Source organism: Streptosporangium pseudovulgare, assembly GCF_014648055.1.
GTDB classification, from domain to species: domain Bacteria; phylum Actinomycetota; class Actinomycetes; order Streptosporangiales; family Streptosporangiaceae; genus Streptosporangium; species Streptosporangium pseudovulgare.
Map to the genome: position 1 here is coordinate 1 of NZ_BMQJ01000011.1, position 57,671 is coordinate 57,671.

General features: G+C 73.4%; 44 protein-coding genes and 1 pseudogene (1 of these 45 running past the window's edge). 19 read left to right on the forward strand and 26 right to left on the reverse strand.

Going from position 1 to position 57,671, the window contains the following annotated elements; genetic code table 11:
• Window positions 1-90 precede the first annotated feature (90 nt).
• Window positions 91-255, forward strand: coding sequence for a hypothetical protein (locus tag IEZ10_RS21470; RefSeq protein WP_189248305.1), 165 nt, complete (start codon window positions 91-93; stop codon window positions 253-255).
• Window positions 252-557: a winged helix-turn-helix domain-containing protein gene (locus IEZ10_RS21475; protein ID WP_189248306.1), complete on the forward strand. Its 306-nt coding sequence runs from the start codon at window positions 252-254 to the stop codon at window positions 555-557. Before IEZ10_RS21470 ends, IEZ10_RS21475 begins: the two co-directional genes overlap by 4 nt.
• A gap of 86 nt (window positions 558-643) precedes the next feature.
• Here the strand turns inward: IEZ10_RS21475 and IEZ10_RS21480 are convergent, their stop codons facing one another.
• The 4 genes from IEZ10_RS21480 to IEZ10_RS21495 all read right to left on the reverse strand — a co-directional run bounded on the left by IEZ10_RS21480 (window position 644) and on the right by IEZ10_RS21495 (window position 5,574).
• The gene (locus IEZ10_RS21480) at window positions 644-2,161 is read right to left on the reverse strand and encodes an FAD-binding oxidoreductase (protein WP_268246344.1); all 1,518 of its coding nucleotides are present in this window, start codon (window positions 2,159-2,161) and stop codon (window positions 644-646) included.
• Between the two features lie 20 nt (window positions 2,162-2,181).
• The gene (locus IEZ10_RS21485; RefSeq protein WP_189248307.1) at window positions 2,182-3,759 is read right to left on the reverse strand and encodes a class I SAM-dependent methyltransferase; all 1,578 of its coding nucleotides are present in this window, start codon (window positions 3,757-3,759) and stop codon (window positions 2,182-2,184) included.
• A gap of 265 nt (window positions 3,760-4,024) precedes the next feature.
• Window positions 4,025-5,170 (reverse strand): RNA polymerase sigma factor, encoded by a 1,146-nt coding sequence (locus IEZ10_RS21490; RefSeq protein ID WP_189248308.1) that lies wholly within the window; start codon window positions 5,168-5,170, stop codon window positions 4,025-4,027.
• Window positions 5,167-5,574, reverse strand: a complete 408-nt coding sequence (locus tag IEZ10_RS21495; RefSeq protein ID WP_189248506.1) for a YciI family protein — start codon at window positions 5,572-5,574, stop codon at window positions 5,167-5,169. The genes IEZ10_RS21490 and IEZ10_RS21495 overlap by 4 nt, the downstream gene beginning before the upstream one ends.
• Before the next feature lie 480 nt (window positions 5,575-6,054).
• Between IEZ10_RS21495 and IEZ10_RS21500 the strand changes: the two genes are divergently transcribed.
• Window positions 6,055-7,506: an extracellular solute-binding protein gene (locus IEZ10_RS21500; protein WP_179818035.1), complete on the forward strand. Its 1,452-nt coding sequence runs from the start codon at window positions 6,055-6,057 to the stop codon at window positions 7,504-7,506.
• Between the two features lie 255 nt (window positions 7,507-7,761).
• On the opposite strand, the gene IEZ10_RS21505 is transcribed toward IEZ10_RS21500, so the two are convergent.
• Complete coding sequence (locus tag IEZ10_RS21505) at window positions 7,762-9,078, reverse strand: nucleotide disphospho-sugar-binding domain-containing protein (RefSeq protein ID WP_189248309.1); 1,317 nt, start codon at window positions 9,076-9,078, stop codon at window positions 7,762-7,764.
• A 127-nt stretch (window positions 9,079-9,205) separates the two neighbouring features.
• Window positions 9,206-10,510: a lipopolysaccharide biosynthesis protein RfbH gene (gene rfbH / locus IEZ10_RS21510; RefSeq protein ID WP_189248310.1), complete on the reverse strand. Its 1,305-nt coding sequence runs from the start codon at window positions 10,508-10,510 to the stop codon at window positions 9,206-9,208.
• A 380-nt stretch (window positions 10,511-10,890) separates the two neighbouring features.
• Here rfbH and IEZ10_RS21515 point away from each other — a divergent pair, with 380 nt between their 5' ends.
• Together IEZ10_RS21515 and IEZ10_RS21520 are read left to right on the forward strand one after the other, a co-directional pair.
• The gene (locus IEZ10_RS21515) at window positions 10,891-12,237 is read left to right on the forward strand and encodes a nucleotide sugar dehydrogenase (protein ID WP_189248311.1); all 1,347 of its coding nucleotides are present in this window, start codon (window positions 10,891-10,893) and stop codon (window positions 12,235-12,237) included.
• Entirely contained in the window at window positions 12,234-13,241 is a 1,008-nt protein-coding gene (locus IEZ10_RS21520; RefSeq protein WP_189248312.1) for an NAD-dependent epimerase/dehydratase family protein, read from the forward strand. The genes IEZ10_RS21515 and IEZ10_RS21520 overlap by 4 nt, the downstream gene beginning before the upstream one ends.
• 280 nt (window positions 13,242-13,521) lie before the next feature.
• On the opposite strand, the gene IEZ10_RS21525 is transcribed toward IEZ10_RS21520, so the two are convergent.
• From IEZ10_RS21525 to IEZ10_RS21555, 7 genes are all read right to left on the reverse strand, one after another.
• The gene (locus IEZ10_RS21525; protein ID WP_189248313.1) at window positions 13,522-14,769 is read right to left on the reverse strand and encodes a cytochrome P450 family protein; all 1,248 of its coding nucleotides are present in this window, start codon (window positions 14,767-14,769) and stop codon (window positions 13,522-13,524) included.
• Between the two features lie 459 nt (window positions 14,770-15,228).
• Window positions 15,229-16,884 carry an MFS transporter gene (locus IEZ10_RS21530; protein WP_189248314.1) on the reverse strand — a complete coding sequence of 552 codons (1,656 nt, stop codon included), beginning with the start codon at window positions 16,882-16,884 and terminating at the stop codon, window positions 15,229-15,231.
• A gap of 219 nt (window positions 16,885-17,103) precedes the next feature.
• Complete coding sequence (locus IEZ10_RS21535) at window positions 17,104-18,372, reverse strand: acyltransferase family protein (protein WP_189248315.1); 1,269 nt, start codon at window positions 18,370-18,372, stop codon at window positions 17,104-17,106.
• A 281-nt stretch (window positions 18,373-18,653) separates the two neighbouring features.
• Window positions 18,654-19,874 (reverse strand): class I SAM-dependent methyltransferase, encoded by a 1,221-nt coding sequence (locus IEZ10_RS21540; RefSeq protein WP_179818043.1) that lies wholly within the window; start codon window positions 19,872-19,874, stop codon window positions 18,654-18,656.
• A gap of 161 nt (window positions 19,875-20,035) precedes the next feature.
• Window positions 20,036-21,166 carry a DegT/DnrJ/EryC1/StrS family aminotransferase gene (locus IEZ10_RS21545; protein ID WP_189248316.1) on the reverse strand — a complete coding sequence of 377 codons (1,131 nt, stop codon included), beginning with the start codon at window positions 21,164-21,166 and terminating at the stop codon, window positions 20,036-20,038.
• Window positions 21,163-21,945: a class I SAM-dependent DNA methyltransferase gene (locus IEZ10_RS21550; RefSeq protein ID WP_229811488.1), complete on the reverse strand. Its 783-nt coding sequence runs from the start codon at window positions 21,943-21,945 to the stop codon at window positions 21,163-21,165. The genes IEZ10_RS21545 and IEZ10_RS21550 overlap by 4 nt, the downstream gene beginning before the upstream one ends.
• Before the next feature lie 112 nt (window positions 21,946-22,057).
• Window positions 22,058-22,516: an SRPBCC family protein gene (locus tag IEZ10_RS21555; protein WP_189248317.1), complete on the reverse strand. Its 459-nt coding sequence runs from the start codon at window positions 22,514-22,516 to the stop codon at window positions 22,058-22,060.
• A 403-nt stretch (window positions 22,517-22,919) separates the two neighbouring features.
• On the opposite strand from IEZ10_RS21555, the gene IEZ10_RS21560 reads away from it, so the two are divergent.
• On the forward strand, window positions 22,920-24,164 hold the full coding sequence (locus IEZ10_RS21560) for an acyl-CoA dehydrogenase family protein (RefSeq protein WP_189248318.1): 1,245 nt from the start codon (window positions 22,920-22,922) through the stop codon (window positions 24,162-24,164).
• Between the two features lie 117 nt (window positions 24,165-24,281).
• Window positions 24,282-25,883 (forward strand): 4-hydroxyphenylacetate 3-hydroxylase family protein, encoded by a 1,602-nt coding sequence (locus tag IEZ10_RS21565; protein WP_229811489.1) that lies wholly within the window; start codon window positions 24,282-24,284, stop codon window positions 25,881-25,883.
• Between the two features lie 47 nt (window positions 25,884-25,930).
• On the opposite strand, the gene IEZ10_RS21570 is transcribed toward IEZ10_RS21565, so the two are convergent.
• Window positions 25,931-27,298, reverse strand: coding sequence for an MFS transporter (locus IEZ10_RS21570; protein ID WP_189248319.1), 1,368 nt, complete (start codon window positions 27,296-27,298; stop codon window positions 25,931-25,933).
• A gap of 97 nt (window positions 27,299-27,395) precedes the next feature.
• Between IEZ10_RS21570 and IEZ10_RS21575 the strand changes: the two genes are divergently transcribed.
• Window positions 27,396-28,274, forward strand: a complete 879-nt coding sequence (locus IEZ10_RS21575) for a LysR family transcriptional regulator (RefSeq protein WP_189248320.1) — start codon at window positions 27,396-27,398, stop codon at window positions 28,272-28,274.
• Window positions 28,275-28,352: 78 nt separating this feature from the next.
• On the opposite strand, the gene IEZ10_RS21580 is transcribed toward IEZ10_RS21575, so the two are convergent.
• The 3 genes from IEZ10_RS21580 to sigJ form a co-directional block, all read right to left on the reverse strand.
• Complete coding sequence (locus IEZ10_RS21580; RefSeq protein ID WP_189248321.1) at window positions 28,353-29,249, reverse strand: phytanoyl-CoA dioxygenase family protein; 897 nt, start codon at window positions 29,247-29,249, stop codon at window positions 28,353-28,355.
• A gap of 147 nt (window positions 29,250-29,396) precedes the next feature.
• Complete coding sequence (gene cmdF, locus IEZ10_RS21585; RefSeq protein WP_189248322.1) at window positions 29,397-31,058, reverse strand: tyrosine 2,3-aminomutase; 1,662 nt, start codon at window positions 31,056-31,058, stop codon at window positions 29,397-29,399.
• 752 nt (window positions 31,059-31,810) lie between these two features.
• Window positions 31,811-32,779 (reverse strand): RNA polymerase sigma factor SigJ, encoded by a 969-nt coding sequence (gene sigJ, locus IEZ10_RS21590; RefSeq protein ID WP_189248323.1) that lies wholly within the window; start codon window positions 32,777-32,779, stop codon window positions 31,811-31,813.
• A gap of 328 nt (window positions 32,780-33,107) precedes the next feature.
• Between sigJ and IEZ10_RS21595 the strand changes: the two genes are divergently transcribed.
• Entirely contained in the window at window positions 33,108-33,461 is a 354-nt protein-coding gene (locus tag IEZ10_RS21595; protein ID WP_189248324.1) for a DoxX family protein, read from the forward strand.
• 112 nt (window positions 33,462-33,573) lie between these two features.
• Window positions 33,574-34,767: an NAD(P)/FAD-dependent oxidoreductase gene (locus IEZ10_RS21600; protein WP_189248325.1), complete on the forward strand. Its 1,194-nt coding sequence runs from the start codon at window positions 33,574-33,576 to the stop codon at window positions 34,765-34,767.
• Between the two features lie 129 nt (window positions 34,768-34,896).
• Here IEZ10_RS21600 and IEZ10_RS21605 read toward each other — a convergent pair whose 3' ends face one another.
• Window positions 34,897-35,721 (reverse strand): alpha/beta fold hydrolase, encoded by an 825-nt coding sequence (locus tag IEZ10_RS21605; protein ID WP_189248326.1) that lies wholly within the window; start codon window positions 35,719-35,721, stop codon window positions 34,897-34,899.
• 136 nt (window positions 35,722-35,857) lie between these two features.
• Complete coding sequence (locus IEZ10_RS21610; protein WP_189248327.1) at window positions 35,858-37,231, reverse strand: FAD-binding oxidoreductase; 1,374 nt, start codon at window positions 37,229-37,231, stop codon at window positions 35,858-35,860.
• Window positions 37,232-37,418: 187 nt separating this feature from the next.
• Between IEZ10_RS21610 and IEZ10_RS21615 the strand changes: the two genes are divergently transcribed.
• Window positions 37,419-40,205, forward strand: coding sequence for an ATP-binding protein (locus IEZ10_RS21615; protein ID WP_189248328.1), 2,787 nt, complete (start codon window positions 37,419-37,421; stop codon window positions 40,203-40,205).
• 187 nt (window positions 40,206-40,392) lie between these two features.
• On the opposite strand, the gene IEZ10_RS21620 is transcribed toward IEZ10_RS21615, so the two are convergent.
• The 6 genes from IEZ10_RS21620 to IEZ10_RS21645 form a co-directional block, all read right to left on the reverse strand.
• A complete protein-coding gene (locus tag IEZ10_RS21620; RefSeq protein WP_229811490.1) occupies window positions 40,393-41,385 on the reverse strand; it encodes an alpha/beta fold hydrolase in 993 nt (330 codons plus the stop codon).
• Between the two features lie 181 nt (window positions 41,386-41,566).
• The gene (locus tag IEZ10_RS21625; RefSeq protein ID WP_189248329.1) at window positions 41,567-42,832 is read right to left on the reverse strand and encodes an acyltransferase family protein; all 1,266 of its coding nucleotides are present in this window, start codon (window positions 42,830-42,832) and stop codon (window positions 41,567-41,569) included.
• A 104-nt stretch (window positions 42,833-42,936) separates the two neighbouring features.
• On the reverse strand, window positions 42,937-43,818 hold the full coding sequence (locus IEZ10_RS21630; protein WP_189248330.1) for a thioesterase II family protein: 882 nt from the start codon (window positions 43,816-43,818) through the stop codon (window positions 42,937-42,939).
• 123 nt (window positions 43,819-43,941) lie between these two features.
• Window positions 43,942-45,081: an acyl-CoA dehydrogenase family protein gene (locus IEZ10_RS21635; RefSeq protein ID WP_189248331.1), complete on the reverse strand. Its 1,140-nt coding sequence runs from the start codon at window positions 45,079-45,081 to the stop codon at window positions 43,942-43,944.
• Window positions 45,071-47,080 carry a B12-binding domain-containing radical SAM protein gene (locus IEZ10_RS21640; protein WP_189248332.1) on the reverse strand — a complete coding sequence of 670 codons (2,010 nt, stop codon included), beginning with the start codon at window positions 47,078-47,080 and terminating at the stop codon, window positions 45,071-45,073. The genes IEZ10_RS21635 and IEZ10_RS21640 overlap by 11 nt, the downstream gene beginning before the upstream one ends.
• On the reverse strand, window positions 47,077-48,870 hold the full coding sequence (locus IEZ10_RS21645; protein ID WP_189248333.1) for a non-ribosomal peptide synthetase: 1,794 nt from the start codon (window positions 48,868-48,870) through the stop codon (window positions 47,077-47,079). Before IEZ10_RS21645 ends, IEZ10_RS21640 begins: the two co-directional genes overlap by 4 nt.
• A gap of 311 nt (window positions 48,871-49,181) precedes the next feature.
• Here IEZ10_RS21645 and IEZ10_RS21650 point away from each other — a divergent pair, with 311 nt between their 5' ends.
• Complete coding sequence (locus IEZ10_RS21650) at window positions 49,182-50,018, forward strand: arylamine N-acetyltransferase family protein (RefSeq protein WP_189248334.1); 837 nt, start codon at window positions 49,182-49,184, stop codon at window positions 50,016-50,018.
• Window positions 50,015-50,590: an HIT family protein gene (locus IEZ10_RS21655; RefSeq protein WP_229811491.1), complete on the forward strand. Its 576-nt coding sequence runs from the start codon at window positions 50,015-50,017 to the stop codon at window positions 50,588-50,590. The genes IEZ10_RS21650 and IEZ10_RS21655 overlap by 4 nt, the downstream gene beginning before the upstream one ends.
• Here the strand turns inward: IEZ10_RS21655 and IEZ10_RS21660 are convergent.
• A complete protein-coding gene (locus tag IEZ10_RS21660; RefSeq protein WP_189248335.1) occupies window positions 50,587-52,179 on the reverse strand; it encodes a benzoate-CoA ligase family protein in 1,593 nt (530 codons plus the stop codon). The two genes, IEZ10_RS21655 and IEZ10_RS21660, sit on opposite strands and share 4 nt — an antisense overlap.
• 373 nt (window positions 52,180-52,552) lie before the next feature.
• On the opposite strand from IEZ10_RS21660, the gene IEZ10_RS21665 reads away from it, so the two are divergent.
• From IEZ10_RS21665 to IEZ10_RS21685, 6 genes and pseudogenes are all read left to right on the forward strand, one after another.
• Window positions 52,553-53,353, forward strand: a complete 801-nt coding sequence (locus tag IEZ10_RS21665; RefSeq protein WP_229811492.1) for a tryptophan 2,3-dioxygenase — start codon at window positions 52,553-52,555, stop codon at window positions 53,351-53,353.
• Between the two features lie 585 nt (window positions 53,354-53,938).
• Window positions 53,939-54,841: pseudogene (paaA, locus tag IEZ10_RS39075) on the forward strand (1,2-phenylacetyl-CoA epoxidase subunit PaaA); the annotation flags it as partial.
• 189 nt (window positions 54,842-55,030) lie between these two features.
• Window positions 55,031-55,348 carry a 1,2-phenylacetyl-CoA epoxidase subunit PaaB gene (gene paaB / locus IEZ10_RS39080; protein WP_229811534.1) on the forward strand — a complete coding sequence of 106 codons (318 nt, stop codon included), beginning with the start codon at window positions 55,031-55,033 and terminating at the stop codon, window positions 55,346-55,348.
• The gene (paaC, locus tag IEZ10_RS21675; protein ID WP_229811493.1) at window positions 55,345-56,211 is read left to right on the forward strand and encodes a 1,2-phenylacetyl-CoA epoxidase subunit PaaC; all 867 of its coding nucleotides are present in this window, start codon (window positions 55,345-55,347) and stop codon (window positions 56,209-56,211) included. Before paaB ends, paaC begins: the two co-directional genes overlap by 4 nt.
• Window positions 56,208-56,828, forward strand: coding sequence for a 1,2-phenylacetyl-CoA epoxidase subunit PaaD (paaD, locus tag IEZ10_RS21680; RefSeq protein WP_229811494.1), 621 nt, complete (start codon window positions 56,208-56,210; stop codon window positions 56,826-56,828). The genes paaC and paaD overlap by 4 nt, the downstream gene beginning before the upstream one ends.
• Window positions 56,829-57,031: 203 nt before the next feature.
• Window positions 57,032-57,671, forward strand: partial view of a 2Fe-2S iron-sulfur cluster-binding protein gene (locus IEZ10_RS21685; protein ID WP_229811495.1) — the 5' portion only. 416 nt of this gene lie beyond the right edge of the window; only the first 640 of its 1,056 coding nucleotides appear in the window; its start codon is at window positions 57,032-57,034; its stop codon lies beyond the right edge, outside the window.

A 57,671-nucleotide genomic window follows, 5' to 3' on the forward strand; every position in this document is an offset into this window, starting at 1 on the left:
CGGCTTGGTACCGCTGCTCGACCACGCTCAACTCCGCCAGCACTCGGCGAAGTGTCACACAGGTCCTGAGCACGATCTGTCACGCAGATCATGAGACCCGACACGACCGTGATCGGAGCGGTCTACAACATGTTCCTGCGCCCGCAGGAACGAGGACCGCTGTGGACGGTGGCCGACGTGCTGGTCGCGTTGGTCGCGACCGCTCCTCTCCTGTACGGTGCGGTGCGTCTGTCACGCTCCGCGGAGGAACGGTGAGCCATCCACGGCACGCGCTCGACGAGATCATCCACGCCCCGGTGCGGCTGTCCATCATGGCCATGCTCGCGGCGGCGGAAACGGTCGAGTTCGGCTTCCTGCGCGACACGATCGAGGTCAGCGACTCGCTGCTGTCCAAGCACATCTCCACGCTGGAGAAGGCGGGCTACGTGCGGGCGACGAAGGGCTTCGTCGGCAAACGCCCCCGGACCTGGCTGGCGCTGACCGACGAGGGCCGCAGCGCCTTCCAGGACTACACGTCCGTACTCCGGCGGATCACGGAGGGAACCCACGGCGACTGAGCCGGCGTCCGGGAACACCGCCCCGGCCGGGTCTCGGGTGACCCGGGCCGGGGCGGCCCGTGCTTTCTCCTCCGGCGCGGCGGTGCTCAGCCCAGCTTCGTGGCGCCGGGCATGATGTCGTCGCGGAAGCGGCCCGCCGGGTCCACCCGGTGGCGGACGAGGTCGGCGGCGGCGATCCGGCCGTCGGTGAGGTGCCGCTGTGGCTGCGCGTGCGACTCCACGAACGTCGGCGTCGTCCACCCGGTGTCCCAGGGGGCGAGCGACTCCCGGACGGTCGCGATGTGCCGGGTGATGGCCTCGGCGGTGCCGGTGAGGTCCGGAACCCCGCCCCCCGAGTAGGCGTAGGGGGCGTCGAGGTGGTCGAGCGCGCCGCCCTGGGGGTGCGGCCTGGCGTACGCGCCGCCGAGCTGGCGCAGGCCGGCGGAGATCAGCGGCGAGCCGGAGCCCTCGCCGACCACCCGCAGCAGCGCGTCGATCCCCTCGTCGCCCAGGTCGCCCAGCAGCATGTGGTCGCCGATGACGGCGACCGGGTCGGAGGGGTCCATGTGCGTGTCGAGCAGGTCCACCGGCTCGGTGAGCTGCCAGGTGTCGAGCACCGGCTCGGCGACGGCGCGCAGCGGGCCGAGCAGCTCCTCGGCGTACCGCCGCGCGGCGGCCACGTCGTCACCGGTCTCGGCGAGCACCGCGCCGTCCACGCACAGGATGGGACCCGCCGACAGCATGGGCGGCACGTCGGGGATCTTCGGCAGGTTCAGCACCCGTACGGAGGTCGTCGCCTCGGGGGGCGCGTCCAGGGTCCAGCGCCGCCAGGTCCGCAGCAGTTCGCGGGCGTGGGCCGCGGGCCAGCAGGTCGTTCCCGTGACCACCTGGACGGCGGGGAACAGCTTCACCTCGATCGCGGTGACGACGCCGAAGCCGCCGCCTCCGCCGCGCAGGGCCCAGAACAGGTCCGGGTCGGACCCCAGGCTCACCCGGCGCAGCTCGCCGTCGGCGGTGACCAGCTCGACGGCGCGGACGCTGTTGGCGGCCAGGCCGACCTTGCGGCCGTAGAAGCTCAGGCCGCCGCCCAGCAGGTAGCCGACGACGCCGACGGTCGGGGACGAGCCGTGCGCGACGGCCAGGCCGTACGGCGCCGCGGCCTTGGCGACGACGCCCCAGCGCGTTCCGGCGGGGATGCGGGCGACCCGGCGGATCGGGTCCACCTCCACCCCGCCGTCCATCTCGGTGCGGATCAGCAGGGCGTCGCGCATGGGCCGGGCGGCGGGGGCGGAGTGGCCGGTGGTGTGCACCCGCAGCGACAGCCCCTCGGCGTCGGCGAGGCGGATGGCCGCGCGGACGTCCTCGACGGTCCGCGCGACGACCGCCGCCGCCGGGCGGGGCGGGGCGGCCAGGTTGAACACGGCGGTCGCGGCGTCGTAGCCGGGCTCGCCGGGGCGGGCGACGGCGGTGACGGCGTCTCCGGCGGCGTGGCCGTCGGCCTCGGAGACGGCGACGGCGTCCCCGGTGGCCTCGGCGGCGGCGTGGCCGTCGGTCTCAGCGGCGGTGGCGGTGAGGTCGGCGGCGGTGGTGACGTCGGCGGGGCCGGTGGTGACGTCGGCGCTCACGTGCGGCTCTCCTTCCCGGCTCAGGCGGCGCGCTCGGCGGTGATGAAGACGAACGTCCCGCTGCCCGACTCCTCGCGGATGACCATCCCCGCCTCGGCCAGCCAGGTCCGCAGCTGCTCGGCCTCGAACAGCAGCATGCCCGCGGGGCGGCCGGGGAAGGAGTGGGCGGCCTGGAAGTGCCGGTAGACGGGGTCGGTGTCCCACACGAACGTCATCAGCGTGAAGGTGCCGCCGGGGCGCAGGCAGCGGCCCACCTCGGCGATGGCCGTACCGGCGTCGTCGGGGAACGCCTGCAGGGCGTTCCAGCAGACCACCGCGCCCAGGCTCGCGTCCTCGAACGGCAGCTCCAGCGCGCTGGCCCGTACGGCCGGCACCTCGGGCAGCTTGCCGCGCAGCGTGTTCAGCATCGGCAGGCCCATGTCGAGGGCGACCAGCCGCTCGGCGCCGACCGCCTGGGCGATGACGCCGGTCCAGCGGCCCGCGCCGGCCGCCAGGTCCAGCACCGGGCCGTCGACGGGGCGCACGTGCGCGGCGATGTAGGCGTCCTCGGCGGCGGGCGTCACGGCCGCGTCCCAGTTGGATCCGGCGACCCGCAGGAACTCCGGCCGCATGAGGGCCTCGTAGTAGAGGCCCATGGTCGGCATCTCGGCGAGCTTGCGCAGTAGGTTGGCCGACGCCTCGTCGCCGGTGCCGGCGGCGGCGTCGCTGATGCCCTCGGTCAGGTCGAGGATGCCGCGGGTGACGGGGTAGGTCACCGCGCAGCGTTCGCAGCGGACGCTGCCGGCGCCGAAGTCCAGGCCGTCGTGGCAGGCGGGGCAGCGGAACGCGGCGGCGTGCGGGCGGAGCAGCTCCGGCCCGGCCTCGGCGGCGGGCGGCACGGTGGCGCCGGTGTCGGCGGGGTGCGGCACGCGGGGGATCGCCGCGGGCACGCCGTCGCGCACCGTCCAGTACGCCTTGGCGCCCATGTAGGCCCAGACGTTGCGGGTGTCGTTGCGCCAGTTCACCGTGATCTGCTCGGGGCTCAGGGAGGCGATCCACGCCCTGTCGAAGGCCCGCTCCTCGTCGGTGAGCCGCCACACCGACGGCGCCGGCCACACCCGGCCCAGGTCGGGGTCGGCCGGGTCCAGCTCGCGCAGGCACCGGTCCAGCCGCGACAGGTCGTCCACCGGCAGCTCCAGCCGGGAGACCTGGGCGAGGATCCGGTCGCGGTCCTCGGGGAAGTGCGCGAGGAGGTAGATCAGCCCCTGGGCCAGCGGCTCGTCGGGCTCGCAGCGGTCCAGCAGGTCCAGGTAGCGGTCCATGCCCTGCCGTACGGCGGCGCGCACCGGGCTGTCCGGGACGTACGCCTCGGCCTCGGTGAGCAGCCCGAGCAGGACGGCCAGCAGGCCGGCCCGGTCGTCGCCGGCCCGGTCCAGGCCGTCCACGATCTCGGAGGCGGCGGGCAGCGCGAGGCCGGTCAGCGTGCCGCCGTCCCACACCGCCTCGACCAGCCGCCGGTACGCCTCCCGCACCCCGGCGTCCGGCGCGGCGGCGAACTCCTCCACCAGGGCACCGGCGGTCGCACGGGTGCCGGTCGCGTACGTGCTGTCAACGCTCATTGCGGTCCTTTCGCGAGGTCCATCCCGCGGGTCCGGCGCGGGACGCCGCCGCGGGCGCGGAGGTCCGTACCGCGGGTCCGGCGTGGAACGCCGCCGCGGGCGCGGTGGCGGACGACGCCCTTCAGCATCACACCGGCCTCCGGAGCCGGGCATCTCCCGGCGTGCGGCGCCGCGTTCGGGCCATGCGGGCCGGGCGATCGCGCGGCGCCGCCCAGCCGCGCGTTGAGCCGGGCGATCGCGCGGCGCCGCCCAGCCGCCCAGCCGCTCAGCCGCGCAACCGTGCGTTGAGCCGGGCGGCCTGTCGCGTGAGGTGGTCGCGTTCGGGGAGGCTGGGCGCCGACCGGGCGGCTTCGGCGTAGAGCCGTGCCGCGGTCGCCAGGTCGCCGTCCCGCTCGCGCAGGTACGCCGTGACGGCGGTGTGGCGGGGCAGGGCGGGGTCGAGCCCCGCCAGGGCGGCCAGTCCGGCCCGCGGGCCGTCGGCCTCGCCGACCGCGACGGCCCGGTTGAGACGGGCCACCGGGCTGCCGGTGAGGCGCACCAGCTCGTCGTACCACTCGACGATCTGCACCCAGTCGGTCTCCTCCGCCGTCGGGGCGTCGGCGTGGAGCGCGGCGACGGCGGCCTGGGCCTGGAACTCGCCCAGGCGGTCGCGGCCGAGGGCCGCCTGGAGCACCTCGACGCCCTCGGCGATCAGCCGGGTGTCCCACAGGCCGCGATCCTGCTCGGCGAGGGGCACGAGCCTGCCGTCGGGGCCGGTCCGCGCCGGACGCCGCGCGTGGTGGAGCAGCATGAGCGCGAGCAGGCCCGCGACCTCCTCATGGTCGATCCTGGCCGCCAGCCGGCGGGTGAGCCGGATCGCCTCGGCGGCGAGGTCGACGTCGCCGGAGTAGCCCTCGTTGAAGACCAGGTAGAGCACGCGCAGCACCGTGGCGACGTCACCGGGCCGGTCGAGCCGGACGCCGGAGACGGTCCGCTTGGCCCTGCTGATCCGCTGGGCCATGGTCGCCTCCGGCACGAGGTATGCCTGCGCGATCTGGCGCGTGGTCAGGCCGCCGACCGCGCGCAGTGTGAGCGCGACGGCCGAGGCCGGTGTCAGGGACGGGTGCGCGCACAGGAAGTACAGCTGGAGCGTGTCGTCCACCGCCCCGGCCGGGCCGGGCGCGGGCTCGTCCTCGACGCGCGCCTCGCGGTGCCGCCGGGAGACGTCGGCGCGGGCGGCGTCGAGGAACTTGCGCCAGGCCACGGTGACCAGCCAGCCCTTGGGGTCCCGCGGCGGGTCCTCCGGCCACACCCGCACGGCCTCGACCAGGGCGTCCTGCACGGCGTCCTCAGCCGCCGCGAAGTCCGCTCCGCGACGGACGAGGACACCGATCACCGCGGGCACCAGCTCCCGCAGCAGCGACTCGTTCACTCGGTCACCGTGGGCGGTTCGGCCATGAAGGGGCGCACCTCAAGCCACTCGTGGATCGGCTTCCCGCCCGCGCCCGGAGCCGCGGACAGCTCGCCGGCCAGCTCCAGCGCCCGCTCGTAGGACTCGACGTCGATCACCATCCAGCCGGCGATCAGGTCCTTGGTCTCCGCGAACGGGCCGTCGGTGACCGGCGGCCGCCCCTCGCCGTCGTAGCGGACGAACGTGCCCTCCGGGGAGAGCGCCTGGCCGTCGACGAACTCGCCGGTGCCCTCAAGCCGCACGGCGAAGTCCTGCATGTACCGCAGGTGGGCGGAGACCTCCTCCGGCGTCCACTGGTCCATCGGCACGTCGTTGACCGCCGCCGGCGCGCCCCGGTAGTGCTTGAGAAGCAGGTACTTGGCCATCGTGTTCTCCTCGGTACGGTACGGCCCCATTGTGGCCGTGCTCACTCCGGGGACGGAGCCGCGCGCGGGTTCTCGACATCCCGCCGGCATTTTTCTCCGATGGATTTCGGCGCACCGGGTTCCGGGACCCGCTTCCGGCCGTCACCACCCCGGGGCGTCCACCCCGCCGGACGGGAACCCGCCCGCACGCGGACGGCTCGCCGCGGAGCCCCCTTCCTGGGGTTCTCCGGCTCCGTCCCGGGCCGGCGCGTGCCTCGCGGCCGTCCCGGAGACGGCGGTGTCTTCTCCGCAACCACGGAGATGCGGGCGTTCCTGCGGCGGCAAATCATGGACGCTGGGCGGGCCCTTTCCCGGTCCGTTTCCGCGACCTTCCTGTGCGCATCCCCGTTCGCCGGTGCGCGGACCGGCCGCCGGCCGGTCGCGAGCCGACCGCGCCCACGGCCACGCGCCGTGAAAGCCCCGAAAGCAGAAAGAGGTCACATGAAACGCAGGATTCCCATCGAGGTGTGGGTGCCGGACCTGACCTTTCCCGGCTGGATGGACCGCTGGTACAAGCAGGGCGAGGACTTCGAGCGGGCCCACCCCGAGTACGAGGTGCGGGTGCACGGCAAGGACTTCTGGCGCTTCCCCCGCCAGGTCGCGGAGGCGGCGGCCGAGGGCCGCACCCCGGCGATCTCGGAGTACTACTTCTACATGACCCAGGTGGCCCGCGACTCCCTGGCGCAGGACGGCAGCCCGCTGTTCACCTCGGTGCAGAAGGCCATCGGCGGCCGTACGGAGATCCTCGGCGAGCCTGTCGTGATCGACGACATCATCCCGCCGATCCGCGACTACTACACCTACCAGGGCGACCTCGACTCGATGCCGACGGTGGCCACCACGAGCCTGCTGTACGCCAACAAGGGTCTGCTGCGCCGGGCCGGGGTGACGAAGCTGCCGGAGACCTGGGAGGAGGTCGAGGAGGTCTGCCGGGCGGTCGCCGCGACGGCGGGCGGCCCCTCGCACGCCATCACCTGGTCCAACCACGGCACGTTCATCCAGCAGGCGGTGGCGTCGCAGGGCGGCCTGCTCGTCGACAACCACAACGGCCGCGCCGGCCGGGCCACGACCTCCACCATGGCCTCGCCGGAGATGGTGGCCTGGGCGACGTGGTGGAAGAAGCTGCACCGCGACGGCCACTACCTCTACACCGGCAAGATCCCCGACTGGGCCGGGACGCTGCGGGCCTTCGCCGAGCAGGACGTGGCGATCCGGATCTCCTCCTCCAACGACGTGAACTACATGCACCGGGCGGCGGAGGACAACGACTTCGAGATGGAGGTCGGGATCTTCCCCTACAACGACCGGGTGCCCTACGTCGGCAACGCGATCGCCGGCACGTCCCTGTGGCTGGCCAACGGCCTGGACGAGGCGACCCAGGAGGGGGCGCTGGCGTTCCTGCAGTACCTGCACAACCCGGAGTACGCCGCCGAGCGGCACCGGGCCAACAGCTTCCTGCCGCTGACCTACTCCTCGGCCGCGCTGCTGGAGGAGGAGGGCTGGTTCGACCGGCACCCCCGCCACCGGGTGGCCTACGACCACGTCATGCGGTTCCCGGCCGGCGCCGTACGGCAGCGGCCGGAGCTGGCCGGGCGGGTGCCCGCGTCGGAGGGCGCGATCTTCGGTGACTTCGCCGGCAACCAGGACGTCATGACCCGCGCCATGGGCGACATCCTGGCCCGCGACGCCGACCCGCAGGAGCGCTTCGCCTTCGCCGACGTCGAGGCGCAGCGGCTGCTGGACGTCTACAACGAGTACGCGCTGACCTCCGGGTTCCGCGACCCGGAGAACAGCCCCACCCACAGCCTCAGCGTGGAGGCGTTCAGCGAGGCCGCGGCCGGCCGCGACTACTCGGCGGCCGACATGGAGGCGGTCGTGCGGCTCAACGGCTGACGCTCCGCCGGCCGGCGTCCCGTCGGCCGGGGGACGGAGGACCTGAGGGGTCCCGGGCGCGGACGGCGCCCGGGACCCTTCCCGTGTGCCCCGGACCCTTCCCCTGTGCCCGGGACCCTTCCCGTGTGCCCGGGATCCCTCGCGCGTACCCGGCTCCCCGCGCGGCCACGGCATCGGGAGGCGGCGCGCGCCCGACTCCGCGCACGCGAAAAGGGCCGGGGCGGACCGTGCCCGCCCCGGCCCTCGCGCGGGTCGTCAGCGCCGCCGGTGCTCGGCGGTGAGCTTCTCCAGGTCCGCGACGATCTCGCCCGGTCCGGGCTTGGCCAGCCACTCGCCGTGGACGGCGTCGGCGCCGGCGCGGTAGGCCGGGTCCTCCAGCACCGCGACGATCTGCTCCCTGACCTCCTCGACGGTCTGCGTCTGGTGGTTCAGCCGCAGGCCCGCCCGGCGGGCCTCGACGTAGCGGGCCGCCACCTTGGAGAGGATGTGCCGCTCGGCCATCTTGCTGTTCTCACCGTCGGCGACGACGACCCGCTGCGGCTCGTCGGTGTCGGTGATGATCTGCGGCAGGCCGGCGGCCACCGAGGCCCAGAACGTGCCGCTGGAGCCGTGGTTGATGCTCGCCGAGCAGGTGGGCAGGAGCTGGACGAGCGGGACGTAGTCGACGGTGCGCACGTTGTCGGGGATGGCGCCGATGCCTTCGAGCTGGTCGGCGTTGAGGGTGGCGACCACCTCGACGTCCAGGTCCGCGACCGCCTCCAGGATCTTCGGGGTGCGCCACTCCCCCTTGTGGTACGCGCGGGTCGACAGGCCGACCGACAGCGCCAGGCGGGGCCGCTCGGGCCTGCCGTACAGCCACGCCGGCTTGACGCCGCCGCCGTTGTAGGGGCTCCAGCGGACCGGCAGCGAGGCGATGCCGGTGGACAGCCGCATCTCCGCGGGCATGGGGTCGACGGTCCACTGGCCGACCAGCAGCTCATCGTCCACCTCGACGCCGTAGTGGGCGGCGAGCGGGCGCACCGCCTCGGCCAGCGGGTTCACCGCCTGCCCGGCGCCGGTACGGCCGGCGTGCGCGGCGAACCTCTCGACGGCCCAGCCGCTGTAGTCGGGGCCCATCAGCACCCGGGCGTGCGCGGCGCCGCTGGCGCGGGCCGCCACGGCCCCGGCGGGGAACCAGGGGTCCCACAGGACGAGGTCGGGCTTCCAGGAGCGGGCGAACTCGACCAGTGCCTCGTTCTGCCTGCTGGGCCGCGAGGGCAGGTGGAAGCGGACGGCCATCATGTAGTACTGGAAGAAGACGTCCCAGTTGTCGCGCTCGGCGTCGGGGATCTCCAGGAGCGCGGCCAGGCGCTCCATCTCGTCGGCCTTGGGGTGGATGTCGTCCCGGAGCCAGCCGTCGGTCTCGGGCTCGCCGCAGACGACCGCGGTCAGGCCGGCGGCGACGATGTCGTCGGCGGCGCCCGGGGGGCAGGCGACGCAGATCTCGTGCCCGGCGAGCTGCAGCGCCTGGGCGTAGGGGATGGCGGGGTAGAGGTGGCACGTCTGCGGCCAGACGCTGAGCATTACGCGCATTGGCTGTCTCCCTTGGAACATCGCTTACCTGGTGGCCTTGGGCGTCCGGACCCCGTGGGGGCCGCGGAGGCCGCCGGGCACGGCGCGGCCGGTCATCGGCGCGGGCCGCCGGGCCCGGTCCGGCCGGTCATCCGCGTGCCCGCACGAACTCCTTGATGGAGGAGACGACGTAGTCGATCATCTCGTCGGTGAGGCCGGGGTAGACGCCGATGTGGAACGTCTGGGTGGTGATGACGTCGGTGTTGGTGAGCTCCCCGACGATCCGGTACTCCCGGTCGGTGTAGGCCGGGTGCCGGATGATGTTGCCCGCGAACAGCCGGCGGGTGCCGATCCGGCGGTCCTCCAGGAAGTCCACCAGCTCCTTGGCGCCGAACGGCGCCTGCGGGTCCACGGTGAGGACGAAGCCGTACCAGCTCGGGTCGCTGCGCGGGGTCGCCTCGGGGAGCACCAGGTGCGGGACGCCGTCGAGTCCCTCGCGCAGCCGGCGCCAGTTGCGCCGCCGCGCGGCGCAGAAATCGTCGATCTTGTCGAGCTGGCTCAGGCCGAGCGCGGCCTGCAGCTCGGTGATCTTCAGGTTGTAGCCGACGTGCGAGTAGATGTACTTGTGGTCGTAGCCCTCCGGCAGCGTGCCCATCTGGTAGCTGAAGCGCTTGAGGCAGGTGTTGCTCTCACCGGGCTCGCACCAGCAGTCGCGCCCCCAGTCGCGCAGCGACTCCACGATGCGGGCGAAGGCCAGGTTGGAGGTGACGACGCAGCCGCCCTCCCCCATCGTCATGTGGTGCGCCGGGTAGAAGCTGATGGAGGCCATGTCGCCGAAGGTGCCGGTCGGCTCGCCGTCGTACTTCGACCCCAGGGCGTCGCAGTTGTCCTCGATCAGGAAGAGGTCGTGTTCCGCGGCGAGCTGCGCCATCTCCGCCACCGGGAACGGGTTGCCGACGGTGTGCGCGATCATGATCGCCCGCGTCTTCGGCCCGATCGCCCGCTCTACGGCCTCCACCGTGGGGTTGTACGTGCCGAGCTCCACGTCCACGAAGACCGGGACCAGGCCGTTCTGCAGGATCGGGTTCACCGTGGTGGGGAAGGCCGCCGCGACCGTGATCACCTCGTCGCCCGGCCGCAGGCGCATGTCCCCCAGCTTCTGGGAGGTCAGGGCGGAGACGATGAGGAGGTTGGCCGAGGAGCCGGAGTTGGTCAGCAGGGCCTTGCGCCGCTTGATCTTCCGGGCGAAGACCGACTCGAACCTCCGCGCCCGGCTCCCGGCCGCCACGCGCAGGTCCAGGGCCGCCTCGACCAGTGCCACCCGGTCCTCGACGTCGTGCACCGCGCCGGTCGGCCAGATCTCGGTGACCCCGGGCACGAACTCCCCGCTGGTCTGGACGTCCTGGTGATACTTGCGGACCTCGTCCAGGATCAGAGCCTTGTGATCGTTCATGTACGGTCCTTGTCTCGATCGGCGGGTGCCGGGGCCTTCCGGCGTGGCGGCCGCGGCGCGTGGGAACGGCGCCGCCGGCGCCCCGGCCGCCGTGACCGGCGCCTCGCGGGGCCGCGGGTGCCGGGCGCGGAGGGGTGCCTTTCCGGCCGCACCGCCCCAGCATTCGCCACGGCGGCCGGGCCGCGCATCTTGTGGATTGCCGGGTTTCCGGGCGGCCCGCACCCCATCCCATCTCGCAATCCAGGAGATGCGGCGCGGGACGGCCAAGAATGACGATGCGCTAGAAGACGCATGCCAGGGCGATCGACGGACGGAAACGAAAATGGACGCGCCCTGACCACGGAAATCAATTCTCATTATTTCTTCCGATAGGAGCGTCGATGCGTTTCCTACCCGACCGGCAAGACCCGAAAGTCGCGATCGTGGGGCTCGGCTATGTCGGCTCGTGCATCGCGGCGCTCCTGGCCGACCGCGGCTGGGACGTCACGGGCGTGGACATCAACGCCGACCTGGTCGACGAGCTGGCCGGCGGCCACTGCCGCTACCAGGAGAAGGGCCTGGCCGAGCTGATCGCGGGCGCCGTGGCCGGCGGGCGGCTGACGGCCACCACCGACTACTCCGCCGTCCGCGCGGCGGACGTCGTGCTCATCGCGGTCAGCACCCCGGTCCATCCCGACGGCTCGCTGTTCGACGACCACCTGCGCGCGGCCTGCGCCCGGCTGGGCTCCCACCTGCGGGAGGGGCAGCTGGTGGTGGTCAAGAGCACCGTCCCGCCGGGCACCACCAGGGAGCTGGTGCGGCCGCTGCTGGAGCGGAGCGGGCTGCGCGCCGGCGAGCACTTCGGGCTCGCCTTCTCCCCCGAGCGCTTCGCCGAGGGCACCGCGCTGCGCGAGCTGCGCGCGCTCCCCATCACCGTGGGCGGGGTGAACGAGGACAGCACGCTGGCCGCGTCGGCGTTCTGGCGGGGCGGCCTGGGCGTGGACGTCATCCCGGTCGCCTCCCCGGAGACCGCCGAGATCGTGAAGCTCGCGGACAACTGGTGGATCGACCTGAACATCGCGCTCGCCAACGAGCTCGCCAAGTTCTGCGCGCCGTTCGACGTGGACGTGCTGGACGTGATCGCGGCGGCCAACACGGTCCCCAAGGGCACGGGCAACGTCAACATCCTGCTGCCCAGCATCGGGGTCGGCGGCTCCTGCCTGGTGAAGGATCCGTGGATGGTCTGGCACACCGCCCGCACGCGCGGGGTGGAGATCCGTACCGCGCCGCTCGGCCGCGAGGTCAACACCGCGATGCCGGAGTACACGACGCAGCTCGTCGTCGACGAGCTGCTGCGGCTCGGCAAGGATCCCGCGGACTGCACGGTCGCCATCCTGGGGCTGGCGTTCAAGAACGACACCGGTGACCTGCGGGCGACGCCGGTGGAGGGCGTCGTCACGGCCCTGCGCAAGGCCGGCGTCCAGGTGCGCGCCTTCGACCCGCTGGTCGACCCGGTGCAGGCCGAGGAGCAGCTGGAGCTGCGGCCGTCCGGGACCCTGGAGGAGGCGGTGCGCGGCGCCGACTGCGTCGCGGTCCTGGCCATGCACCGGGCGTTCCGCGACATCGACTTCGCCGCGCTGCCCGTGGCGTCCTCGTGCCTGCTCCTGGACGGCCGCGCCTACTACCCCAAGGAGAAGATCGCCGAGCTTCGGCGGCTGGGATACGTCTACCGCGGGATCGGGCGGTGAGCCCGGTACGCGCCGTCGTCACCGGCGGCTCGGGGTTCGTGGGAAGCCACCTGGTGGAGCGGCTCATCGGCCGGGGCGACGAGGTGACGGTCTTCGACAGCGGGCCGCTCCCGGACGACCAGCGGCTCGCCCGCGAGCACGCCCGGCAGGTCCGGGGGGACGTCCGCGACCCCGGCGGCCTCGCCGAGGCGATCACCAGGGGCGTGGACGTGGTCTACCACCTCGCGGCCGTGGTGGGGGTGGACCAGTACCTCGCCCGCCCGCTCGACGTCATCGACATCAACTTCCAGGGCACCAGGAACGTCCTGGAGCGGGCCGCCGCCGTCGGGGCCCGGGTCGTGGTGGCGAGCACCAGCGAGGTGTTCGGCAAGAACCCCGACGTGCCGTGGTCGGAGGAGGCCGACCGGGTGCTCGGCCCGACCTCCGCCGACCGCTGGACCTACTCCTCGGCCAAGGCGCTGGCCGAGCACCTGACCCTCGCGTTCGGCCGCCAGCACGGGCTGGAGGCGACGATCGTGCGGTACTTCAACGCCTACGGGCCCCGGCAGCGGCCGGCGTTCGTGGTGAGCCGGAACATCCACCGCGCGCTCAACGGGCGCCCGGTCGTGGTGTACGACCGGGGCAAGCAGACCCGCTGCTTCACGTTCGTCGGGGACGCCGTCGAGGGGACCCTGCTGGCCGCCTCCCACCCGGCCGCGGCCGGGGAGACGTTCAACCTGGGCAGCATGGAGGAGACCACCGTCGGCGACGCGGCCGGGCTGGTCGCCGCGCTCACCGGCGCCGGCACGACGAGCGTCGCGGTGGACACCCGGGCTGAGCTGGGGTCCGGCTACGAGGACGTGCCCCGGCGCATCCCGGACAGCGGCAAGGCGCGCCGGATCCTGGGCTGGGAGGCCGGGACGCCCCTGCGCGAGGGTCTGGCCAGGACCATCGCCTGGGCCCGCGCCAACCCCTGGTGGCTTGCCCTGCCCGACAGCGGGGCCACCGGCGGGGACGGCCGGTAGGGCCAAGGCGGGACCACCGTCCGCGTCCTCCGGCGGACGGGACCGCCGTCCGCGTCCTCCGGCGGGCGGCACATGGGAGATCCGGCCGGCGCGGCACGCGCCGGCCGGATCTTTCGCGTTCCCGGAGCCTCGGCGGGGGTACGGAATCTCCGACCTCCGCGGCCCGGGAGAAGGCCGGTACGGGACCTCCGCCGCCCGGAAGAAGGCCGGCACGGGTCCGGCCGGGCCCCCGGACAGGGGGCCCGGCCGGTGGCCGCGCGGGGTTCTCGTCAGAAGGCGCTCAGCGGGCGCCCGCCCCGGCGGGCACCTGGGCGGTCAGCCGCACCGGCAGGGCGCGGTGGCCGTTCATGATGAACGTCGGCAGCGGCTGCAGGTCCCGGCGGTCCGCGGCCAGGCTCAGCCCGGGGAACCGCTCGAACAGCGAGGACAGGCCGATGGTCGCGACGGCGCGGGCGATGCCGGCGCCGAGGCAGAAGTGCGGGCCGTGGCCGAACGACAGGTGCTCCTTGTCCTGCCGGGTGATGTCGAAGCGGCCGGCCTCGTCGCCGTGCAGGGCGGGGTCGCGCCCCACCGCGCTGTAGTTGACGAGGATCGGCTGGCCCTTGGGGATGGTGACGCCGTCGAGCTCGATGTCGGTGACCGCGTAGCGCAGCGGCAGGTGCGCCAGCGGCGACTCCACCCGCAGGGTCTCGTCGATCACGTCGTCCCAGCTCGCCCGGCCCGACCTGACCAGCTCCAGCTGGTCGGGGTGGGTGAGCAGGGCGGTGATGGCGTTGTCGAAGAAGTTGATCGTGGTCTCGGAGCCCGCGCCGAGGATCGCGAAGATCGTGTCGGTCAGCTCGACCTCCGACAGGCGGGAACCGTCCTCGTCGCGGGCGGCGACCAGGTCGCTGGTGATGTCCTCGCCCGGGTTGCGGCGCTTCTCGGCGATGAGCTCCTCCATCGCGCCGCGCCAGCCCATCAGGATGGCCTGGGCCTGCTCGGGGGTGACGGTGGTGTCCACCATCATGTCGATGACCTTCGCGGTCTCGACCCGGGCCTCCTCGGACATGCCGATCAGGTCGGCCACCAGGCGGGCCGGCAGCGGGTAGGCGAAGCGCTGGCGCAGGTCCACGACCTCGCCGGGCGGGACGGCGGCCAGGGCGTCGATGAGCTCGCCGGTCAGCTCGGCGATGCGCGGCTTGATCGCCTCGGTACGGCGTGGCGTGAACGCCTTGCCGACCAGCCTGCGCAGCCGGACGTGGTCCTTGCCGTAGGCCGTCACCATGTTGTCCATGGCGATCCAGCTGATCATCTCCCAGTCGGGCGGGATCTCGCCGTTGATGAACGCGGGCCAGTGGTTGCGGGCGCTCTTGGTGACGTTGGGGTCGGTCAGCAGCCTCCTGATGACGTCGTGGCGGTTGACCGACCACGCGATGACGCCTCCGGGGAGCTCAACGGGTACGGCGGGGCCGAGCGCGCGCAGGCGGTCCGTCTCCCCGTGGAGGTCTCGGCCGGTGGTGTCGAGGACAGGGCAGCGTCTTTCCACGGATGTCTCCCGGGTTTCGTGGTGGAGCTGGTCGTGGTGTCGGAACACCATGAGAAGATATGCGGGGAATACGACGCCGCCGGCGGATGGTAATTCCGCCCCGGCATGGCGCCACATTCCAAGGCTATTTCCATCCGGGCCGCCCGGAAAGTGTCCGGGAATGCGATGCGGGAAGTCAGCAATTCCGAATACGAAATGACCGGGAGCCCCGCGGGCCGGGTCCCGCGGGATCCTCGGGAACCCCTGAGCCCGGTACGGCCGCTCCGGGGGACCGCATGAGAAAGCCGCCACGCCGGGGGTGCGGCGTGGCGGCTTCCGGCCGTGGCGGCTCCACGGCCCTCACGCGCCGGCGGCGGCCACGGGACGCGTGGCCGCCGGGCGGTTCCGGCCTTCGGCCGGAGGCGTTCTCCGGACGCGGCCGGAGGTGTTCCCCGGCCTCGGCCGGGGGCGGTTCCGGCGTCAGCCGGAGGCGTTCGCGGGCTCGGCGGCGGCGCCCGCGGGCGCGGAGTGCTCGCCGGACCGCCCGTCCTGGGCGGTCGCGGCGGCGTCTCCCGCCTGCTCCGGCCCGCCCTCGGCGCCCCCGGCGGCCTCCGCCTGTCCGGTGGGCGGCACGTGCCCGAGCGCGATCGCCGCCACGACGGCCAGCGCCAGGGCCAGCGCGGCGCTGGCGCCGGTGGCGGAGTTCATCGCGGTGGTGAACGCCTCTCGGGCGGCGGTGAGCAGCTCGGCCCCGAGGGTGCCGCCCACCTGCTCGGCCGCGCCGACGGCGCCGGCGATGCCCTCCCGGGCGGCGGCGGCCGCCGCGGCCGGGACCTGGTCGGGAACGGTGATCTGGCTGCCGTACACGGCGGCGCCGACGCTGCCCAGCACGGCGACGCCGAACGCGATCCCGAACTCGCCGCCGGTCTCGGAGATCGCCGAGGCCGCGCCGGTCTTCTCCGGCGGGACGGACGTGAAGATCAGTCCGGTGCCGAGCGCTCCCATGGGGCCGGCGCCGACGGCGCCGACGATGAGGCCGGTCAGGACGAAGGCCATCCCGGTGGAGCCGTCCACCTGGCTCAGCATCAGATAGCCCACCGCGGTGATGGTCAGGCCGGCGGCGATGACGTGGCCGGGGCGGAACCGCCGCGCGACGACCGGGGCCAGCATGACGCTGGCGATGGTCGCGCCCGTCGACGGCACCAGCCAGAGCCCCGCCTCCAGCGGCGACATGCCCTTCACGGTCTGGAGGAACATGCTGACGAGGAAGAAGCTGCCGCTGGCGGCCCCGCCCAGCACCATGACCACCAGGGCGGCCCGGAACGTGCGGTGCGCGAACAGGCGCAGGTCCAGGAGCGGCGTCTCCAGGGTCCGCTGCCTGCGCACGAAGAAGACGCCGACGACGATCCCCACCGCGATGGCCAGGAGGTACTGCGGCTCCCAGCCGTGCTTGGCGAGCTCCTTGAGGCCGTACACGAACGGCAGGATGGTGGCCAGGGAGAGCGCCACGCTGGCCAGGTCGAGACGCCCGCCCGCGGGGTCGCGGTACTCGGGGAGCAGCAGCGGCCCGGCGATGAGCAGCAGCGCCATGACGGGGATGGCCAGCAGGAACACCGAGCCCCACCAGAACCGCTGCAGCATCAGTCCGCCGACCAGCGGCCCGAGCGCCATGCCGCCCATGAAGCAGCTCATCCAGACGGCGATGGCGGTGCCCATCTGCCGGGGGTCGGGGAACATGTTGCCGAGCAGCGCCATGGTGGAGGGCATCAGCGTGGCCCCGGCGACGCCGAGCAGCGCGCGGGAGACGATCAGCATCTCGGCGCTGGTGGAGTAGGCGGCCGCCACCGAGGCGACGGTGAAGCAGGCCGCGCCGATCAGCATCAGCTTCCGCCTGCCGACGAGGTCGCCCAGGCCGCCCATGGTGACCAGGAACCCGGCGATGAGGAAGCCGTAGATGTCGGTGATCCACAGCTGCTGGGTGGCGGTGGCGTCCAGTTCGGCGCTCAGGTGCGGCAGGGCCAGGTACAGGACGCTCATGTCGAGCGACAGCAGCAGGGTGGGCAGGGCCAGCACGGCCAGTCCGGCCCACTGGCGCGGGCCGGCGCGCACGGCTCCGGCCTCGGGGGTGGTGTCCATCGGAGATCCCTCCTTCGGCATTGCCCCCGGCCGGCGGATCCGACGGCGCGGCCGGAGGGTCGTTGTCAGGTCGGCGTTCCGGTGCGCACGCCCCCGCGGTGCTCCCGCGGTGGCATGCGCACCGGCCAGTCTCCCGGCGGCGCCCCCCTCTGCGCTTCCGCCAGACTGCGCTCTTTTCCGATCTCCGCCGTGGCAGCCCCCGCCGTACGGCGAACCCGGCTAGTCGATCGAGCTCGCGGAGCTCGCGGAGCTCGCGGAGCTCGCGGAGCCGGCCGGCACCGGCGCCGGCGCGGGCGCGGGCGCGGGCGGGGCCTCCCGGACCTCACCGCGGGGGGCGCGGGTCCTGCGGGAGCCGCTCCACCAGCGCATCGCGGGCCTCTCCACCAGCGTGTGCAGCGCCCACCCGGCGACGATGTTGGCGGCGACCATCCCGAGGATGAGCGCGGTGCCGCCCACGACGCCGTAGCCGGCCTGCCCGAAGAGCTTGGGGAGCAGGTAGAACAGGATGAAGGACTGGGTCAGGTAGAAGGCGAAGGAGATGTTGCCCAGCCAGACCATCGGCCTGCTGCCGAACACGGTTCGGGTGCCGCCGATGTTGGTCATGGCCAGGGAGCCGATCGCCACGGCGAACGGAACCGCCGAGACGAGCGTCTGGTTGAACGGGGCGGGGGCCACCAGCGCGGCGGCGTAGCCGACCATCATGAACAGCACGACGGGCACGACGCCGATCCGCGGCCACCGGCCGCTGATGACGAGGCGGGCGACGATCATGCCGAGGACGAACTCGACCAGGCGGGCCGGCGGGAACATGTAGCTGAACCAGAACTGCGGCAGCGACTGCGGCTCACCGGGGTAGGTCGGGGAGTCCGGGATGACGTAGACGGTGATGAGGCAGAGCGCGGCCATCGCGGCGACCGTGACGACCGCCCACAGCCACAGCCGGTTCTCGGCGATCTTCCTGATCGGGATGATCAGCAGGGGGAACAGCAGGTAGAAGAACATCTCCGGGCCCAGCGACCAGGCCGGCATGTTGGCCCCGCCCCACAGCGCCGGGTCGGGCGAGAAGGAGTTGACCAGGAAGAGGTTCGGCAGGCCCCAGTACGGCGTGTAGGCCCCCGCGAACAGGACCATGGCCAGCGCCCAGGTGACCGCGTGGTTGGGGAAGATCTTCACGACGCGGCGGCGCCAGTACGCCAGGACCCGGTCACCCGGGCGGGTGGACCAGGTGATGATGAACCCGCTCAGGAGGAAGAAGAACGACAGGGAGATCTGCCCGCCCGCGGAGAAGAACCACAGCAGGTTCATCGTGAGCCCCTGGTCGCCGTACGGCATCGGGGGGTTGTGGTTTCCGGAGGTCACCGGAAGCACGGCGTGGCAGAGGAAGACCAGCAGTGCGGCGATGATGCGCATCCCCGTCAGCGCTGGCAGATCGGGGCGGCGCTCGGCCGGAGCGCCGGCCTGGCCGGATGACGTTGCCACGGACACCATGGCTCTTCCTTTCTTCTGGGCCGCCCTGGCCGGCGAGTCTGCGGGGCTGCCCTGGCCGGCGAGGTGGGGAACCGGGGGCGGTCGCGGGATCGGGGCGACCGGACGGTCACCATGATTCGCGCTTCCCTTCCGGGGACGCATCTCCGCACGTGCTGACAAACGGGCGCCCCGATGTCACCGGGCGTCGCCGGACGTCCCCGACCGCCCCGGCGTCACGGGCGCCGCCGGATATCCCGACCGCCCCGGCGTCACCGGGCCTCGCCGGGCGACCGCGCACGACCTCACACGATGTGGACGTCGGGCACGTAGAGGATCCACCGGCCGCCGCGCTCGGCGAACTCCCGCTCCTTGGCCATGATCTCCTCGGCGTGGTTCCAGGCGAACAGCAGCGCGTAGTCGGGGTGGTCCGCCGAGAACGCCTCCGGGGCCCTGACCGGGATGTGCGTCCCGGCGACCAGGCGGCCCTGCTTCGACGGCGTGGAGTCGCACACGAAGGGGATGAGGTCCGGGCCGATGCCGCAGTAGTTCGTCACCGTGGTGATCTTCGCGGGCGCGCCGTAGCCGACGATCCGCTTGCCCTGGGCGTGCAGGTCCCGCACCAGCGCGGTGAGGTCGTCGCGGACGGTCCGCGCCCGGCGGGCGAACTCCTCCAGGGTCGCGTGCTCGCCGAGCCCCTGGGCGGCCTCCTTCTCCAGCAGCTCGCCCACCCGGGGTGAGACCGGCCGCGCCCCCGCCGGGGCCAGGGTGTAGCGCATCGAGCCGCCGTGGATCTCCATGGGCCGCGCGTCGACGAGTTCGAGGCCGAAGCGCTCGGCCGCGGCCTGGATCGCCCGGACGGAGAAGACGAACGAGTGCTCGTCGTAGAGGATGTCGAAGGCGGTCTTCTCGACGACGCTGCCGAGGTAGGGCTCCTCGAAGACGAACACCCCGGTGCGGGCCAGCAGCAGGGCGGCGCCGCGGAGCACCGAGGCCAGGTGTGAGATGTGCGCGATCACGTTGGCCCCGAACATGACGTCCGCGGGGCCGTGCTCGGCGCGGATCCGCTCCGCGGTTCCCTCGTCGAAGAACTCCGGGAGCACCCGGACGCCCTTGGCCCTCGACATCTCGGCCACCTGCCGGGACGGCTCGACGCCCAGGTGGCGCACGCCGGCCCGCGCGATCCTGGCGAGCATGACCCCGTCGTTGCTGCCGATCTCGACGGCGAACGGGTCGGGGCCGGTCAGCTCGGTGTCGAGGAATCCTTGGGCGATCTCCTCGAAATGCCGCCGGTGAATGGCCGACCCGGAGGCGTGGTAGGGGTATTCATCGTGATACCGGACTTCCTGCGGGATGTCCTCCAGCAGCTGGACCATCGTGCACACGTCGCACATTCCGACGACCAGCCGGTAGAAGAACTCGTCCGCCGTCTCCCCCGGTCGAGGGAAGGCGTTTCCACGGGGGTGGCGCCCGAGGTCGATCGACCCCTTGACGGTTCCGCCACAGATTCGACAGGGATTATGCATGACCCGACGTTAACACCGGGCGACGCGGGCCCTTTATCGGTGATTGCGCTGGCCAACCCCTCTTTCCGGGGAATTCCGGATGCTTTTTACGGGGTTTTTCAGAGGGGTCGCCGGGAATTTTCAGGGGTTTTCATCGGTGCCCGGGAAACGCCGCCCGGGTCTCACCAGCCGGACTTGATCGTCTCGGCGATGTGCGACCGTTCCTCCGGCGTCAGCCACCAGCCGACCGGGATGTTGACCACCCGGTCGTGGACCGCGTCCACGCCCGGCAGCGGCGTCCTGGCGTCCGCCACGCAGCCGTGCTCGTCGTTGCGGCGGCAGACCACGCTCACGGTGACGCCCGCGCCGGCCATCTTGCGCATGAAGGACGCACGGTCGTCGACCTTCACCGGGTACAGCCAGAACGACGGCTCAAGCCCCTCGGTCCGCGCGGTGAGCTCCAGGCCCGCCACACCGGCCAGCTCCGCGTCGTAGAACGCCGCGTTCAGCCGGTGCAGCCGGACCCGCTCGTCCACCGTCTCCAGGTTCGCCAGCCCGATCGCCGCGTTGATCTCGTTCATGTAGAAGTTGTAGCCCCACTCGGCCACGTCGTAGTCGGCGTTCACCCGGTCGGCGTCCCGGTCGATGCCGAAGAAGCGCAGCCGGCGGGCGCGCAGCAGGGACTCCTCGTCGGGCAGGGTCAGCAGACCGCCGCCTCCGCAGCTCAGGTGCTTGGTGGCATGGAAGCTGAAGACGCAGAGGTTACCGTGGCCGCCCAGCGGCAGACCGGCGCAGGTGGCCCCCCACGCCTGGGCGCAGTCCTCCACGACCACCGGCCGGAAGCCGTACTCGGCCTCGGCGTCGTCGAGGATGCGGGCGAGCCGCACCAGGTCCACCGGGAAGCCGGCCCAGTGGACCACCATGATCGCGCGGGTCGCCGGTGTGATCTTCTTCGCCAGGTCGTCCAGGTCGACGTTCAGCGTCGCCGGATCGACGTCCACCCAGGTGAGGCGCATGCCGTTGGCGAGGATGCTCCAGTTGGTGGCCTCGAAGGTGAACGGCGTGCTCAGCACCTCCCCCGGCCCGTCGGGGGCGCCCGGGGCGCCGGCGCAGGCGCCCGCCAGCCGCAGGGCGAGGTGCAGGCCGGAGGTGCCGTTGTTCACCGCGGCGACCCTGGGGTTGCCCACCCGGGCGCCCACGGCGCGCTCGAACTCCTCGACGGCCGGTCCGTGACCGAACCGGCCGCTGTCGACCACCGCGGTGACGCGCTCGGCCGTGCCGGGCGCGACCGCGGTGCGGAACAGAGGGATCATCGCCGTACGCCGACGAACAGCGACCGTCCCGCCAGCAGGTCGCCCGGCTCCACGCGGACGGGCTCGAAGCCGGCGTGCGCGAAGGCCGCCGCGTACTCGTCCCGGCCGAACAGGTTCATCACCTGGACGTGCTCGAAGTGCCGCACCCCGGCGGCGTCGGCCACCAGGTAGTGGGCCTCCACGCGGACGACGTTCCCGGTGCGCACCGAGGTCGCCAGCCGGGTCACCGTACGGCCCGGCTCGCGGACGATGTCGTCGCCGATGTGGCCGTCGGCGAACCCCTCGCGGAAGTACCACGGCTCGGCGATCAGCACGCCGCCGGGCGCCACGTGCCGGCCCATGGCGGCGATCGCGGCGTCCAGCTCCGCCTGGGAGGACATGTAGCCGATCGTGCCGTAGAGGCTACAGACCGCGTCGAAGGTGCGGCCCAGGTCGAAGTCCCGGATGTCCCCCGAGTGGACGGCCACGCCGGGGAGCTTCCCCTGCGCCCGCTCCCGCATCGAGTCGGAGAGCTCGACCCCTTCGACGTGCCCGAACATGGTCCGCAGCGTGACGAGGTGCTCCCCCGTGCCGCAGGCCACGTCGAGCAGCGACGCGGCGTGCGGCGCGCGCTCGCGGATCAGGCCGGCGATGACGGCGGCCTCGGCGGCGTAGTCCTTGCCGCGCCTCTTGTAGAGGAGGTCGTAGATCTCGCTGACCTCCTCACCGTAGACGTTGGCGCCCCGGTGCCCCGGCGCGCTGTCGCCGGAGGTGTTCCTCGCGATGGTGTCAGTGGTCACTGCTCCTCCAACCGGCCCGGACGGTGAACGCCCGATGTCGTACGGCGCGGCGGCCGGGGCGGGCGGGTCCCTCCGCCCGCCCCGGCCGCGTCACGCGGGACCGCGCCCCGCGTTACTTGACGCTCTTGAGGTACTCGTCGAGAGCGGTGAAGAAGTAGCCCCAGCCCTCGGTGGCCCGCGGCACCTCGTCCTCGGGCAGGTTGCCCTCCTGCACGAAGGTCAGCTCGGTGCCGCCGGGAGCGTCGACGAAGGTGACGGTCACCAGCTCCTCGGTGTCGCCGTCCCGCTGCTGGCGGGCCGCCTCCTTCTCGGCGTCGTCGCTCAGGTCCAGAAGGCTGTAGGTCAGCTTCTCGTTCGGCACGACCTCGCGGTAGACGCCGGCGAAGGGCACCTGGGTCTGCTCGTCGACGACGATCGTGGCGCGCCACTCACCGCCGGGGCGGACGTCCATGGAGATCGTGTCCAGCGGGGCGCCCCACCAGTGGGTGAAGTGCTTGGGCTCGGTCCAGGCGGCGTACACCAGCTCGCGCGGCGCATCGAAGGTTCGAGTGATCTCGATCCTGCTCGTCATGTGTCGTCCTTTCTCGGACCTGAGGGAAGAAATGGCTTCTGCACGGATCGAAGCCGGCCCGCCCGGCTCCGCCGTCCGCCGGCGTGTCGAAAACCCGGATGGGCCGGCTCGCCGTCGCCCCGCGGCCCGCGACAGCGGTCACGGCCGGGGATCATGAAGAGCCTATAGGCCCAGCAAGGTACCGGTGGTGCGATTCTCGCCCCGGCCCGGCGCTTTTTCTTATTCAGGAATGCTCTCTTGCGTCCCCCATCCGGAGAATCCGCTTCCCCCACCCGGAAACGCCCTCCGGTGAGTGGGCGCGCCCGCCCTCCGGACCGCAACCCGAAAGATGCGCCGCCCCGGAGACGGGTGTGACGCTGGCGCATGTCGCATCCGCCCACGAGACCGTGAGGACACGCGAAGAATGGGAGTCGTCACCAGCATTCCCGAGCGCCGCCTTTCCCCTCCCTCCCCGCCCGAGCCCGGCCTGACGCCGGAAGAGATGGTGGCGAGGGCCGAGGCCATCGCGCCGTCCCTGGTCGAGCGCCAGGCCGAGACCGAGCGGCGCACCTTCTACGGCGAGGACGTCCACGAGGAGTTCACCCGGGCCGGGTTCTACCGGATCCTGGTCCCCCGCCGGTACGGCGGCTACGAGTTCGGGATCGACACCTTCATGCGGGTGACGATGGCGCTCACCCGGGGCTGCCCCTCGACCGGGTGGATGTACTGCCTCGGCGCGGCGCACGCGCTCGCGGTGGCCACGCTGTTCGAGGAGCGGGTGCAGGAGGAGGTCTTCGGCGACGGGCACTTCATCTGCCCCGCGACCGTCATGCCCGGCGGCACGGCCGAGCCCGCGGACGACGGCGGCTGGGTGCTCAACGGCACCTGGGGCTACTGCTCCGGCTCGCCGTACGCCACGCACTTCATCGGGCACGCGATGGTCACCCCCGACGGCGGCGGCGAGCCCGAACCGGCGATGTTCATCGCCCCCCGCAGCGAGTGGACCCGCCTGGACGACTGGGGCGGGGCGCTCGGGCTGAAGGGCAGCGGCTCGCACAGCATCCGGATCGAGAACGGGCGCATCCCCGCCCACTTCCTCATGCGGACCCACATGAGCCAGGTCAGCGTCACCGAGGGCACGCCCGGCCGCGCGCTGCACGGCAACCCCGAGTACGGCGGCGGCCAGCTCAGCTTCATGGTCATGGAGGACGCCGCCCTGGCCGTCGGCATCGCCCGGGGCGCGCTCGACGCCTACGAGGACCTGATGCGCAGCCGGACCACCCCCTTCCCGCCGATCGTGCCGCGCTCCGAGGACCCCGACTACCAGCTCCGGTACGGCAGGGCCGCCGGCATGATCGCCACGGCCGAGGCCGCGACGCTGGACGCGGTCCGGCAGTGGCGCGAGACCTGCGCCCGGGGCCCGGCAGCCGTCACCCGGGAGCAGGAGCTGCGGATCGCCGGGATCTGCAGCGAGGTGGTGGACCTGTGCTGGCGCGCGGTCGAGCGGCACCTGTACCCGACCGCGGGCTCCAGCGCGGTGCGGAACGGCGAGCGCATGGAGCGCATCTGGCGTGACATGTCGATGTTCGTCACCCACGCCGGAGTTTCGACCTTCCTCGCCACCATCGCCCCGCGCGATCTGGCGCGGGTCCGGTTCGGCGTCGAGTGACCCGGCGGAGGCCCGGCCTCCGGCGTTGAGACCGTCCCCGCCGGCCGCATCCGGCGACGCGGGTTGAGACCGCTCCGCGGGCCGCATCCGGCGACGCGGAATGAAGGGAGAAGTCCGTTGACTGAGCTTCAGGACCGCGCGTCCGGCACCGGGAACGCGGAGCCCGCCGGTCCGGCGCGCCGGCAGACGCGCCCGATGACCGGCGCCGAGTACATCGAGAGCCTGCGCGACGACCGCGAGATCTACCTGTACGGCGACCGCGTCAGGGACGTCACCTCGCACCCCGCGTTCCACAACCCGGTCCGGATGACGGCGCGGCTGTACGACGCTCTGCACGACCCGGAGCGGCGCGGCTCCCTCGTGGTGCCGACCGACACCGGCAGCGACGGCTACACGCACAGCTTCTTCACCACGCCGCGCAGCGCCGAGGACCTGGTCGCCAACCAGCGGGCTATCGCCGAGTGGTCGCGGATGACCTACGGGTGGATGGGGCGCAGCCCCGACTACAAGGCCGCCTTCCTCGGCACGCTCGGCGCCAACGCCGAGTTCTACGAGCCGTTCTCCGACAACGCCCGGCGCTGGTACCGGGAGTCGCAGGAGAAGGTGCTGTTCTGGAACCACGCGATCGTGCACCCGCCGGTCGACCGCAACCGGCCGCCGGACGAGGTCGCCGACGTGTTCGTCCACGTGGAGAAGGAGACCGACGCCGGCCTGGTGGTGAGCGGCGCCAAGGTCGTCGCGACCGGCTCCGCGCTGACCCACTACAACTTCATCGCCCACTACGGCCTGCCGATCAAGGACCGGAAGTTCGCGCTGGTCGCGACGGTGCCGATGGGCGCGCCCGGCCTGAAGCTGATCTGCCGCCCCTCCTACACCGCCACGGCCACCGCCATGGGCAGCCCGTTCGACTACCCGCTGTCGTCGCGGCTGGACGAGAACGACACGATCCTCGTCCTGGACAAGGTGCTCATCCCCTGGGAGAACGTCTTCATCTACGGGCACCTGGGGAAGGTCCAGCTCTTCACCGGCCGCTCCGGTTTCCCCGAGCGCTTCACCTTCCACGGGTGCACCCGCCTGGCGGTCAAGCTGGAGTTCATCGCGGGCCTGCTGATCAAGGCGGTGGAGGCGACCGGCACCAAGGACTTCCGCGGCGTGCAGAGCCGGATCGGCGAGGTGCTGGCCTGGCGCAACCTGTTCTGGGCGTTCTCCGACGCCGCCGCGCGCAACCCGGTCGCGTGGGCGAACGGCGCGGTGCTGCCCAACCCCCAGTACGGCCTGGCCTACCGGTGGTTCATGCAGATCGGCTACCCCCGGGTCAAGGAGATCGTGCAGCAGGACATCGCCAGCGGCCTGATCTACATCAACTCCAGCGCCGACGACTTCAAGAACCCCGACGTCCGCCCCTACCTCGACAAGTACCTGCGCGGCTCGGGCGGCATGGAGGCGGTCGAGCGGATCAAGGTCATGAAGCTGCTGTGGGACGCGGTCGGCACCGAGTTCGGCGGCCGGCACGAGCTGTACGAGCGCAACTACGCCGGCAACCACGAGAACACCCGGGTCGAGCTGCTGGCCGCGCAGACGGCGAACGGGCAGGTGGACGGCTACAAGGCGTTCGTCGAGGAGTGCATGTCCGAGTACGACCTGGACGGCTGGACCGTCCCGGACCTGTCGTCCTTCGACGACCTGCGCCAGGTCCGCGGCGCCATGTTCGACCTCTGACGGCGCCGTCCGGTCCGGCCTCTCGTCCGGGGCCGGACCGGACGCGCTCAGCGGGAGGACACGCGGGCGAACCACCCGCCAGCCGCGGCGCACAGCACGGCCGGCAGCAGGAGCGCGGCCGCCGGGCCCGCCGGGGCGCCGAGGCCGGTGAGGGCTCCCATGGCGGCGACGCCGAGGGTCGCCCCGGTCTGGCGGGCGGCGTTGAGCACGCCTCCCGCGGACCCGGCCGTGCCCTCCGGGGCCGCGCCGATGACCGCGGCGGCCAGGGCCGGCAGGACGAACGACACCCCGAACCCGGTGAGCAGCAGCCCGAGGGCGAGCACGCCGTACCCGGCGCCGGCCCAGGCGGCCCAGCCGAGCACCGCGCCGCCGGCGGTCAGCAGCGCCGCACCGGCCGTGATGGGCGCCCGCGGGCCGCGGCGGGCCACGATCCGGCCGGTCAGCGGGGGGTTGAGCGCGAACGGCAGGGTCAGCGGCAGGAACGCCAGACCGCTGGCGACCGGGCCGAGATGGTGGTCGTGCCGCAGCAGCAGCGGCAGCACGAACAGGTCGCCGGTGAGGGCGAAGTTCACCGCCGCCCCCACCGCGAGGCCGGTCCGCACCCCCCGGCCGCGCAGCAGCGCCGGGTCGAGGACCGGCGCGGCACTGCGCCGCTCCCGCAGCGCGAACGCGGTCCCGGCGAGCACGGCGGCCGCCGCGGAGACCGCGACGTGGGCCCAGGACCCCGAGCCCGCGGCGATCAGCGCGTCGGTCAGCAGCGCCAGGGTGGCGCAGGCCGCGAGCTGCACCGTCCAGTCGACGCGCCGTTCGCCGCGCGGGCAGGCCACCGCCCGCCCGGCGGTCGTGGCCAGCACCAGCAACGCGAGCGGCACGTTGACCAGGAAGATCGCCCGCCAGCCGGCCAGCTCGACCAGCGCGCCGCCGGCGATCGGGCCCGCGGCGACCGCGGCCCCGCTGACGGCCGCCCAGGTCGCCACGGCGCGGGTGCGGCGGGCCGGGTCCGGGTACAGCCGCGCGATCATCGCCATCGAGGCGGGCACACAGGCCGCCGCCGCGGCGCCGAGCACCGCACGCACCCCGACCAGCGCCCACAGCGCCGGCGCGAGGGCGCACAGCAGCGAGCCGAGGCCGAAGACCGCGACCCCGGCGCGGAAGACGCGGTGCGCGCCGTGACGGTCGGCGACCGCGCCGGCCGTCAGCAGCAGGGCGCCGAAGACGACGGTGTAGCCGGTGGTCGCCCACTGCAGGCCGGCGACCGAGGTGTGCAGCGAGGCGGCCAGGTCCGGCTCGGCGACCGACAGCACGGTCATGTCGAGCAGCACCATGAAGTATCCGAGCGAGATGCCCAGGAGCGCGACCGGGTGCCCGGCCCGGCCGGTGCGCTCGCCGGGGATGGGTGATTCGACGGTGGTCATGGGGACCAACTGTCCGGCTCCCGGCTTCCGGGCTCCACCGGGCCGTCCGTACACTCCGTTCGGGAATTCCGAACGGAACGGGCGATCGGGGGACGGCGTGGAGCTACGCCAGTTGCGGACCTTCGAGGCGGTGGCGCGCGACGGCACGGTGACCGACGCGGCCAACGAGCTGGGGCTGGCGCCCTCCACCGTCTCCGAGCAGATCCGCGCACTGGAGAGGTCGCTGGGCGTGCCGCTGTTCGAGCGGACCGCGCGGGGGATGCGGCCGACCGGCGCGGGCGAACGGATGCTGCCCTGGGCCCGGCGGCTGCTGGACGCCGCCGAGCAGGCGCGCTGCGAGGTGACCGGGCGGCCGAGGGTGCTGCGGCTGGGCGCGCTGGAGACGATCGCCGCCACGCTCGTCCCCCGGGTGCTGGCCCGGCTCGCCGAGCGCCGCCCCGGCCTGGCCGTGGAGGTCGCCCCCGCGGTGAGCCGGGACGAACTGCTCTCCGGGGTCGCCGGCGGGCGGCTGGAGGCGGCGCTGCTGCTGGACACCGGGGAGGCGCTGGGCGGTCTCGGCTTCCCGCCGCCGGCCGGACCCCTGACGTTCCTCGACCTCGACCCCGTCCCGCTCGCCCTGGTCGCCGCGCCCGGCCACCGGCTGGCCGGCCGCTCCCCCGTGCTGCCCGGCGACCTGGCCGGTGAGCGGCTGCTGGTCAACGTGCCGGCCTGCTCCTTCTGGATGGCCGCCGACCGGGTCCTCGGGCCGGGCCCGGAGCGGGTCCGGGCCGGCGGGGTCGCGGTGATGCGGGCCTGGGCCGAGCGGGGCCTGGGGATCGCGCTGCTGCCGGAGTTCGCCGTGGCGGAGGCGCTGCGGTCCGGCGCGCTGACCCGGCTCGGCCTGGCCGTCCCGGACCTGCGGCTGCGGCTGGTCTGGCGCGGCGACCGGGAGGACCTGCCCGGCCTGCGCGACGTGCTGTACGCCGCCGCGGCCTGACCGCCGCGCCGTACCGCGCGCGCCGTCTCCTCGGGGGCCGCCCGCGCGGCGCCCGGAGGTACGGCGGACGGCGGCGGGTCAGCCGGTGACGGTGGCGGGGGCGGTGCCGGAGGCGACGTCCACGCCGGCCGCGCGGCGGGTCTCCTCGTCCTCCAGCATGATGTACGGGTCGTTCATCTCCACCCAGCCCAGGCCGGGCGGGCAGCGGTCGTAGCCGAGGAGCCGCCTGACCTCCTCGGGGTAGGCCAGCACCTTCTCCCTGGGCACCGCGAGATACTGGTTCTCCTCCTGGCGGAGGTTGCCCAGGTCCAGCGAGATGGTCATGCCGGTGCGCGGCACGGTGGTGACGTTGCGGCCGCCGCCGTGGTAGACGCCGCCCAGCCAGATGAGGCACGACCCGGCCGGCATCTCGGTGGGGATGGCCTCCTCGGCCTTCGGCGCGCGCTCGTCGTCCCAGTGGTGGCTCCCCGGGATGACCAGGGTGCCGCCGTTGTCGGCGGTGAACTCGCTCATCCCGAGCATCATCTGCACCCGGCTGGTCGTGCCCGGGTGCGAGCGCAGGTGCAGCGCGTCGTCGCGGTGCAGGGGCTGCTTGCCCTGGCCCTGGTGGATCTGGATCAGCTGCGTGGCGCTGATCTGGATGGTGGGGATCATCTCCTGCCGGGACCGGCCGATCCACATGGGGATCGGCCGCTGCATGATGGCGCGGGCCGCCCCCAGGTAGAGGCGCTGGGTGACCACCGGCGTCAGGCGCGTGGTGCGGGCGAACAGCGAGGACACCCGCCTGGTCCGCAGCCCGTCGTACCAGTTGTCGCTGTATGCCTGGGAGTCCAGGTAGGGGCCGAGGTCGTCCCACAGCCCGGCGAGGGTCTCCTGGTCGACGAAGTCCTCGACGACGACGGCCCCGTCCCGTTCCAGGATCTCGACGACATCGTCGAGATCGGCGTCCGGCCTCACCCTGATCAGGCCAGCCATGGTGAACCGCCTTTCTCCGCGATCCGTTTCCGTGCTCGTTTCCGTGCTCGGTACGGCCGGCGGGCGGGCGGCCCGCCGGCCCGTGCCCGCCGTACGGCCGTCCCCCGGCCTCGCGGCGGGCGGGCGGTCGTACGGCGGGCCGGCCCCTCAGCGCAGCTCGACGTCGCTTCGGGTGACGGCGCCGACGAACTCGCCGCGGGACAGCGCCGCGGCCACCAGCTCGATGTCGTCGGCCATGTAGCGGTCGTGGCTCAGCGTCGGCACCAGCGACCGCACCGCGTCGTAGGTCGCCCTGCCCGCCGGGCTGAGCCGGTCGTAGCGGCCGGACACGTCCACCGCCTGCGCCGCGGCGAGGAACTCCACCGCGAGGATCCTGGTGTTGTTCTGCATGACCCGCCGCGCGTTGCGGGTGGCGATCAGGCCCATGCTGACGACGTCCTGGTTGTCGCCGTTGGACGGCACGCTCTGGGTGCTGGCCGGGCCGATGGTGCGGTTCTCGGCGACCAGCGCGGTCGCCGGATACTGGGCGCCGGCGAACCCGCTGTTGAGGCCCGGGTCGCCCGCGACGAGGAACTCCGGCAGGCCGTTGCTGAGGTGCCGGTTGAGCAGCCGGTTGGTGCGGCGCTCGGAGAAGACGCCGAGCTGGGTGAGGGCGATGGTGAGGAAGTCCATCGCGAAGGCGACCGGCTGGCCGTGGAAGTTGGCCCCGTGGAAGACCTCCTGGCCCTCGAAGACCAGCGGGTTGTCGTTGGAGGAGTTCAGCTCGGTCTCCAGCACGCCCGTCACGTGGTACAGCGTGTCGCGGACGGCGCCGACGACCTGCGGGATGGCGCGCAGCGTGTAGGCCTTCTGCAGGTAGACCTCGGTACGGTGCACACCGCCGTCCGCGTCCCCGTGCGAGCCGCGCCGGGAGGCCTCGCGCGACTTCAGGGCGCGCAGGCGGTCGGGGTCGGCGCTGAGCGCGCGGCGCAGGTCGCTGTGTTCGACGGCCAGCTCGCTGCCGCGCAGCAGGGCCCGCATGTTCGCCGCGCTGTCGATCTGGCCCCGGTGCGGGCGGGCGATGTCGTGCCCCTCGGCCCCGAACGGGCTGGTCGAGCTCTGCAGGACCTCGCAGATCAGGGCGGTGACGATCTCGGCCTGGCGGATCTGGTCCATGGCGCGCCCGGCCAGCAGGCAGCCCACGCCGGTCATCGCGGAGGTCCCGTTGATCAGCGCGAGCCCCTCCTTGAACCGCAGCTGCAGCGGTTCGATGCCGAACTCCCGCAGGACCCGCGCGGTCTCGACGCGGCGGCCCTCGCGCAGGACGTATCCCTCGCCGATGAGGGTGGAGGCGACGTGCGCGAGCGGGGCCAGGTCGCCGCTGGCGCCGAGGGAGCCGATCTCGGGGATGGCGGGGGTGATGCCCAGGTTGAGGTAGAGCGCGAGGCGCTCCAGCAGCTCGGGACGCACCGCCGAGTACCCCTTGGACAGGGCGTTCAGCCGGGCCGCGACGACCGCCCTCGCCTCGTCCTGGGCGAAGGTCGGGCCGACGCCCGCGCTGTGGCTGCGGACCAGGTTGGTCTGCAGCTCCACCTCCTTGTCGGTGTCGACCAGCATGTAGATCATCTCGCCGTAGCCGGTGGTCACGCCGTACACGGGGATGCCCTGCCGGATGATGTCCTCGAACATGTCGCGGTTGGCCGCGGCCTTGGACAGCGTCTCGGAGGAGACGACGCAGGCGGCGCCGTCCTCGGCGACCTGCCGCACGGCGGCGATGTCCAGGGTCTCGCCATCGAAGTCGACCGACGTTTGGGTCTCGACCAGAGTCAAGTTTCTCACCTCGCCAGAGAGGGGCTAACGGCTTCAGCGGGTACGGCTTGTGCGTCGACCGGGGCGGCCGTGCGGTGCGCGGGACGTCGGGTCGCGACGTGAATTCCCCCACGGCAGCGAATTACGGCCGAAAATGACGGTCGATGTTCCGCGTGGAACGGCGTCGGCCGAATTCCGGCGCGAATACCGGGGAGCGTCGGCGATGTCTTCGCCGGCGGCTCCCGCGGCATACGGGATATGCGCGGTCCTCACCACGACATCGTCACGTCCGGGCGTCTCCCGGTGCATCTTCTGGCGTGCTGGCCCCCGGGCGCGCCGCCCGCCACGCGGCGCCGCACCCGGGACTCGCCCTGTTCTCCCTGGTCATCCGATGATGAACGATCCCGGAGCCGCCGGTATACGGAACGGGTGACAGGAAGCGGCCGGGGGAAGGCAACATGTTGCCTCCGCTGCGCCTTGCCGTAAAGCCCCGCCGATCGCAGAGTTTCCACATGAGAGAAAACCAGCGCATTATGGAATCGCTTCGGAAGTCCTGCGACGGGACCACCTGGGACTAGCCGCGGCCCCGGCGTCGATGGGATTTCGTGGCTTGACCGGTCGCGGTGGCCGGGTCGCGAAAGCGCGGGGCTACCGCCGATCTTTCGGATGTCCACGCCGAAGGATCGCCACGGGAGCCGCGCTCGTGTCCTCATCCTCACCGATCGCCCCGTGTCCTGACCGGCTCACCGCTGCGACACGGAACAGGGACTTTCTCACCGCCAATCGCCGTCCCACTGTTCCTCCACCCCGTGCACCGTCCACGGCCGGAGCTTGTCGGGGTTGCGTACCGCCCAAATGCGCTTGATCCGGTCACCTACGACGTCGCACGCCGCCACCGTCACGATGACGCCGTCCTGCTGGGCCACCAGGCCGGGCTGACCGTTCACCGTGCGCTCCAGGAGCGTCATGTCGGGTGCCCTGCGGGTGATGGCGATGATGTAGCGGGCTATCTGCTCGCCGCCTTCGATCGGGCGGAGCCCGGCGCTGACGATACCGCCGCCGTCGACGACCGCCGTGGCGCCGGGGTCGAGGAGGTCGATGAGGGCGTCGATGTCCTTGGCCTCCCATGCCCGCTTGAAGTCCCTGACGATGCCGGCCCGCTGGGCCGCCGGAGCTGCGGGAGACCGCGAGGCGCGGATGCGGCGGCGGGCCGAGAAGGCCAGTTGGCGACATGCCGCCGGGGTCCGGCCGACGGTCTCGGCCACTTCGGCGAAGGAGTAGCCGAAGACATCGTGCAGGATGAGCGCGACGCGCTCGGCCGGGGTCATCGATTCGAGCACGACCAGGAAGGCCATGCTGATCGACTCGTCGAGGGTGACCCGGTCGGCCGGGTCGATCGTGGCGTCGCCCGGCCGCCCACCTGGCCACTCCATACGATCGGGCAGCGGCTCCGGGATCCATTCGCCCACGTAGCTCTCGCGGCGGGCCCGTGCCGAGCCGAGCAGGTCCAGGCAGATGCGACCGGCGACCTTCGTCAACCAGCCGCCGGGGGACTCGATGGCCTCCTGCCGCTGCCGGGGCATGGCGTACCAGCGGGCGTAGGTCTCCTGGACGACGTCCTCAGCCTCGGCCAGGGAGCCGAGGAGCCGGTACGCGAGATTGATCAGCTGACGCCGCTCGCTCATGATCGCGCTCAGGCCCGGATCGAGCCGGCCGTCTCCTGGTCCGGATGGGGTGGTCATGGTGCCGACGGCTCCCTTGCTCGTAGCTGCCCTTCACCGGTCCGACGAGACAGCGCACCGGATTGTGAGGTCGGCGCGTCGCCTGACATTTCCAGCAGTCGCTTCGTCGGACTACTGGGACACCGGGCCGCAAGGCTCGAACACCGCTGAGATCGAGAAGGGGAACCTCACCGTGCCCACGCACACGTCGCCTCCTCGCACACGCTCAGACGGTCGTACCTCACTCCGCTCATCACGCGATGCCTGCCGGAGACGCGCGGCGGTCAGCGACGCGCCGGCCGGCTCGCTCAACGAAAGCTCTTGAAGCTGACGACCACAGAGAGGTCTCATGTTCACCGCTTATATCGCGATCACCATCTTCGCCTCGGTGCTGAACGGCAGCGCTGCCGTCATCTACCTGATCGGCCACGAGTTCCCAAAGGCCCAGCTGGACATGAAGGGTTTGCCGCGGGCGTGGGGACCGGTGTTCGGCATGATGCTGGCGGCGGGCGCTTTGGGGCTGCTGGGCGGGCTCGCCCTGCCCATGCTGGGGACACTCGCTGCCTCCGGCCTCGTGCTGTACTACACCATCGCGCTCCTTGCGCACCTGCGAGTGGGCTCCCGCGCGCTCGTGAACTGGGGGGGATTCTTCGCCACCGCGGTGGCCGCACTGGCCGTGAACCTGCTCTACCACTGGACGTGATCTGTGGAGACAGGCGCACTCACCTGGCCGCCGCGGCACGGCGGATGAAGACCGGCCCCATCGGGTCGCAAGCCTCGAACACCTTCCGAGATCGAGAAGAGAAGGCCTCGCCATGTCCACGCCCGCACGCCACACACCCAACAAGGTCGTCGTCATCGGTGGCGGTTACGCCGGAGCACTCGCGGCCAACCGTCTGCGGATACGCACCGACGTCGATATCACCGTGGTCAACTCCCGCCCGGAGTTCGTCGAACGAGTCCGGCTGCACCAGTTCGCGGCCGGCACCGGCGAGGCCACGGTGGACTACGGCACGCTGCTCGGCGAAGGCGTCCGGTTGGTCGTCGACAGCGCCACGCGTATCGACACCGCCGCCCGCACGGTACGGCTGGCGTCGGGCCGCGCGCTGGACTACGACCACGTCATCTACGCGGTCGGCAGCACCGGGGCGATACCGTCATCGGTGCCCGGCGCGGCCGAGTTCGCGCTCGGCATCGCCGAACTCGAGTCCGCGCGGCGGCTGCGCGCCAGGCTGGAGGAGTTGCCCCTGGACGCTCCGGTCACCGTGGTCGGCGGCGGGTTGACCGGCATCGAGACGGCCGCCGAGCTGGCCGAGCGAGGACGCGCGATCACGCTGGTGTGCGGCCGGATCCTGGCGCCGTCATTCGGCGCACGGGGCCGCCGAGCCGTGGCCAAATGGCTGTCCCGGCACGGTGTCGTGGTGCTCGAGGCCGCCGTGGTGAGCGAGGTCCGGCCGGATGCGGTCGTCTTCGCCGACGGTACGGCGCGTGCGAGCGCGCTGACCATCTGGGCGGGCGGGTTCGGTGTGCCGGAGTTGGCGGCCGCGAGTGGGTTGCGGACCGATGCGCTCGGCCGGCTGCTCACCGACGAGACGCTGACCAGCGTCGACGACGACCGCATCGTCGCGGCCGGGGACGCCGCTTCACCGTCGGGCCGGCCTCTGCGGATGAGCTGCTACGCCGCCGGGCCGCTCGGGGCACAAGCCGCCGACACCGTGCTGAGCCGCATCGCGGGAACCGAACCGGCGATGATCGACCTGGCCTTCTCAGGGGCGTGTGTCAGCCTCGGCCGGCGCACTGCCGTACGACAGCTCGCCCGCAAGGACGACCACCCGGTGAACGCCTACGTCGGCGGCCGCGTGGGCGCGGCGATCAAAGAGGCGACCTGCAAGTTCGCGGTGTCGAGGATCCGCCGCGAGGCCCGCAAGCCGACTTCCGCCATGTGGCTGAAGGGCGGCTCGCGTCCCGAGCAGCCGGCCCCCGCTCCGCGCGGGGCCGCCTCCCCATGACCGCCGACGAGCATGCCGATCCCGCGGTCAGCACCAAGATGACCGCCGGACGACGCCGTACCTCATGCGGGTCACACCGATCGGGAAGCTCCGGCGATCTTCGTACCGGCGGGACCGGCGGGAGATCTTTCAAAGGCTCGGGGGGCGCTGCTGGGGCACGGTGAAGAAGGTTTCCAGGACGGGGGCGAGGACGGCCGGGTCCACGGCGTGGCTCTGGCCCTCCAGAGTGAGGTGCCGCGCCCCGGGCAGGACGGCGGCGAGCGCCCTCGCGCCGGTGCGTAGATAGTCTCTGCTCCGGCCGCCGTCCGCGACGAGGACGGGGGCGGTGACGCAGCTCCACCTGTCGGCCGGCAGCGGCCTGCCCGCCATGGTCGTCCGCATGACCGCGCCGTCGTAGGCGAGGGTGTGGGCCACGGCCTCGAACGCCCGCCAGCCGGCCGTGCTCCGGCTGCGGGCGACGGCCTCGGCGGGAACGCCCGCGGCCCGGGTCATGAAGAACTCCACGGCCTCGCCCCGCCGCCCCCGGGCCACCAGCCCGTCGAGCCTGGTCACGTAGTCCTCGGGCAGCGGCGGACGGGTGGCGTCCACGACGAACGGCGGCTCGTACAGCGCCAGCCTCGCGATGCCGGGCAGCCGGCGGGCCGCGTCGAGGGCGATGACCGCGCCGGAGGAGAACCCGCACACGAACACCGATCCGCCCGCCTCGGCGATGACGGCCTCCAGGTCCTCGACCTCCCGGGCGACCGCGTAGGGGGCGGTGTCGCCGCTGTCGCCCCGGCCCCGGCGGTCGTAGCGGTAGACGGTGAAGCGCGGCGCCAGCAGCTCGGCCAGCCGCTCCGCGACCGGGTCGAGCGACCGGTGGCGCAGCGCCCCGCTCACCAGGACGACCGGCGGCCCCTCGCCGCGGCGGTCGAACGCGATGCCGGTGCCGTCACTTGAGATCACACGCTGCATGGGATCGCCTTTCTCGCCTTCACCGGCCTTCTCACCGGGTGCGCCCCGCGCCCCGCCGGATGACCGGCGGGGTGCGGGGCGGGGCCGTCGCACGGAGGGGCGGGCGGCGCGGGCGGGACGCCGTGGCCGCGGCGGGTCAGTGGGAGCCCGGCTCGGCCGGGGGGATGTTGTGGTTGAGGCGGAAGAAGTTGTCGGGGTCGTAGGTCCGCTTCACGTCCCGCAGCCGCCGGTGGTCGCCGGGCGTGTAGGCCGTCTCGGCCCTGGTGGTGTCGCCCAGGAAGTTCAGGAACGCCCGGTCGCCGGAGTGCGGGCGCAGCACCCGCGAGACCTGCGGGTCGCAGGCGTCCAGAACGACCGACAGCTGCGCCGTACGGTGGCCCACCGGACCCGCGTCGGGCCCGGGGTCGGTCATCGCGCCGCCCCAGTGGCGGACCTCCGCCATGGTGACGGGCGAGTCGGGCCGCCCGACGACGCCCGCCACCGCCTCGATCACCTCGTCGGGCAGGGTCTCCAGGAGGTTGAAGTCGCGGGGCGCGATGCCGCCCATCTCCGCCTGGGCGAACGTCGTGGTCCGCAGGTCGTCCAGCAGCACCGGACCGGCCGCGTCGGTCAGGGGGCGCAGCGCGGCGCGGGCCTCCTCGGCCTCGCCCGCGTACATGACGCGCAGCCCGAGGACCCACCCGTCCCGCAGCGGCGCGGGGGTCTCCGGGGCGTCGGGGAACCGGGCCAGCAGGATCGAGGTGCTCAGTTCGAGGGGGGCGTCGGCCATCCACTCGCGATAGCGGGTCAGCGTCTCGGCGGCCCGGTCGGCCGTGAAGTAGAGGGCGCCGGCGTGGACGCGGGCGACGGGGTGGAGCCGGAACTCCAGGGAGGTCACCACGCCGAAGTTGCCGCCGCCGCCGCGCAGCGCCCAGAACAGGTCGGGGTTCCGGTCGGGGCTCGCCGTCACCAGCCGGCCGTCGGCCGTGACCATCTCGGCGCGCAGCACGCTGTCGGAGGCGAAGCCGTACCTGCGGGCCAGCCAGCCGATGCCGCCGCCGAGGGTGTAGCCGGTCACGCCGACCGTCTGGTGCGAGCCGGCCAGCGGCGCGAGGCCGAACGGCGCGGCGGCGGCGATCACCTCCGCCCACGTGGCGCCGGGGCCGACGCGGGCGATCCGGCGGTCCGGGTCGACCAGGACGGACTCCATCCTCCCGGTTCTGAGGAGGACGCCGCCGTCGGAGGCGACGTAGGTGCCGTGCCCGGTGGCCTGGACGGCGAAGGGCAGGCCGTGCTCGCGCGCGGTGAGGATCGCGGCCCGCACGTCGGCGGGGTCGTCCGCCTCGGCGATCAGCGCCGGCCGCGGGTCGATGTCGGCGTTGGGGGCCTCGCGCTGCGCGTCGTATCCGGGATCTCCCGGCAGGAGGACCGCCCCGCCGAACTCCTCACGCAGGCGGCGCGCGGCTTCGGGGCCGCCGCCGGGCGCGGCGTCGCGAACCCGGTACGGCCGGCTCTGGACCTGCTGGCTCATCTCGAACCCTTTCGTCTCTCGTGTGTGGAGCGGACGTCTCGCGTGTGCCAGCCGCCCGGCGTCTTCGGTGAGCCGCGTCCGGCTTCGACCAGCATCCTGCGTGCGGACCCCCTGGGTCATCCGTGAAGACCACGGATTCGGCACGCAAAGACCACTGATCGCCGCACCGATGGGTGATGATGTCGAGGTGACGACAACGGGGCCAGGTGAGGTGTCGGCGCGCGAGGCGGAGGTTCTGGAGGCGCTCGGCGCGCGGCTGTCCAACGCGGAGATCGCGAGCAGGCTGCACATCTCGGTGCGGACCGTCGAGAGCCATGTGTCCTCGCTGCTGCGCAAGTACGGCGTCGCCGACCGGCGGGCGCTGGCCGCGCTCGCCGGCGGGGCGGCGCCGCCCGAGGCCGCTCCGCAGGGGAGGGCGGCGGCCCCGCCGGGGCGGATGGCGGGCCTTCCCGCGGCGCTGACGTCGTTCGTGGGCCGCGAGCGGGAGCGCGCGGCGGTCCTGGCGGCGTTCGGCGAGTCCCGGCTGGTGACGCTGCTGGGGCCGGGCGGGGTCGGCAAGACCCGCCTGGCGGCGGTGGTCGCCGGGGACGCGGCGCCGTCGTTCCCGGCGGGCGGCGCGTTCGTGGACCTGGTCCCGGTGGGCGGGGGCTTCGTCGCGCAGGCGGTGGCGGCGGCGCTCGGCGTCACCGAGCGTCCCCGGCAGCCGCTGGAGGACGCCGTCGCCGAACGGCTCGGCCGGGGCCGGTCGCTGCTGGTCCTCGACAACTGCGAGCACCTGCTCGACGCGGTGGCCGGGTTCGTGGAGCGGACGCTGTCGGTCTGCCCCGGCGCGAGGGTGCTGGTGACCAGCCGCGAGCGGCTGGGCGTGCCGGGAGAGAGGATCGTGCCGGTCGCGCCGCTGCCGGTGGCGTCCGACGCCGAGCGGCTCTTCCTCGACCGCGCCGCCGCGGCCGATCCGGGGTTCACCGCCGATCCCGCCGTGGTCGCCGAGCTGTGCGCCCGGCTGGACGGCATGCCGCTGGCCATCGAGCTGGCCGCGGCGCGCAGCGCCTCCCTGGGCGCCGACGGCCTGCTGGCCACCCTCGACGACGTCCTGCGGCTGCTCGCCGGCGGGCGCGGGGCGGTCGAGAGGCACCGCTCGCTGCGCGCGGTGATCGGCTGGAGCCACGACCTGCTCGGCGAGGAGGAGCGGACGCTGTTCCGGCGGCTGGCCGTCTTCACGGGCGGGTTCGATCTCGACGCCGCCGTCGCCGTGACGCGCGGCGGGGGCCGGGGCCCGGTCGCCGACGTGCTGGGCCGCCTGGTGGACAAGAGCCTGGTCGTCCGGCGGGGCGGGGAGAGCAGGTGGCGGCTGCTGGAGACGGTCCGCGCGTTCGCCGCGGACCGGCTCGCGGCGGCGGGTGAGACGGACGAGACGCGGCGCCGGCACCTGGAGTGGGCCGCGGCGGCCGCGGCGGCGCTGGAGGGCCGGCCGGCGGGCGCGACGGCGCTCCCGGGCCGGCGGGCGGACGGGTGGCGCGACGACTTCGACGCCGTCGCCGACGACCTGCGCGCCGCGCTGGCGGGATCGCCGCCCGGTCCCGGCGCGGTGCCGCACCGGCTGGCGCGCGCGCTGGGCCGCCTGTGCTACGCGCGGCGGTTCCTGACCGAGTCCCTGGACCACTACCGGGAGGCGGCCGGGCGGGCCCCCCATCCGGGTGAGGCCGCCCGCGACCTGCGCAGCGCGGCCGACGGCGCGCACGCCGTGGCCCCGGCGGGCCACCACGCCTTCGAGTTGCTGCTCGCGTCGGCCGATCGGGCGCGCGCCGCGGGCGACGGCGACGCCGTGGCCGGGGCGCTGGCCGCCGCGGTGGTCACCGCGAACCGGTTCTCCGCGGGTTTTCCCGCCGAGGTCCCGCACGAGCGGCTGTCCGCCCTGCTGGAGGAGGCGGCCGCGGCCGGCGACCGGGGGGATCCCGTCGTGGCGGCGCTGCTGGCGGCGGCGGCCGCGTGGAACGCGGGCCGGGAGAAGATGGCGCCGGACCCGGTCCTGGCCGCGGCCGCCGCCGAGGCCGCGCGCGCCGCCGGCGACCCGGTGCTCGTCAGCGCGGCCCTCGACGCGGTGAGCACCGCCGCCGCCACGGCGGGCCGGCTCCGGGAGGCGTACCGGGTCACCCGCGAACGGCTCTCCCTGCTCGCCGCGATGTCCCGCGACGACCCGCGCTCCGCCCCGGAGATCACCGACACCTACAACATGGCCGCCACCTACGCCGTGGCCACCGGCGACCTGCGGACCGCGCTGGAGACCGCCCGGTCGGCGCTGGAGGACGACCTGCTGGGCGGTCACTCCTACCTGTCGGAGAGCAGCCTGGTCCTCCCCCTGGCGCTCACCGGCGAGTTCGACGAGGCCCTGCGCCGGGCCGACGGGATGTGGGACGGCTGGGAACGCGCCGGCGGCCCCGTGGCGGGCTGGATGTCGCCCGCCGTCGCCGCCGTGGCGCTGGTCCACGGTCTGCGCGGCGACGACCACCGGTACCGGTTCTGGCGTGCCCGCGCCACGCAGGTGTCGGGCGGCCCGCGCAACCACGCGACGTTCGCGGCGTTCGCCGACGCCCGCGTCGCCGTGCACACCGGGCGGTTCGGCGGCGCGGCCGACCTGGTGGGGCTGGTCTTCACCGACTTCCCCCAGGGGCGGTACCAGACCTACGCCCGCGCCGCCGGGGCCGAGCTCGCCGTCGCGGCCGGATTGCCGGACGCCGCCGAACGGCTGGCCTCGGCGTCGGCCGTCGCGGGCGAGAACGACTGGGCCGCCGCCTGCCTGGCCCGCGCCGAGGGGCGGCGGAGCGGTGACGTCGCGGCCCTGGCGGCCTCGGTGGCGGGCTGGGAGCGGGTCGGCGCCCGCTTCGAGCGGGCCTGCACCCTGCTGCTGCTGCCGGACCGCGCCGCCGAGGGCCGCGCCGAGCTGGCCGCGCTGGGCTGCCCCGCGCCCGCCTGAGCCCGCCTGAGCCCGGCGGCGGGAGGCGGTGGGAGACGGCGGGAGGCGATGGGAGACGGCGGTGCGCCGCTCCGTGACCCGGTCACGCGGGACACGGATCACCCGCCGCCCGCCTGGGCCCGGCGGGACATGACCGGACCGCGGGCGGCGGGCGCCCGCGGTCCGGATGGTTCGGCCCTGCGGCCCGCTAGGCGGCGCAGCCCTCCAGGCCGGCCGGCGGCACGGTGCCCTTCGCGCCGAAGAAGAGGTTCGCGCACTTGGCGAGGAACTCGGGGTTCTCCTCGGGGACGAAGTGCGCGGCGTCGGGCGCCACCACCGTGCGGACGTCGTCGGCGACCTGGCCGAACGAGCCGCCCACGCCCTCACCGAAGGAGTACTGCCCGCCGACGGCCAGCACCGGCGCGGTCAGCTTCCTCCCGGCGCCGGCCTTGTTGTTCTCGGCGTCGGCGGCGAAGGCCCGGTAGTACTCGTAGCCGGCGGTCCGCCTGGCCGGGTCGGCGTAGGCCTGGAAGTACGGCTCGGCGTTTATCGCGCCCGGCTGGTGGCTGAAGCCGAACATCATGCCGAGGTAGGTGCGGACGTCGTCGTTGTCCATGATCGTCTCCGGGATCGGCGCCGGGGACATGTTGAACCGGAAGTGCCAGCTGATCCCGTACAGGTCCTCCAGGCCGAAGCCGGCCAGCGGCGTCTCGATCGCGGCGATCCGGCTGACCTCGCCGGGGTAGTCACGCGCGTAGGGGTAGGCGATCAGGGCGCCGAGGTCGTGCCCGATGATCCCGACCTGCTTGAGGCCCAGCTTGACGACGGCCTCGTGGATCCTCCGCGCGGTGGCGGCCTTGTCGTAGCCGCCGGACGGGATGGTGGATTCTCCAAGTCCCGGCAGGTCGAAGGCGATGACGGTGTGCTCGCGGGCGAGCGTCGGCATCACCTTCTCCCACATCTGCCAGGTCTGCGGCCAGCCGTGCAGCAGTACGAGCGCCGGGCCCGAGCCGCCGCGGACGTAGTGGAGGGTCCCGCCTGTCACGGAGACCTTCCCGTGGGAGAAACCGGGCGCGAGACGCGCCGTCCCCTCCTCCGACGGCGCGGGGGCCGTCCGCACGTCGGCGCCGGCGGCGCCCGTGGTGAGCAGGGCCGCGGCGGCGGCGGTGAACGCGGCCACGGCGAGGCGCATCCGCCTCATGCCGGGCCGCCCCGTCCGCCGGGTCCGCGCGGTTTCCTGAGCTGGCTGCATATTCGATTGCCCTTTCCTTGTACTTACCGAGTGCACGGGAGAAGGGGTCCGGCGGACGGGGGGTACCGCCGGACCCGGAGAAGACCGGGGACCTCCGCGCTCCCGCACGCGGCGACCCCGGGGTCTCGGATCAGCGCGCCAGCACGGGGATGCTCGGCTCGACCGGCTTCTTGCCGAACCGGTTGCGCAGCCGCATGGCGGGCTTCTCAACGGCGTAGTAGCTCACCAGGGCGGCCAGGAAGCTGCCGGCCTGGACGATGAGCCACGTCAGGGGGAAGTTGTCGGACGACATGGTGCCGTCGGTGTAGAAGAGGATCATCGGGATGTGCCAGAGGAACATCCCGTAGGAGACCTTGCCGATGTACTGCAGCGGCCGGACGGTAAGCACCGCCTCGATGAACCTGGACCGCACGCCCGGCACGGTCAGCGGCGCCAGGAGCAGGAAGACGATCAGCAGGTCGATCGGCTGGTCGAACATGACGACCGCCAGGGTCGGGTAGTCCGCCGTGCCCTGGCCGCCGACGGGTGAGAAGCAGAACAGGACGATGACGACCAGCGCCGCGAGCCAGCACCGGCCCGGATACTTCGCCACCAGCCGGTAGGGGGCGAGCATCGTCGTGGGCGACGCCTCGGCGGCGGCCGACATCGCCGCCAGGGCCATGCCGACGGCCAGGTAGCCGAACCAGCCGGGCGGCCAGTTGCCCTGGACGGGGTACGGCCCCAGGGCCGTCGAGTGGCTGTAGGCGCTGAACGCGTAGCCGATCACGATGATCGCGGCGATCGGCACCAGGATGCGGCGTGCCTTGGCGGCCGGGTCGGCGGCCCTGCTCGCGAGGCGGCCGGCGAACCACGCGAAGAACGGCAGCAGCACGTAGAAGGCGCTCTCGGTGGCCATGCTCCAGGTCGACTCAAGGCCGGCCGGGATGGCGCCCGCGTTGTAGACGTGCTGCATGGACAGCACCCGCAGGGCGTACCAGAGGCTGGTGACCTGCTCGCGGCCGAGCGTGAGCATCACCACGATCGACACCAGCCAGAAAGCCGGGAAGATGCGCAGCGCGCGCCGCCAGGCGTACGCCTTCAGGTCGGGCCGCGCCGTGCCGGCCATGGTCGCCAGGGCGAAGGGACGGTAGATCAGGAAGCCGGACAGGGCGAAGAGGATCGGCAGGGACTCCCTGGTGAACCTCTCCAGCACGACGGCGAAGGCGCCGTTGCCCGGGTAGTCCCCGAAACCGATCTGCCCGGCGGTGAACGCCGAATGGATGGTGATCACTGCCAGCACGGCGATGGCCCGGATCCCCTGTAGTTCGGGGAAGTACTGGCGCTTGGTGTCACGGGCCTGCGGGGGCTGAGCGTCCGGTCCACCCCTGCTCGTCCCGCTGGCGATGTCTGTTGCCATGGCCGCTCCTTGAGGAGTTAAACGACCCCTTAAGGGTGGGTGCGCGGCGATCGGCGGCGCATCTCCTGGATTGCGGCATCGGGGGCGTCAGCGGGGCCGGGGACCTACGGGACGGACGTGGCGAACGCGGCCGGAGTGACGTCCCCGGAGACGTCGGTGGAGGTTGTCCCGGCAGGGTCCCGCCGGGCCGCCGGGCCGGGGCGGCCGAGGACCCGCGCGAGGTCGGCGGTCAGGGCCGCCGCCAGCTCCGGCAGGTGCTCGCGCGGGAAGAAGTGGCCGCCCTCGAACAGCCGCAGCCCCAGGAAGTCGCGGGTGTGCGACCGCCACTCGGCCAGCTCCCCCGGGGGCGCCACCGCGTCGGCGGTGCCACCGAAGACGGTCACCGGGACCGGCAGCGGCGGCTCGGCGCGGTAGGCGTAGGAACGGCACAGCGTGAAGTCGGCCCGCGCGACCGGCAGGGTCAGCGCGAGCGCGTCCGGGTCGTCGGCCATCTCCGGCGGCAGCCCGCCCAGCGACCGCAGCGCCGCGGCGAAGCGGTCGTCGGGGTCGGCCGGGTCGGGCGTCAGGGCCGCCGCGGCGCCGCGCACCGGCCACGCCGCCAGGGCGAGCAGCGCCGGCGGCGGCGCGCCGTCGCGCAGCAGCGCCCGGGTCAGGCGGTAGCCCAGCAGCGCCCCCATGCTGTGCCCGAACACGGCGTACGGCACCGCGCCGGCGGCCGGGTCACCGGCTCGGGACTCCGCCAAGGATTCGGTCAGCGCGTCGGCCAGCCGGCGGGCCGCCTCCTCGCAGTCGGTGAACGGCGCCTGGCGGTGGCGGCCCGGACGGCCCGGCAGGCGGACCGCGCGCAGCTCGACCCACGGCGGCAGGTGGCGCGCCCACGGGCGGAACATCGAGACGCCGCCGCCGGCGAACGGCAGGCCGTACAGGTGCACCCGCGCCGCGGGGCGGGGCTCGAACGCCAGGTACCACGAGGGCTGGGTGACCATTTCGCTCCGGATCTCCTCGGACCGGCCGCCCGGATCAGCGAGCGACCGGTCATCCCCTTCACCTCCGACCGGCCGCTCGGATCAGTGAACGGCCGGTCATCCCTTTCACCTCCGACCGGCCGCTCAGATCAGCGAGTGGCCGATCATCTCCTTCATGACCTCGGTGGTCCCGCCGTAGATGGTCTGCACGCGGGTGTCGACGAACGCGCGGGCCACCGGGAAGTCGCGCACGACGCCGTAGCCGCCGTGCAGTTGCAGGCAGCGGTCCACCACCTTCTGGCACAGCTCGGTGTTCCACCACTTGGCCATGGCCGCCTCCTCGGCGGCCAGCCGCCCGGCCGCGTGCTCGGCGACGCAGCGGTCGGTGAACGCGCGGGCCACCGCCAGCGCCGTGGCCAGCTCGGCGAGCACGAAGCGGTTGTACTGGTGGTGGCCGACGGGCCGGCCGAAGACCTCGCGCTCCCGGCAGTAGGCGAGGGTGTCCTCCATGACCTTCTCGGCCGCGGCGAGCGCCGCCACCGCGATCATCATCCGCTCCTGGCGCAGGGTGCGCATCATGTAGGCGAAGGCCCGGCCCTCCTTGCCCAGGAGGTTGGCGGCCGGGACCTCGACGTCGTCGAAGAACAGCTCGACGGTGTCCATCGCCCGCATGCCGATCTTGTCGAGCTTGCGGCCCCGGGTGAAGCCGGGCCGGTCGGCCTCCACGACCAGCACGCTGGCGCCGGAGGCCGCCGGGCCGCCGCCGGTGCGGGCGACCACCAGGAACAGGTCGGCGGCCGAGCCGTTGGTGATGAACGTCTTCTGCCCGTTGAGCACGTACCGGTCGCCGTCGCGCACCGCCCGGGTGCGCAGCCGCTGCACGTCGCTGCCGGCGTCCGGCTCGGTGATCGCGATCGCCGTCACCAGGTCCCCGGAGCAGAACCCGGGCAGCCAGCGCCGCCTCTGCTCCTCGGTGGCCAGGGTGCGCAGGTACATGCCGGCGATCTCGTTGTGCAGGGACAGCGCCGGGGCGTACACCCCGGCGCGGGCCAGCTCCTCGGTCAGGATCACGTGGTGGCGGTAGTCGGGGTCGCCGCCCCCGCCGTACTCGGTGCCGACGTCCATCCCGAGCAGGCCGCACCGGCCCGCCCTGCGCCACACCTCGCGGTCGGCGCCGCCCTCCTCCTCCCAGCGGGCGTAGGAGGGCAGGATCTCCTTGGCCACGAAGGTCCTCACCAGGTCGCGGAACGCCTCGTGCTCGTCGGTGAACACGTCACGGCGCATCGATGGCTCCGGCGACCGCGTCCGGCACCACCGGCGTCCAGGACGGCAGGATGTCACGCAGCCGGTTCATCATCACCTGGCAGTACGCGGCGTTGTGGTCCAGGCTGCGACGGCGCGGGTAGGGCATCTTGTGCCGGCCCGCGTGGTTCACGCGCAGCCGTACCGCGTCCGCGCCGTACGCTCCGAACCCGGACAGGTCCGCCGTGAGGTCCACGGCGAGGTCCCGGGGCTCCTCCGTGACGACCAGGCCCGGCACCGTCTCGAACGACGACAGCATCTCCACCGCCTCGGCCGGCAGCTCCGCCACCAGGTCGTGGCGGCCCCGCGAGACCACCCGCACGTGCTCCAGCGCGACGGTCGGCTCGGCCACCGCCTCCCGGTAGACGTACGGCCGGGCCAGCAGGTCCAGCTCGAAGGCGATCCGCACCCGGCGGTCGGCCAGCCAGCCCCGCTCCCGCAGGAACCCCTCCAGCAGCGTGTCCATCTCGGCCCGGTGGGAGTGCAGCACGTAGTGCAGCACCTTGCCGATGTTGTTGATGTCGTAGTTGCCGAGGGTCTCCACCGACTCGTCGAAGAAGCGGCAGATCTCGGTGTCGGTGCGGCGCCGGAAGTAGTCGGCGGCCATCGTCAGGAAGTCGGTGTGCGAGCACGTCCCCGCCCGGTCCAGCTCGCGGGCGACGTAGAAGGCGGCGCGGGCGTTGTACAGGCTGATCACCGCGTAGTAGAACCACACGCCGGCCTTGAACTCGTCGCGGGTCACCCAGTTCGTCGCGACCACCACGTCGGCCTCGGCCACCGGGTCGTCCACCCGGACGGTGACGACGCCCAGGGCCTCGCGCCGCTCGTACATCGGGGTGTTGCGCAGCAACAGCTGCGGGTAGGCCACCACCGCGTCGGCGCCGGTACGGCACAGCTTGCCGATGCCCTCCCGGAAGGAGTCCAGGGTCTCCCCCGGCAGCGGCCAGATCAGCTCGGTGTAGGAGCTGATCTGCTTCTCGCGCAGCTTCGACTGCAGCTCGACGTAGGTGGACTCCTTGATGTTGGACCGCTCGACCAGGTCGAGGGTCTGCGGGCTGAGGGTCTGCAGCGACACCGGCTGGCTGGTCAGCATGCCGCCCTCGACGAGGATCTCGGTGATCTCGGTGACCCGGTCCGGCCGGTTCTTGGCCGCCTGCATGGTGACCATCAGCGGGTAGCCGTTGCGTTCCTTGCACTCGACCATGTGCCGGGTCAGCTCGACGTCGCGGGGCAGCGCCCCCCAGTTGGCGTCGGCGAGGAAGATGCTCTCGATGCCGTGCTCGCTGATCCACGTCAGGTCCGACTTGACGCGGTCCAGCTCCCAGCGGTGCACCTTGTCGTTGGTGGCCGCGCCCCAGTAGCAGTACGAGCAGCGGAAGGGGCAGCCCCGGTTGGTCTCCACCACGGCGAAGACGTACTCGCCGCCGTCGAAGACCCCGGCGGCGAACGGCGAGGGGATCTCGTCGAGCTCCTTGATGCGGGCGGGCTTGTCGGTGGTGACCAGCGCGCCGTCGGACCAGAAGCTGATCCCGGGCACCCGGCCCAGGTCGGGGACGCTCCCGGGGGCGGTGGCGGCCACCTCGCGCAGGAAGGCGGTGAACGGCTTCTCACCTTCGCCGTTGCACACCGCGACGTTCTCCCAGTCCGCGGGGACGTACTCGGCGGCGTGGTTCATCACCTGCGGGCCGCCCAGGATGAAGCAGGCGTCGGGGCGGAGCCGTACCAGCTCGTCCAGCAGCGCCTTCATCCGCCGCATGTTCCACAGGTAGCAGCTCATCGCGTAGACGTCGGCGTCGGCCTCCAGCATCAGCGCCACCAGGTCCTCGACCGGGGTCTTCACCTCGGGCGCGTGGATGGTGAAGCTGCAGGCCGCGGCGACGTCCTCGTCCTGCTGCGCGTAGGCCTGCAGGTAGCCCGCGGCCAGCGGCAGGGTGTTGGCGTAGACCGACAGCTCGACGAGGCTGACCTTCAGCGGCCTCATGCCCCCGCCTCCCCCGTCTCGGTGATCCACGCGGCCAGCTCGTGGAGCACGTCGTACTCGAAGAGGTCGTCGGCGCCCAGCCGGATGCCGCGTTCCCTGGCGCGCGTCGCCAGGCGCATCGCCTGCAGGGAGTCGCCGCCCAGGTCGAAGAAGCTGTCGTCCCTGCTCACCGAGGTGATCTGCAGCACGTCGCACCACAGGGCGGCCATCAGCCGCTCGGCGTCGGTACGGAAGTCCGGCGCGGCCTGCGCGGCCGGGGCCTGCGCGGGCAGCGGACGGGCGGCCAGCGCCCGGCGGTCGGCCTTGCCGTGCGGGGTCAGCGGCAGCGACTCCAGGGACACGACGGCCTGCGGCACCATGTAGTCGGGCAGCCACTCGGCCAGGTCGCGCCGGACGTCCGCCGTGTCGAGCGGGTCGCCGGGACCGGCGGGCACCACGTACGCGACGAGCCGGTCTCCGGTGTCGTGCTTGACGGCGACGGCCTCGCGCACCCCGGGCAGCCGGTGCAGCGCCGCCTCGACCTCGCCGAGCTCGATGCGGAAGCCGCGCAGCTTCACCTGGTCGTCGGCGCGGCCGATGAAGTCCAGCGAGCCGTCGGGCAGCTCGCGCACCAGGTCCCCGGTGGCGTACATGCGGGCGTCGCCGTCGGGGACGAACGGGTCGGCGAGGAACCGCTCGGCGGTGAGCTCCGGCCGGTCGAGATAGCCGCGGGCCACGCCGGTCCCGCCGATGTGCAGCTCGCCCGCGGTGCCGGGCGGCACCGGACGGCGCCGCGAGTCCAGGACGTAGGCCCGCATGCCGGGCAGCGGCCGGCCGATCGGCGGGACCTCGTCACGCTTCGCGCGCGGCTGCACCTCGGCGAAGGTGGCGACGACCGTCGTCTCGGTCGGCCCGTACAGGTTGAACAGCCGGAACGGCAGGCCCAGCGGCGGGTGGCGGTGCAGCTTCTCCCCGCCGGTCAGCATCACCCGCAGCGCGCCGCCGTACCCCCGCCAGTCCTGGTCGAGCATCTCGGCGGCCAGCGCGGTGGTGAGGAAGCAGACGGTGATCCGCTCGCCGGCGAGCCAGCGCACGAAGTCGGCCGGGGAGTCGGGCAGCCTGCCCTCGACGATGCACAGGGTGGCGCCGGCGGCCAGGCAGGGCCACACCTCCAGCGCCCAGGCGTCGAAGGACGGCCGGGCGAGCTGGGTCATCCGGTCCCCCGGCCGCACCTCGAAGGTCCGCCGGTGCCAGGTGACCAGGTTCGTCAGGCCCTCGTGCGGCAGCAGGACGCCCTTGGGGACGCCGGTCGAACCGGAGGTGTAGACGACGTAGCACAGGTCGCCCGGCTCCGGCTCGGAGATCTCGGCGGCGTCGCCCCCGTCGGGATCGCCGCGGAGGGCCTCCTCGACCGTCAGCACCCGCGCCGGGCCGCCGGCGAACCGGGCGGCGGCGGCCGCGCGCGTGACGACCAGCGGGACGCCCGCGTCGTCGAGGATCGAGGCCAGCCGGGCGTCCGGCTCGTCGACGTCGGTGCCGACGTACGCGCCGCCGGCGAGCAGCACCCCCAGGGCGGCGACGACCAGGTCGGGCGAGCGCTCCAGGGCCAGGGCCACGAGCGTGCCCCGGGTGACGCCGCGGGCACGCAGCGCCGCGGCCAGCCGGCAGGAACGTTCGTACAGTTCAGCGTAGGTCAGCACGGTTCCGGCGTGCGTGACGGCGGGCTGGTGCGGTTGCACCTGCGCCCACCACGCGACGCGCGCGGTCACGGCCTCGTGCGCGCCACGGACCGCAGTGCTCGCCTCGGTCAATTTTGCCTCCAAGTTCCGATTTCCCGCGTGAAAGGTCGGCCGCCTCGCCCGGCGCGGCGGAGACGGGCGGCAGAGGCGATCAATTCACTGGAGCACGGGCCCTTTTCACGCCGCAGGTGACGGTAACGGTCGTATCGTCACCTGCGGTCTCGGCGGGACGCATCTCTTGAATTGCGATGGGGAGAAGGCCCGGTACGGCGGGCGGACAATGCGGGTGGAAAATCACCGTTCCGCAATTCCGGAGATGCGCGCGGCGTTTTCCCGCGCCAGGGTTGTTCAGCGACGGATCGGCGGACGATGGGGGCGCGGGAATGACTTTCACGTTGCGGGCCGAGGAGACGGACACCGGGCCGGGGACGCTGGACGGGCGGACCGTGACGGCCTACCTCGCGCGCATCGGCGCCCGCCGTCCCGCGCGGCCCACCGCCGAGGCGCTCGCCGAGCTCCACGAGCGGCACGTCATGGCGGTGCCGTTCGAGAACGTCGACTTCCACCTGCGCAAGCCGATGGACATCGGCGCCGGCGCCATCGAGAAGATCGTCACGAGGCGGCGCGGCGGCACCTGCTACGAGCTCAACGGGGCCTTCTCCGAGCTGCTGCGCGCCCTCGGCTACGACGTCACCGTGCTCGCCGGGCGGGTGATCGAGCACGGCGTGCCCGGCCCGGTGCTCGGGCACATGCTGCTGCGCGTCGTCGCCGCCGACTCACCGTACCCGTGGCTGGTGGACGTCGGTTACGGCCGGGGCGCCCGGCGGCCGCTGCGGTTCGACTCCTCCGAGCCGCAGGCCGACCCGCACGGGGTGTTCCGGCTCGCCGGCGGCGCCCCGTACGGCGACCTCGACCTGCTGCGCGACGAGGTCCCGCAGTACCGGATCGAGGCGCGTCCCCGGACGGTCGAGGACTTCACGCACATGTGGTGGTGGTACTGCAACTTCCCCGGCTCCCCGCACCTGACCCACCTGTACTGCACGCTGCCCACCCCCACCGGCCGGGTCACCCTGAGCGGCGACACGCTGTCGGTGCGGGAGGCGGGCCGGCGGGAGAAGCGGGTCCTCGCGGGCGACGAGGAGGTGCGGGCGGCCTACCGCACCTGGTTCGGCCTGGAACTGGACGAACTACCCCCGCCCCCCGCACCCTTGGAACCGTGACGTCGACACCGGCCGAACGGCCCCACGGCCAGGAAGCGATCGTGGCCGACCCGGTCCGGCGCGTGCCCTTCGATGTGGAGGGCTACAGCCGCCGCTCCCGGACGGGACCGTGCTTCATCTGCGCGATCGTCAGTGGAGATCCTGGTCAGCCGGAGGAGATCGTCTACGACGACGGCACGCACATCGGTTTCCTCGCCCGCTTCGCGGCTCTGCCCGGCTATGTCCTCGTGGCGCCCATGGCCCACGTCGAACACGTCGTCCGGGACCTCGACGAGGAGGGGTTCACCGCGATGATGCGGGTGGTGCGCCGAGTGGCCCGCGCCCTGGAGGCGAGTGTGCCCTGCGAGCGGACGTATCTGCTGTCCCTGGGCAGCCAGGAGGGGAACTCCCACCTGCACTGGCACATCGCCGCCCTGCCCCCGGGGGTCCCGTACGAGCGGCAGCAGTACCACGCGCTCATGTCGGAGAACGGGGTCGTCGAGCACACGCCCCAGGAGGCCGCCGCCCTGGCCGCGAAGATCAGGCGTGCTCTGAGCACCTGCCCGCAGGACGGTCTGCAGGGTGGAACCTAGTCCTCGCGCAGGGCCAGGCGGTTCAGCTTGCCGGAGGCGGTCTCGGGCAGCTCGTCGACGAACCGCACGTCCCTCGGGTACTTGTGCGGCGCGAGCCGGGCCCGGACGAAGTCCTGCAGCTCCCGCGCGGTGACCTCGCCCGCGGCCACCACGAACGCGCGCGGCAGGGTCAGCCCGTCCACCTGGTAGCCGACCACCGCGCACTCGGCGACCGCCGGGTGGCCCAGCAGGCAGTTCTCCACCTCGGCCGGGGCGACCCACTTGCCGCCGACCCGCAGCAGGTCGTCCACCCGGCCCTTGTAGTGGAAGTAGCCCTCGGCGTCGCGGGTGAACAGGTCGCCCGAGCGCACGGTGTGCGGGGCGACGAACGTCCGGGCCGACTTCTCCGGCGAGCGCCAGTACTCCAGCGCCACGGTCTCGCCGGTCACCTCCAGCAGCCCGGTCTCGCCGTCCGGCAGCGGCTCGCCGTCCCGGTCCACCACCCGCACCCGGTAGCCGGGCACGACCTGGCCGAGGCTGCCCATGCGGACGCCGCCGGGCCGGTTGCACACGTAGCCGTGGAACGACTCCGACGAGCCGATGCCGTCGATGACCTCGACGCCGAAGGTGTCCAGCCACCGGCGGTGCAGCTCCACGGGCAGGGCCTCCCCCGCCGAGATGCACACCCGGATCGAACTGAGATCCTGCCGGGCGGCCTCGGGATGGGAGACCATCGCGCTCATCATGGTCGGCACGTTGACCAGGATGGTGGGACGGTGCTCGGCGATCAGCTCGAAGATCCGGTCGGCGGTGCTGCGCTCGGGGAAGACGATCCCGGCCGCGCCCACCCCCAGCGGGAACAACGCGGTCATGTTGTTGGCGTAGCCGAAGAACAGCTTGGGCACCGGCAGCACGACGTCGTCGGGCCGGATGTCCAGCACACCGCGCGCGAACCACTCGAAGCTGAGGGCGGCGCTGCGGGCGGCCAGCACGCACGCCTTGGGGGCGCCGGTGCTGCCGCTGGTGAACCGCCACATCGCGACGTCGTCGCGGGTCGTCGGGGCGGCGGCCAGCTCGGCCGGCTGGGCGGCCAGCAGCGTCTCGAAGCAGTGCTCCCCCGGGCGCAGCGCGTCCGGCGCCACCCCGGTCACCAGCAGGTTCGTCACCCCCGCCTCCCGGAGCCGGCCCAGGGTCACCGCGTCGGCCACCACGACGGCGGGCTCGGCGTACTCGGCGTAGTAGCGGTAGTCCTTGGGCTGCAGGTAGGTGTAGACCTCGGCGGTGACGGCGCCGATCTTCTGCGCGCCGTACCAGGCGGCGACGAACTCCACCCCGTCGCCGAGCGCGAGCAGCACCCGGTCGCCGCGCCGCACGCCCAGCGCGAGCAGCGCGTGACCCGCCCGGTTGGCCAGCGCCCGCAGTTCGCCGTAGGTGACGGGACCGGCGGCGGTGATCAGGGCGGTCCGCCGCCCGTCGCCGCGGTCCAGGAAGTGCGAGGCGATGTTGAACTCGCGGGGGATGTCCTCGTAGCGCGTCAGGAGGCCGTCCGGCCGCGCGGCCGGGCCGTCCTGGAGCAGCGTCGAACCGGTCTCGGCTCCGGAGCCCCTCATGCGTCCTCCTCGGGTCACGCGCTGGGCCGGGCACGGACCGGTGGGGGCGGCCCGGCCGCCGGTGGCGGACGGCGTCGCCCGCACCACTGCGACATCGTCCGGCCGGTCCCGGTGGCGGCGCATCTTCCAGCGTGCGGTGCCCGCCGCCGCACGCCGGTGGCTTTTCTTCGTGATTGCCGGGACTGCGACGCCGCAACGGCGTCCCTTGCCGGGGTGTGGAACGCCTTATAGCTTGGCCGGGTGGGACGGCCGGCGGAGTTCCCCCGGCGCATCCCCGCCGGGGTGCGCGCCCCTTTCGTTCCTTGCGATGAGTCCTCGATGAGGCTCCTTCGGCGAGTCCTCCGACGAGGCGTGATTTCCGACGAGGGGACCCGTGCCCGTGACCGCCGACCAGTCCACCGCGCTGACGTACTCCTCCTACCTCGCCCTGGACGAGGTCCTCGCGGCGCAGCGGCCGCTGACCGACAAGCACGACGAGGTGCTGTTCATCATCGTGCACCAGGTCCACGAGCTGTGGTTCAAGGAGCTGCTGCACGAGCTCGCCAGGTTGCAGGAGGAGCTGTCGGGCGGTGACTCGGTCCACGCGCTGCAGACGCTGCGCCGGACGCTGGCCGTCCTCAGGGCCGTGATCGCCCAGATCGACGTGATCGAGACGATGACCCCGACCCAGTTCGCGGCCTTCCGCCCCGAGCTGGGGGGCAGCAGCGGGTTCCAGTCCGCGCAGTTCCGGGAGATCGAGGCGGTGCTGGGGCGGCGCGACCCCCGGACGGCGCAGTCCTTCGAGGAGGGCTCCCCGGAGCGGGCCCGGATCGAGGCCGCGATGAGCCGCCCCTCCCTGCTCGACTCGTTCCTGCGCTACCTCGCCACGCAGGGCTATCCGGTGCCGCCGGACCTGCTCGGCCGGGACGTGGCCCGGCCGGCGGAGCCCTCGGAGCGGCTGCGGGCGGTGCTGCTCACGGCCTGCCGGGACGGAGGGTTCGCGGCGCGGATCTTCGAGCAGCTGCTGTCCCTGGACGAGGACGTGCAGGAGTGGCGCTACCGCCACGTGAAGATGGTCGAGCGGATCATCGGCCACCGGCCCGGCACCGGCGGCTCGTCGGGCGCGCCGTACCTCTACCGGACCGTCTCCGCCCCCGCCTTCCCCGACCTGTGGGCCGTGCGCGACGGCCTCTGAGCACCGGCGGGACCTCCTCCGGGCGTGGCGGCGCGCCCCCGCGGCCTCGTCCGGCACGGTCGCGCGGCCTCGTCCGGCACGGTCGCACGGCCGTACGGCCCGCGCACGGCATGACGGCGCGGCCGTACGGCGCGGCACACCGCAATCCCAAAGATGCGGGGCGAACCGGGCGGGATGAAGCTGAGATGGCCGAGCAGCCGTACCGGCCGGAAGGGAGCCCGCTTCGGCGGCGGTAGCACCGTGACCTGGTGCCCCGGCGACCCGGGGAGCTTTCGGAGAGGGGCAGGGGTGAAGATCGTCGGAAGTCCGGCCGGGAGGCCGTCGCCGTTCGGCGCCGAAGAGCCCGGACCGGCGGGGGCGGCGTCCGGGGGCGGGGACCGGGCGTTCGGGACCGAGGAGCTTCTCGCGGAGGTGGACGCGGCCGAGCGGGAGCTCACCGCGGCCGCGGCCGTACGGGGCCCCTCCGGGACGGGCACGGCTCCCGCCGGGACGGGCACGGCCGGCGCGGAGCCGCGGACGGACCGCCCCGGGGCCGGAGACGGCGACGAGACCCGGGACGGCGGCGTCACCGGCGCAGGGACGGCGGAGCGGGAGCGGTTCGAGGCGCTGATCGCGGCGGACGGGAAGGTCGAGCCGCGGGACTGGATGCCCGACGGCTACCGGCGGGCCCTGCTGCGGCAGATCGCGCAGCACGCGCACTCCGAGATCATGGGCATGCAGCCGGAGACCAACTGGATCGGCCGCGCCCCCACCCTCATGCGCAAGGCGATCCTGATCGCGAAGGTGCAGGACGAGGCCGGTCACGGGCTCTACCTCTACTCCACGGCCGAGACCCTGGGCGTCACCCGCGAGTGGCTGCTGGACGAGCTGCACGCCGGGCGGCAGAAGTACCTGTCGTTCATCAACTACCCGACGCTCACCTGGGCCGACGTCGGGGCGCTCGCCTGGCTGACGGACGGCGCGGCCGTCGTCAACCAGGTGTCGCTGTGCCGCACCTCCTACGGCCCGTACGCGCGGGCGCTGGTGCGCGTCTGCCGGGAGGAGTCGTTCCACCACCGGCAGGGCTTCGACATCCTGTACGCGCTGTCGCGCGGCACCCCCGCGCAGCGGGAGATGCTGCGGGACGCGGTCGCCCGCTGGTGGTACCCGGCGCTGGCGATGTTCGGGCTGCCGAGGGACAGGTCCACCCGCTCGGACCTGTCGCTGGCGTGGCGCATCAAGCGCGCCCCCAACGACGAGCTGCGGCAGCGGTTCGTCGACATCTGCGTGCCGCAGGCCGAGATCCTCGGCGTCGAACTGCCGGACCCTGCGCTGCGCTGGAACCCCGAGCGCGGGCACTACGACTTCACCCCGCCCGACTACGACGAGCTCATGCGGGTCGTCGCGGGCGACGGGCCGTGCAACCGCCAGCGCATGGCCCACCGGCGGCGCGCCCACGAGGAGGGCGCCTGGGTGCGCGAGGCCGCGGCGGCCTACGCCGCCAAACACCCCGCGGAGCCGTACGGTGAGCCGCCCGCCTCCCCGGAGGCCCTGGAAGCCGCGGAGACCGCGGAGACCGCCGCGTCCCCGGACGTCCCGAAGACCGCGGAGACCGCCGCGTCCCCGGGCGCCCCGGAGGCCGCGGAGATCGCAGAGATCGCGGAGACCGTGGAGACGACGCGGAACGCCGGGATCCCAATGGCCGCCGAGACCACCGGCGCCCCGGGGGTTCCGCGGAGCGACTGGCCGCTGTGGGAGGTGTTCGTGCGGGCGCGCCGCGGGTTCGCCCACGCGCACGCCGGAAGCCTGCACGCCGCCGACGCCGCGACGGCGCTGCGCAACGCCCGCGACCTGTACACGCGCCGGGGTGAGGGCGTGTCCGTCTGGGTCGCGCCGGCGGGAGCCATCACCGCGTCGAGCCCGGACGAGCGGGACGCCTTCTTCGACCCGGCGGCCGACAAGACGTACCGGCACCCCTCCTTCTTCGACCTGCCCGAAGGGGTGAAGCACCTGTGAACGAGCCGACCGCCCCACCGGCCGGGCCGGACGCCGCGGGAGACCCGGGCGCGCGGGGGTTCACCGTACCGGGATCCGCCGGGCCCGGTTTCGTCACGCGGGGTTCCGGCGCCCGGGGCCTTCTCGCCGAGGAGCCCGGTCTGCCCGGTTACGTGCTCGGGCTCGGGGACGACGCGCTGGTCGCCGCCCAGCGGGTGGCGGAGTGGTGCGCGCGGGCCCCGCAGCTGGAGGAGGACGTCGCCCTGGCCAACATCGCGCTGGACCTGCTCGGCCAGGCGCGGGCGCTGCTGTCGTACGCGGGCGAGCTGGAAGGGCTGGGCCGCGACGAGGACGCGCTGGCCTACACGCGCGACGAGCGCGACTTCCGCAACGTCCAGCTCGTCGAGCTTCCCGACCGCGACTTCGCCGTGACCGTCGCCAAGATGCTGTTCTTCGGCGCCTACCAGCATCTCCTCTACACGGCGCTGTCGTCCTCGGCCGACCCGCGACTGGCCGGCATCGCCGCCAAGGCGGCCAAGGAGACGGCCTACCACACCGACCACGCCGTGACCTGGACGCTGCGGCTGGGCGACGGCACCGCCGAGTCCCACCGGCGGATGCAGGCCGCCGTCGACGAGGTGTGGCCCTTCACCCACGAACTGTTCGAGCCGTTCCCGCCGGTGCCCGGAACGGTCGATCCGGCCGGGCTGCGCGGCGCGTGGCTGGAGCCGGTCGAGCGGGTGCTGCGCGAGGCGACGCTGCGCCGTCCCGAGGACGGCTGGGCGCCGACGGGCGGCCGCCGCGGCACGCACACCGAGGCGTTCGGCCACCTGCTCGCCGAACTGCAGTACGTGCACCGCACCCACCCGGGAGCCCGCTGGTGACCGGCCACACCCTGACCGCCGGCCCCGAGGCCCGGGTGCGGGCCGCGGTGGCGGCCGTGCCCGACCCGGAGCTGCGGGTGCTGTCCATCGGGGAGCTGGGCGTGCTGCGGGACGTGACGGTCGGGCCCGGCGGCCGGGTGGTCGTCACGATCACGCCCACCTATCTCGGCTGCCCCGCGCTGGAGGTCATCCGGTCCGGCATCACGGCGGCGGCGCGGGACGCGGGCTTCCCCGACGTCGAGATCGTCACCTCCCTCTCCCCGCCGTGGACGACCGACTGGCTGGACGAGACCGCCCGCGCGAAGCTCGCCGCCACCGGCATCGCCCCGCCGCCCCCGGCCGCCCCGGACCCGGCGGGCGGGGTTCCCCGGGCGGGCGCGGCCTCCCCGGAGGGCGCGGCTTCCCCCGAAGGCGCGGCGGAGGCGACCGGCGTCCCGCCCCGGGCCCGCGCGCTGCCGCTGCTCACCATCTCGCCGCGCCCGCCGTACCTCCCCGGCTGCCCGCGCTGCGGCGGGGCCGCGACCGAGGAGATCACCCGAGCCGGCGCCACGGCGTGCCGGTCGCTGTGGCGCTGCCGCGCCTGCGGCGAGCCGTTCGAGCACATGAAGGGCCACTGATGACGGCCACGACGACTCCGGCGCCCCCCGCGGCCACGGGACCCGGGACCTCCGCGGCACCCGGAGCTCCCGCGGCACCCGGAGCTCCCGCGGCGCCCGGGGCTCCCGCGGCGCCCGGGACGACGACGTCGGCCGCGACGGCCGCGACGACCGGTGTCCCGGCCCGCGCCCGGCTGCGCTTCCACCGCCTGACCGTCACCGCCGTGGAGCCGGTCGCGGCCGACGGCAGCGCGGTGGCGGTGACGTTCGGCGTCCCCGCCGGGCTGCGCGGGACCTTCGCCTTCGTTCCCGGCCAGCACGTCACGGTGCGGGCGGTGATCTCCGGCGTGGAGACCCGCCGCAGCTACTCCCTCTGCTCCACCCCCGCCGAGCTGGAACGGCACGGCACGATGCGGATCGGCGTCCGCGTCGTGCCGGGCGGGCGGTTCTCCTCCCACGCCGCCGGCGCGCTCGCCGCCGGGGACGCGCTGGACGTGCTGCCGCCCGTGGGCGCCTTCGGCACCGCGTTCGACCCGGCGCGGCGGCGGTGCTACGGGGCCGTCGTGGCCGGCTCCGGCATCACGCCCGTGCTGTCGCTGGCCGCCGCCGCGCTGGCCACGGAACCGCGCAGCACGTTCACGGTGGTGTACGGCAACCGCACCGCGGACTCGATGATGTTCGCCGAGGAGCTGGCCGACCTCAAGGACCGCCACCCGGGGCGGCTGCACCTGGTGCACTCCTTCTCCCGCGAGGAGCCGCGCCTCGGCCTGGCCGGGGGGCGGCTGGACGCCGGCCGGCTGACGGACGTCCTCACCCGCCTCGTCGCGCCGGAGCGGGTGCGGGAGTGGTTCCTGTGCGGGCCCG

Bases quoted from the DNA above. Each gene is read 5' to 3' on its own strand.
- IEZ10_RS21470 (WP_189248305.1), top strand. From the start codon at position 91: ATGAGACCCGACACGACCGTGATCGGAGCGGTCTACAACATGTTCCTG.
- IEZ10_RS21485 (WP_189248307.1), bottom strand. From the start codon at position 3,759: ATGAGCGTTGACAGCACGTACGCGACCGGCACCCGTGCGACCGCCGGT.
- IEZ10_RS21495 (WP_189248506.1), bottom strand. From the start codon at position 5,574: ATGGCCAAGTACCTGCTTCTCAAGCACTACCGGGGCGCGCCGGCGGCG.
- IEZ10_RS21500 (WP_179818035.1), top strand. From the start codon at position 6,055: ATGAAACGCAGGATTCCCATCGAGGTGTGGGTGCCGGACCTGACCTTT.
- IEZ10_RS21505 (WP_189248309.1), bottom strand. From the start codon at position 9,078: ATGCGCGTAATGCTCAGCGTCTGGCCGCAGACGTGCCACCTCTACCCC.
- rfbH (WP_189248310.1), bottom strand. From the start codon at position 10,510: ATGAACGATCACAAGGCTCTGATCCTGGACGAGGTCCGCAAGTATCAC.
- IEZ10_RS21515 (WP_189248311.1), top strand. From the start codon at position 10,891: ATGCGTTTCCTACCCGACCGGCAAGACCCGAAAGTCGCGATCGTGGGG.
- IEZ10_RS21530 (WP_189248314.1), bottom strand. From the start codon at position 16,884: ATGGACACCACCCCCGAGGCCGGAGCCGTGCGCGCCGGCCCGCGCCAG.
- IEZ10_RS21535 (WP_189248315.1), bottom strand. From the start codon at position 18,372: ATGGTGTCCGTGGCAACGTCATCCGGCCAGGCCGGCGCTCCGGCCGAG.
- IEZ10_RS21540 (WP_179818043.1), bottom strand. From the start codon at position 19,874: ATGCATAATCCCTGTCGAATCTGTGGCGGAACCGTCAAGGGGTCGATC.
- IEZ10_RS21545 (WP_189248316.1), bottom strand. From the start codon at position 21,166: ATGATCCCTCTGTTCCGCACCGCGGTCGCGCCCGGCACGGCCGAGCGC.
- IEZ10_RS21555 (WP_189248317.1), bottom strand. From the start codon at position 22,516: ATGACGAGCAGGATCGAGATCACTCGAACCTTCGATGCGCCGCGCGAG.
- IEZ10_RS21560 (WP_189248318.1), top strand. From the start codon at position 22,920: ATGGGAGTCGTCACCAGCATTCCCGAGCGCCGCCTTTCCCCTCCCTCC.
- IEZ10_RS21570 (WP_189248319.1), bottom strand. From the start codon at position 27,298: ATGACCACCGTCGAATCACCCATCCCCGGCGAGCGCACCGGCCGGGCC.
- IEZ10_RS21580 (WP_189248321.1), bottom strand. From the start codon at position 29,249: ATGGCTGGCCTGATCAGGGTGAGGCCGGACGCCGATCTCGACGATGTC.
- sigJ (WP_189248323.1), bottom strand. From the start codon at position 32,779: ATGACCACCCCATCCGGACCAGGAGACGGCCGGCTCGATCCGGGCCTG.
- IEZ10_RS21595 (WP_189248324.1), top strand. From the start codon at position 33,108: ATGTTCACCGCTTATATCGCGATCACCATCTTCGCCTCGGTGCTGAAC.
- IEZ10_RS21600 (WP_189248325.1), top strand. From the start codon at position 33,574: ATGTCCACGCCCGCACGCCACACACCCAACAAGGTCGTCGTCATCGGT.
- IEZ10_RS21605 (WP_189248326.1), bottom strand. From the start codon at position 35,721: ATGCAGCGTGTGATCTCAAGTGACGGCACCGGCATCGCGTTCGACCGC.
- IEZ10_RS21610 (WP_189248327.1), bottom strand. From the start codon at position 37,231: ATGAGCCAGCAGGTCCAGAGCCGGCCGTACCGGGTTCGCGACGCCGCG.
- IEZ10_RS21620 (WP_229811490.1), bottom strand. From the start codon at position 41,385: ATGAGGCGGATGCGCCTCGCCGTGGCCGCGTTCACCGCCGCCGCCGCG.
- IEZ10_RS21625 (WP_189248329.1), bottom strand. From the start codon at position 42,832: ATGGCAACAGACATCGCCAGCGGGACGAGCAGGGGTGGACCGGACGCT.
- IEZ10_RS21630 (WP_189248330.1), bottom strand. From the start codon at position 43,818: ATGGTCACCCAGCCCTCGTGGTACCTGGCGTTCGAGCCCCGCCCCGCG.
- IEZ10_RS21635 (WP_189248331.1), bottom strand. From the start codon at position 45,081: ATGCGCCGTGACGTGTTCACCGACGAGCACGAGGCGTTCCGCGACCTG.
- IEZ10_RS21640 (WP_189248332.1), bottom strand. From the start codon at position 47,080: ATGAGGCCGCTGAAGGTCAGCCTCGTCGAGCTGTCGGTCTACGCCAAC.
- IEZ10_RS21650 (WP_189248334.1), top strand. From the start codon at position 49,182: ATGACTTTCACGTTGCGGGCCGAGGAGACGGACACCGGGCCGGGGACG.
- IEZ10_RS21660 (WP_189248335.1), bottom strand. From the start codon at position 52,179: ATGAGGGGCTCCGGAGCCGAGACCGGTTCGACGCTGCTCCAGGACGGC.
- paaB (WP_229811534.1), top strand. From the start codon at position 55,031: ATGGCCGCCGAGACCACCGGCGCCCCGGGGGTTCCGCGGAGCGACTGG.